The organism is Vibrio artabrorum, assembly GCF_024347295.1.
Classification (GTDB): domain Bacteria; phylum Pseudomonadota; class Gammaproteobacteria; order Enterobacterales; family Vibrionaceae; genus Vibrio; species Vibrio artabrorum.
Window position 1 is genome coordinate 2,881,138 of sequence record NZ_AP025458.1, and the last position, 57,671, is coordinate 2,938,808.

Below are 57,671 nucleotides of genomic sequence, written 5' to 3' on the forward strand. Positions count from 1 at the left end.
TGCCGAATAACTACAAGTAGTTAAACGTATTGGTCACTCAGTTCATTGAAATCAATTTTGATTCCGAAGAATCTGTTTTATCTAATGATAAAACGTTTTGATATTCATCAACGAGTGCCCACACAGATTGATAGGTTTAAATTGTTAAAGAGCTTGTTCTCTAAAAAGAGAACGCTTTCAGTGCCTTAGCACTTAAGCAGGACGCGTATAATACGCTTTCCACTTTGAAAGTCAACATAATATTCTAAGTTTTTACTCAGAAAACTATGTTGACTCATCTCTTTCGAGATAAGTCGAAATTAAAGCCTGGCGATGTCCTACTCTCACATGGGGAAGCCCCACACTACCATCGGCGCTATTGTGTTTCACTTCTGAGTTCGGCATGGAATCAGGTGGGTCCACAATGCTATGGTCGCCAAGCAAATTTTAAAATTCGGAAAGCTAATCTAAAAGTTTCTCTTCAAACGCATTCAAGGTCTGTCTTTCTATTGAGTCCACAAAACCCCTTGGGTGTTGTATGGTTAAGCCTCACGGGCAATTAGTACAGGTTAGCTCAATGCCTCGCAGCACTTACACACCCTGCCTATCAACGTCGTAGTCTACGACAACCCTTTAGGACGCTTATAGCGCCAGGGAAAACTCATCTCAAGGCTCGCTTCCCGCTTAGATGCTTTCAGCGGTTATCGATTCCGAACTTAGCTACCGGGCAATGCCATTGGCATGACAACCCGAACACCAGAGGTTCGTCCACTCCGGTCCTCTCGTACTAGGAGCAGCCCCTTTCAATTTTCCAACGCCCACGGCAGATAGGGACCGAACTGTCTCACGACGTTCTAAACCCAGCTCGCGTACCACTTTAAATGGCGAACAGCCATACCCTTGGGACCGACTTCAGCCCCAGGATGTGATGAGCCGACATCGAGGTGCCAAACACCGCCGTCGATATGAACTCTTGGGCGGTATCAGCCTGTTATCCCCGGAGTACCTTTTATCCGTTGAGCGATGGCCCTTCCATTCAGAACCACCGGATCACTATGACCTGCTTTCGCACCTGCTCGAATTGTCATTCTCGCAGTCAAGCGGGCTTATGCCATTGCACTAACCACACGATGTCCAACCGTGTTTAGCCCACCTTCGTGCTCCTCCGTTACTCTTTGGGAGGAGACCGCCCCAGTCAAACTACCCACCAGGCACTGTCCGTAATCCCGATTCAGGGACCAACGTTAGAACATCAAAACTACAAGGGTGGTATTTCAAGGACGACTCCACCACATCTAGCGACGCGGTTTCAAAGTCTCCCACCTATCCTACACATGTAGGTTCAATGTTCAGTGCCAAGCTGTAGTAAAGGTTCACGGGGTCTTTCCGTCTAGCCGCGGGTACACTGCATCTTCACAGCGATTTCAATTTCACTGAGTCTCGGGTGGAGACAGCGTGGCCATCATTACGCCATTCGTGCAGGTCGGAACTTACCCGACAAGGAATTTCGCTACCTTAGGACCGTTATAGTTACGGCCGCCGTTTACCGGGGCTTCGATCAAGAGCTTCGACCGAAGTCTAACCCCATCAATTAACCTTCCGGCACCGGGCAGGCGTCACACCGTATACGTCATCTTACGATTTTGCACAGTGCTGTGTTTTTAATAAACAGTTGCAGCCACCTGGTATCTGCGACTCTCGTCTGCTCCATCCGCAAGGGACTTCACTGATAAGAGCGTACCTTCTCCCGAAGTTACGGTACCATTTTGCCTAGTTCCTTCACCCGAGTTCTCTCAAGCGCCTTGGTATTCTCTACCCGACCACCTGTGTCGGTTTGGGGTACGATTCCTTACAATCTGAAGCTTAGAGGCTTTTCCTGGAAGCATGGCATCAATGACTTCACTACCGTAGTAGCTCGACATCGTATCTCAGCGTTAGTAGCGGTCCGGATTTACCTAAACCACCCGCCTACGTACTTGAACCTGGACAACCGTCGCCAGGCCCACCTAGCCTTCTCCGTCCCCCCATCGCAATTGTAAGAAGTACGGGAATATTAACCCGTTTCCCATCGACTACGCCTTTCGGCCTCGCCTTAGGAGTCGACTTACCCTGCCCCGATTAACGTTGGACAGGAACCCTTGGTCTTCCGGCGAGGGAGTTTTTCACTCCCTTTATCGTTACTCATGTCAGCATTCGCACTTCTGATACCTCCAGCAGCCCTTACAGACCACCTTCAACGGCTTACAGAACGCTCCCCTACCCCACGCACCCTAAGGTACGTAGCCGCAGCTTCGGTGTATAGCTTAGCCCCGTTACATCTTCCGCGCAGGCCGACTCGACCAGTGAGCTATTACGCTTTCTTTAAATGATGGCTGCTTCTAAGCCAACATCCTGGCTGTCTGAGCCTTCCCACATCGTTTCCCACTTAGCTATACTTTGGGACCTTAGCTGGCGGTCTGGGTTGTTTCCCTCTCCACGACGGACGTTAGCACCCGCCGTGTGTCTCCCGGATAGTACTTACTGGTATTCGGAGTTTGCAAAGGGTTGGTAAGTCGGGATGACCCCCTAGCCTTAACAGTGCTCTACCCCCAGTAGTATTCGTCCGAGGCGCTACCTAAATAGCTTTCGGGGAGAACCAGCTATCTCCAGGTTTGATTGGCCTTTCACCCCTAGCCACAAGTCATCCGCTAATTTTTCAACATTAGTCGGTTCGGTCCTCCAGTTGATGTTACTCAACCTTCAACCTGCCCATGGCTAGATCACCTGGTTTCGGGTCTAATCCTAGCAACTGTACGCCCAGTTAAGACTCGGTTTCCCTACGGCTCCCCTAAACGGTTAACCTTGCTACTAAAATTAAGTCGCTGACCCATTATACAAAAGGTACGCAGTCACACCACGAAGGTGCTCCTACTGCTTGTACGTACACGGTTTCAGGTTCTATTTCACTCCCCTCACAGGGGTTCTTTTCGCCTTTCCCTCACGGTACTGGTTCACTATCGGTCAGTCAGTAGTATTTAGCCTTGGAGGATGGTCCCCCCATATTCAGACAGGATATCACGTGTCCCGCCCTACTCGTTTTCACTGATTATGATGTGTCGGTTACGGGGCTATCACCCTTTACTGCGAGACTTTCCAGACTCTTCACCTGCATCATTAAAAGCTTAAGGGCTAATCCAATTTCGCTCGCCGCTACTTTCGGAATCTCGGTTGATTTCTCTTCCTCGGGGTACTTAGATGTTTCAGTTCCCCCGGTTTGCCTCCTGTTGCTATGTATTCACAACAGGATACTTACTTATGTAAGTGGGTTTCCCCATTCAGGAATCCCAGACTCAAAAGGTTATTACTACCTAATCTGGGCTTATCGCAAGTTATTACGCCTTTCATCGCCTCTGACTGCCAAGGCATCCACCGTGTACGCTTAGTCACTTAACCATACAACCCGAAAGGGTCTTGTGTATGATACAAATTTGCTTTCACTTTTAAAAAGTGAAGACAAAAAGCAACCAAGGTTTTTGGTTGTCATTAAGAAGGGTTAATTCTTAATGACTGTTTGCCGGACTCAATTGTGATTCAAACAAGTTTGAATCGAATACAAGACACTTGAATGTGTTTGTTGTGTCTATCTAATGAAAGATAAACATTGAGAACTTTTAAATTTGATTGAATTACTCGTAAGTAATCAATCAGTCAGCTTTCCAAATTGTTAAAGAGCATAAAGCAAAAAGCTTTAATCAATAACTTACGTTATTAATTAAAGCTCTGGCTTTAACTAAATCTAAACCATCAATCTGTGTGGACACTCATCGTAAGTATCTTCGTATAAGGAGGTGATCCAGCCCCAGGTTCCCCTAGGGCTACCTTGTTACGACTTCACCCCAGTCATGAACCACAAAGTGGTGAGCGTCCTCCCCGAAAGGTTAAACTACCCACTTCTTTTGCAGCCCACTCCCATGGTGTGACGGGCGGTGTGTACAAGGCCCGGGAACGTATTCACCGTGACATTCTGATTCACGATTACTAGCGATTCCGACTTCATGGAGTCGAGTTGCAGACTCCAATCCGGACTACGACGCACTTTTTGGGATTCGCTCACTATCGCTAGCTTGCTGCCCTCTGTATGCGCCATTGTAGCACGTGTGTAGCCCTACTCGTAAGGGCCATGATGACTTGACGTCGTCCCCACCTTCCTCCGGTTTATCACCGGCAGTCTCCCTGGAGTTCCCGACATTACTCGCTGGCAAACAAGGATAAGGGTTGCGCTCGTTGCGGGACTTAACCCAACATTTCACAACACGAGCTGACGACAGCCATGCAGCACCTGTCTCAGAGCTCCCGAAGGCACACCTGTGTCTCCACTGGCTTCTCTGGATGTCAAGAGTAGGTAAGGTTCTTCGCGTTGCATCGAATTAAACCACATGCTCCACCGCTTGTGCGGGCCCCCGTCAATTCATTTGAGTTTTAATCTTGCGACCGTACTCCCCAGGCGGTCTACTTAACGCGTTAGCTCCGAAAGCCACGGCTCAAGGCCACAACCTCCAAGTAGACATCGTTTACGGCGTGGACTACCAGGGTATCTAATCCTGTTTGCTCCCCACGCTTTCGCATCTGAGTGTCAGTATCTGTCCAGGGGGCCGCCTTCGCCACTGGTATTCCTTCAGATCTCTACGCATTTCACCGCTACACCTGAAATTCTACCCCCCTCTACAGTACTCTAGTTCACCAGTTTCAAATGCAGTTCCGAGGTTGAGCCCCGGGCTTTCACATCTGACTTAATGAACCACCTGCATGCGCTTTACGCCCAGTAATTCCGATTAACGCTCGCACCCTCCGTATTACCGCGGCTGCTGGCACGGAGTTAGCCGGTGCTTCTTCTGTTGCTAACGTCAAGAGATAGCGCTATTAACACTACCCCCTTCCTCACAACTGAAAGTACTTTACAACCCGAAGGCCTTCTTCATACACGCGGCATGGCTGCATCAGGCTTGCGCCCATTGTGCAATATTCCCCACTGCTGCCTCCCGTAGGAGTCTGGACCGTGTCTCAGTTCCAGTGTGGCTGATCATCCTCTCAGACCAGCTAGGGATCGTCGCCTTGGTGAGCCATTACCTCACCAACTAGCTAATCCCACCTAGGCATATCTTGACGCGAGAGGCCCGAAGGTCCCCCTCTTTGGCCCGTAGGCATTATGCGGTATTAGCCATCGTTTCCAATGGTTATCCCCCACATCAAGGCAATTTCCTAGGCATTACTCACCCGTCCGCCGCTCGACGCCCATTAACGCACCCGAAGGATTGTTAGTGTCGTTTCCGCTCGACTTGCATGTGTTAGGCCTGCCGCCAGCGTTCAATCTGAGCCATGATCAAACTCTTCAATTTAAGATTTTGTCGACTCAACGAATACTGACTTCAAAACTAATATTCATTCGCCTATTCGAAAATAAACAAAGAACATGTAATTCTAAAGCTATTACCATTCCAACAGAATGATAATGAATTGACTGTGCCAAGACTAAGTAAACTTAATCTCGATTGGTCACTCAGTTCATTGAAATCAATTTTGATTCCGAAGAATCTGTTTTATCTAACGATAAAACGTTTTGATATTCATCAACGAGTGCCCACACAGATTGATAGGTTTAAATTGTTAAAGAGCACTAGCGTTTTGTGATTCACATCTCATTCGCTAGGGGTGCGTACTATACCTGCACAACTTAGAGAGTCAAGGGTTATTTTCAAACCTTTTTTTCTCAACCGATTTGCTGTGTGACTTTCGTCTCACTCTGTGTCGGTGAGGCGGATTATAGAGAGTTCGACATGGAGCACAAGATCTTTTTTAAAGAAATCCTCTGATCGCCTAAAAAAGCCACCAGTTCCGCATTTTTCGAATAAAAACTAAACATTTGAGGCTTATCACAGCAATATATTGGCAAAATGGAAACCATGAACGTAAGATTCATGTGTCTATTTTGTTAAGAGTAGACGCGTCTATTTCGTTTATTAATATGTAGTATTCCGATATGAACTCAAAAAAATCGATGTTGTTAATTGCTGCACTAGCTGTTTTAGGTGGCATTGTTTTCTCTCAGGTAGATATATCGCCTGCAATTACCTTTATCCTTGGTGTCTTGGCTTCCGCTTTTGTTGTTAACTTTTCAAGCACCGACTCAAAATCAGATTCAGAGCCTAAGGCATCAACAAAAACACTTTATGTAGGGAACCTTCCATACAAAGCGAATGAATCACACGTACGTGAGTTATTCTCGGAGTATGGTGAAGTATTTGCAGTACGCTTAATGAAAGACAAACGTACTGGTAAAAGAAGAGGCTTTGGATTTGTGGTAATGGCTAGTAATGATGTGAATCATGCCATTTCAGAGCTTAACGATAAGGATTACATGCAACGAACTTTAAAAGTACGAGTTGCAAATGATCCTAAACACCCAGAGACGGACGAAGCTGAACTGAGCTAAACCCTAACTGTTTCAACATACTATTTAGTGCACTTTCTTTTTTAGGAAGTGCACTACAAAAAACCTCACGCACTCCCCCTTTTTGGCCACTACTTTCCAAATCCAACAATCCTTGAACTCGCTTGGCAATCGCTTTACCTGAATCAACTAATAAGACGTCCTTACCTAAGACTTGCTGAATCTCAGTCTTAATCAATGGAAAGTGTGTACATCCTAAGACGGCTACATCAATCGTGTTGATCATCGGTTGAAGGATCTGTTGCAACTCTTCAAGATCAATCGCCTCACCTCTTAGTTTATTTTCAGCCATATCCACCAGCCGTGTCGAGCCTAAAAGCTCGACTCTTTTATTAATTGAGAAGTTTTTGATGAGATCGTGAGTGTATTCACGAGTAATCGTAGCGGGCGTTGCAATAAGCCCCACTGCTTTATTAGCAAGTAGAGATGCCGGTTTAATTGCAGGAACAACACCGACAATTGGAATTAGATTACCAGCTCGAAGTGTAGGTAGCACAATCGTACTGGCTGTATTACAGGCTATCACGACGATATCAATAGCGTGGCTCGATACAAAACTCGCCACGATGCTTTGAACTCTGTGGATAAGGACTTGTTGATCAAGTTCACCGTATGGATAAGCCTCATTATCGAATACATAAATATAGTTATGATTCGGCAGTAACTGACTTATCTCTTTATACACAGATAGCCCCCCTACCCCAGAATCAAAGACTAATATGTTTTTTTGTAGACTATCCGACACAATGATTACCTGTAATAAGTTCCGCCGTCATAATACTCCTTCGCTTAGTGTTCGCCAATCCTCTCTCTACATAATACAAGCTCGATAGCGTTGATGAACAAATCGCTCAGCCTGCTCTACATTTTCCAGCGCTATCTTAAGCTTTCCTTTAAAGCAAGGGGCTGACGTGACTAAAGTATGAAACTCACCATCTTCTCCACATGGATCGACGTGACTTGGCAAACTCTCTACTAGCTCAGACGTGTATTGTTGTCCACAATAACTAGCTTCTAATGCCTCACTATCGACCGTGACGAGAAAGGTGTCGATTCCTCTATCTATGATTTCTTGAGCCAGCGCTTGGCTACTCTCTCCCATAAGAGGAAACACACACTCCCAACCGGCAGGTTCTATATAACTTCTTCGGTACTCAGCAATGCCATTACAAAACATATCACCAAACGCGACTGCATCGATGGATAAGCCCGAGCCTTTAAGCGCCTTAACAATGGTACGTTGATAGATCTCGTTACTCGGAAACACTTCTGGAAGCTCAATCTTGATTAATGGTAAACCGATTAATTGAGCCTGCATGACAACCACACCGAGCGGAGTCACTTGGAAAGGAACTTCATCTCCAACATATGTCGTATAAAGCGCAACAACTTCATATTCAGAGCTTTCAAGTAGACGCTCCAGCGTTAAAGTGGAGTCTTTTCCTGATGACCAGCTTATGATGACTTTCTTTTTCATTAATACACTCTACAAGAAAAAACCGCCCGAAGGCGGTTTAGGAAATTAGAATTGGTAAGTCGCTGATACAAAGTATTCACGACCCGGTGTCGCGTAACCACTATACATCTCATAATCTTTATTGAATGCGTTACTCAGCTTTCCTTTCACCTTAAACTCTGGCGAAACGGCGTACTCCGCAGTAAAGTTCCAAAGACTGTAACTTGCCAATCGTGTCGCACCATTGAAGCGCTCGCCTTGGTATAGGTACTGAGAGCCTAATACCCAATCCCCAAATTCAGCAAAAGCATTCCACTTGGCACCTTGTTTGGATCGATATGCCAATTGCTGTTCCTTACCATTAGATTTATCGACGGGATCTTTCCAATCAAGGTAGAACTGATGGGTAACAATTGAGGTGTCGAATCCAAGGCCTAATTCCACCCCTTTTATTTCAGCTTCACCAATATTAGTCATACCTGAACCTTGCCACATCAACATGTTATCAATCTTGTTGATAAAGCCAGTAATCGACCAATCTAAATAAGAGTGTGAACCTTCAAGGGTAAGTTCAGTATTCTGAGAGTCTTCTGCTTTTAAATTAGGAGCTTCATAACCTGGGTAATATAAGTCTAAGAAGGTCGGCGCTCTGAAGGCAGTACCATAGCTTGCTTTAATCTCATAGTTATCAAGAAACGCCCAACCCGCAGCCGCTTGCCACGTCGTATTGTTTCCATACTGGCTGTTTTCATCGTTTCGAGCACTCGCTTCCAATGTCCAACTGTCTAACGTGTATTGACTAATGACACTGACACCGTAATTTTCACGAGGATTCTCTTCCGGCTTATAGTAATGAGAGCCTGTATAACCTTCATCCAACTCTTCTCGGCGATAATCAACTCCCGCCCCTAAAGCTAACTGCTCATTGACTCGGTAAGAGTTTAACCACGCAGCATTGATTTGGTTAATCGAAGTGATACCACCACTTTTCTTACTCTTACCGACAACATAATCGTAGTTATCTTGTTCTGCGTAAGTCAGATCAAGAGTTGAAGTGAGGTCACCTTCGCTGTAAGCCAAATTTGTGTTGATAGAACGAAATTCAGTTCGACCGACTTTTTCTTCGTGACTTGCCGGCCCCCAAGAGGAAGCGGCATAACTATTGTCATATTCGCCTTCGTTATCATAAGCCACCACATTGACAAAAGCATTCACACGCTTAGTCAGTTGGTTTTGGTAGCCAATGTTGACATTGTATGACTCAAAACCATGCTCATCACCCTCATTGATACCGTCAAGCGGCTTAACGTTAAATCCATCATCTTTTTCATAACCCACAACGGCTTTAATATGTTGGCTATCATCAATCTTATGCAGCGCGGCTAAAGAGGTAACATAGTGGTTATTAGTACCAAAACCACCGTGTACTTTAACGGCATTTTCATTCACATCAGCTCGAGTAATAATATTGATTACACCTGAAATCGCTTCTGACCCATATACAGAGGCACGAGCACCACGAATGAATTCAATTCTTTCAATTGAGTTGACTGGTAGAGAGTTAAAATCCACGCCCCCCATCATGGCCCTTGGTAAACGGGTACCATCGACCAGAACTAAGACTTGAGAGGAACTGCCTCCTCGCACATAGAACGAGGCGGTTTGCCCACGACCGCCATACTGGGCCACTTCAACACTTGGCAGAGTTCGAAAAACATCAATGAGGCTGTTAGCTTGAAGTTTTGAAATATCTTCTCTAGTTACAACAACCGTTTGTGCCAATACAGCACCATCAACTTGCTCAAAACGGTTAGCCGTAACCACCATAGTTTCATCAGCTGATGCTTCTTGGGCGTGTAAATTGGAGATAGGTGAAAGCAGCGATGCAACAGCAACCGCTAAAAGGGATTTGTTCATGTTGTGATCCTAAATCGCGTAAAGTCCTACCAAACCACATCTTATGGTTTGGCCGCTGGCAGGTATTCGGACTCAAGAGCACAACCTAATGGTTACCTAATATTCGACTTCCCACAAAAAGCTATTTGCAGTGTCTGATGAATACTCGTTCTCTTTTACCGCTGCGCGTCAGAGATGTACAGTTGGGAAAGAATACGTTTAAAAAATAGATTGGATAAGGATAAAGCCTTTAAGAATGGGAGCTAGTGCGTCTAAAACTGAAAATATCTGCCCAATCCGTATCACTGTCTAAATTTTTCACATTCTCTTATGGTCTGTCTAACTTTTTATTCAATTAGACCATTGAGAATCATGAGATTCGCGTTCTTACTTTCCCTGCAACATAGACGGACAGAAAACCTAAACCTGCCAAAAAAATCGATTTTAATCAAAACCAACTTGATTACCAGTTTAATCTATTGAAATTAAATAAAGTTGTTTATGAAATTTATTAATAGTAACTATTCAGGGGGCAATTGGAGATAAAATTAGAAATCGGGAATTAATACCACTCATAACTCTTAAGCGATGATTATAAATAATATAAGTGCTATCAATGGAGAAAATATGGCGACCTTATAGTAACCAAGCCATTTACCTGTCGACTTAAAATGTTTGTTTAAGCGACTCTTCATTGCTGTAATTTCAGTATTTAACTCATCTGGGTACTCAGCTTCTTTTCCATCAATAGAGCTAAATACAAGATCTTTAGCTTTCTCCAATGATTCATACTTATTCTTTTGACTTTTAAGCAATCCGTACATAAGCAGAATCGTAACAATAACTCCGATTACTAGCAGGACAAAAACTAGTGCGTCTAACTGACCCTTTTGCATAATTGCGGCTAATGCCATAACAGAGGCTGGGACGGAAAAAAGCTTAAAAACAATGTCACTAGTCAGATTAGTTAATTTTTCAGATAGCTCAATTTCAGCTTCAGCAACTTCTTTTTTAGCCTTATGAAACGAAAAACCACTTAAGTAAGTAGACAGATTATTCTGATATAAAGCAACGAATGCTCCCCAAGAATCAATCAATTTGTTAAAGGCTTCATCTGGGGCATAACCTCCACCTAAAAATTCATGCAATGAAGCATAAAAAACACTCAGTTTATCACTGTAGTGCATATTCAATTCGGATTCGGCTGAAGTCAACTCATTCAAAAGAGAGAAATTAATGTCTTTCGATAGTAAATTTTCAGAAATACTTACACTTAAAACTATAGGTGTTCGATGTTCACCTGAGAGATAAACTAAAGTCCGAGAATCACCCATTTTTTCATCATGATAATGAGCTAAGTTTTCAAGTTTAGCTACACTTCTAATTAGTAATTTCAGCCGGCTAAAAATATCATCGTCATCAGATTCTATTGAGTTAGCTGAATAATATAAATCTTCATCGAATAAATAAAATTCAGGCAATTCAACATCTTCAGAATAAGAAAATGTAAAGTTATCAAGAAAAGCATTTAAGTTTTGGTAAAATTGAGATTCATTAGTTCTAGGCGTTCGAAAAGTTAACTCAATTTCTTGGTCTATATAATCATTAAAATTGACTGAATTTCCATCAATATCACTACCATTTATCTCACGCAGGTATTCACATTGCTCAAGAATTTCAGCTATACCCTCAGTAACATGAACAGAGCAACTAAACACAGGCCGATTAAAGCTATGCTGAGATGCTGCTCTGCGTAACTGAACTAAAGGATAAAAAGACACTGGTTGCTACCCATTAATTTGCTGATTTAGTTTATCAATCAGATCTTGTGGAAGATCCTTGATTATAACTTTAGCTCCATCGAAGTAAACCCTTGCACTGGGATTACCACCTATATCTTCCTTATCAAATTCTAGGTGTAAATCGTCACCTTTGTAGACTAAATGAGTCATTGTTTTGAGTTTTGTCTTATTAACAGGGAACTCAGGTGGAACACCACTTTCTTCGCGGTTTAAATATGTAACAAACTCATCAGCATATCTATCAGCCTGCTCTTCATCATCGGTAGGAAAAAAACGTCGGGCGATTCCTTCGATATCAGGTAAAGTTGCTGGTTCATTAGATTCAGCTTTTTGTTCCAGATAAACAGTCAACGCTCTTTTTAAGTTTGGAGCATGCGCTTTCAAATCTTCTTTAGACTCGAAAAAACCAACACTTTCATCAACAGCCGCTTGAGTTGCTTTTGCTGAAGGTGCACCAGCTTTACATCCCATCGCCTGAATGAAATATCCAGCTGCTGACTGACTTGTTTGTGGACTAACAAAACTTAAATACGTAGAGTCCTGACGTTCAATATCATCAGCGTTTTGATAGGCGCTGTATTTAGAAAAATTAATTTTAATTGCTTGATGAAGCTTACTTAAATCAATGTATTCAAGATCTTCCACACCGAGTGTATCGGAGAATGCGAATCCTGACTTTTGCTTGATCATCGCAGCTAAATAGAATCTAACTCCATCACTCTCATAATCCGAAAATAAGATATGTCCACCAGTAGCGAATGCAACCCCAGTAGCTTCTCGAAATAACTCCTGCATGACTGACTTTGATAGAACCATGAAGTCTTCATCACTAACATCTTCTAGTTCTGAGTATTCATAAAATGAATCGGGTACACTTCCAGAGGCCTCATCGTCCCGAAAAACACCATATCTGGCACTGTTATTCTTTCTTCCATAAATATTAACAACGCCAGCAATTACATTCTGTACACTCTCATTATCTACAGGTAGAAGGGATTGTCGGTAATGCAATGGTTGAGGTTCTTCATTTTTTTCTTTTATCAATTCATGCACAACAGCTCGATGAATAGTGATTGCCATGTAAAGTCCTTGAAGATAATTATAAATATGCAATCGTCTTACTATATAAAAGCCACACGAGAGAGTAAATGAGACCCGCTTACATTTTTTGCACTTTACACATAAAAACAAAGATTAAGAATTGCCTACTTTTTCATAACTTTCCCTGAAGTATTATCCATCCGGTACTGTGAGATCGTTCCGTCCAAGATGTGTTTTATTACTTCAACTACTGTCGCCAGTGGTACATTAAACCACTCTCTAGGCTTGTAGCTCTGTCCATCATGTCCTTTGAGGGTGATATTCAGTCGCTGGTATCCTAAGAAACCATGAACTAAAGTCTCTAGCTTATGAGCATCTATGTTGTAGCATTCGGTTGTCATTACTACGCGAACAGGCGCTTCCAAAAACGTACGATCTTTCTCTGCATGTTTAATACGGTCTTCTACACTACCTTCGGTGAACCCAATTTTGTAAAGGTTCGCCTTATAGGTTGCTAGAACACTATCTGAACTCTTAGTAGCAAGCACATATACCAACCCGGTAGGAACTGGGTTACTGTCAGGCTCAAGCAATGCTCCCTCACGATTAACTTTACATCCATGATCGTCACGAACTAATCCGTGTGTCAAAGACTGAAACAGCATATGTAGCTCTGTGCCATTTTCGAAGACCAAATGCAGCCTCGCATTGTAGCTACTGTAACCTTCCAGTCTTTCTCCAGCAGAATGAACATACCCCGTCAAGCCATTAAGAATAAAAAAATCACCAACCTGTATTTTTAGCTCATGGCGAAAACGATCAAGTGACGCAGCGCCTGCTTTGAGTTCTTTTTGGACTATTTCAAAAATAGGAGCATATCGAGAAAAATCCGCACATGGCTGACGTTTGGCAATTTCTTCCGGTTGCGATTTTTTTTCTGCAGGAACATGGCGAATAGTGAAAATGTCAGGGGCATCAAACTCTAGCAGATCATCATGATCGTCAAAGATATCATCCAAAGACGTAACTAATTCAGACTTATCTATTTCAGATGAGGGTGTTGATTCTTGAACTTCGTAGGTTGAAGAGCCGACAGATTCAATTGATGGTATATATGATGACTCATCAGCTAACAGGCCATAAGAATCAAACTCTTTTAAAGATTCTCTCTGTTCACCGTTTGATTTAAAGGCTTTTAAACGCCTGGCCAAACGCTTTTCATCGAATGAATCCGCATCACTAGCTGGTATCCGTCCATTCTTTTCAAAGAATGTTGTAATTTCCTCAAATTGGCTCGCGATTAGGTTACCAGCAGGTGCTTTTGCCTTTAAAGGAGCTACATCAAGTAGCCCCAAGTCATCATCTTCAGAAAAAATATCATCTAAGTCTCGCTTTGGCGTTTTCTTAGAAGAACGTAAACAAATCACACCTTATCCCTCTTGTTTTGCCATTCTCTGTTGCTTCATCTTGCGAATATAAGCAAGCACCTCCGCATAACGGACTTCAATAGGATCAGATGCAGTTAATGATGGTTCTCGTTGATGTTCTTTACTGAAAGCTTTAATTCTAGGCCATAGCATCACAGCTTCTTCTTCTGAGACTTTGGCTTGACTGGCTCTTACCGTCTCTTGAATCGTCTTCAACATTGCGGCATTTACAGACTTAGATAATATTTCATAAGCACCATGAAACGGGTTTACAGCATCTATCAAGTCAATATCTAAATTTTCAATGTTGACGAACTTATCACCCATCTTAATAAATTGCCGACTCGCACCAGAATCATTATTCCCAGGCTGATTATTTTTACCATGTCCTGATGTTGAGCCATCATCGATATCAGCATCATCTGGCAAATCTTTTTCATCGATAACACCACCATGTTGACCAATATACAGGCTCTGAAGAACCCCTGAGCGAACCTGCTCAATCTCATGCTCTTCCAAGTCTGGATATAAAGTTTGAATCACAGAAGGTAGCTCTATTTCATTGATAACTTCTGGCGGTGTTGTTTCGGTAATGACACCTTTTACAACAGGTTCTTTTGCCATTAATGCCGACAATATTTCGCCTTTATCACCATTTAAAATATCTAGAACTTTCTGGGATACTGGTGTAGCTGTGTCATCGATGATAAGAGTGTTGGCTGGTAACTCCCCTTGCCATTGAGAACGAGGTTTAAACTGAATACTTGGAGCCAAAATCTGCTCCATAAGTAACGATGTAGTAATCGCTTTAAGCATATTGTTAACCGATACCTTAACATCGTCGTCTTGCGCATCCGGTTGAGCGATTAGGTTCGTAAACTGGGCGTGTGTTTTACCTTTACCATCACGAGTTGCTCGACCAATGATCTGAACAATTTCGGTCATTGAACTACGATAGCCGATGGTTAGAACATGTTCACAGAACGGCCAGTCAAACCCTTCTTTTGCCATCCCCAAAGCGATAATGATGTCCATCTGTTCAGCAGACTCGATATCTCTTAAATGTGCTTGAACTTTAGGGCGCAGGTGAACGTTATCGTCAACTAAATTGGCAACCAACAGAGTTCGCCCTGTTTGCTTGCATTTTACTTGGTATATACCGGTGTTGGGATCTTGCAGAATAACTTCGCCAAGCACTTCAAGAATTTGGTCGACTTCCATGTGCTTATCTTTGGTCGATTCGCCAGAATTCACGTTAGGGATATGAATGATGGTTTTTTTAGAAGGGTCAAGAATTGATGGCAAAGCCTCTACATAAGGGCCTTGATAAAAGTGATAGCCAATACCCAATGTTTTTAAATAGTTATAGCCATTTAACTGTTCATAGTAGGTGTATGTTACCTTAGTAAACTTTGCTTCATCTTCTGGCAATAAAATAGGTATTGTATCTCCACGGAAATACGAACCAGTCATCGCTAGAATGTGAGCAGAAGAGCCATTCATCAAGACATCGATAAGATTCCCTAATCGACTATTCTCATCTGCAGACACATGATGAAATTCATCTATAGCGACAAGACAATTATCGAAATCTGTCGGAGACAACTTGTCGAATACACTGCGCAATGTTGAGTGCGTACAAACCAATGTTTGTTCTTCGCTCTCCATGAAACGCTTAAATGCGTTCGTTTTGCCTGATTCACTACCGCTGATACATAGATTGTATTCTGGCTTAATCGTCCAATCAGAGAAGAATCCATATTCGGTCAAATTGGTATCTTTAAATGAACCGCCAATAGACATTTCAGGAACGGCGACAATCACTTTTCTCAGCCCCTGATGAATCAGTTTATCCAACCCTAAAAACATCAAAGCACGAGATTTCCCAGAGGCCGGAGGTGCTTTAATCAAAAGATACTGATTATCACGTTGGGCGAATGCCCGCGCCTGCATTTCACGCATCCCCATGTCGTTATGATGCGTACTTTGCCCAGTTTGTTTATAACTGACTTCCAAAATATTGTTATTCATTCCTTCAAACCTTTTGCCAACTAAATTGAACTTATTTTTCTTTTATAGCGACCAACTCTTCATAGCGAGCCAATAGGCAGCTTAAACGGTCAGCAGTATTTCTAAATGGTCTATCCTGATAAAGTTTATCAACCGCTTCATCTAATTCTTGATGAGCAATTTGTAATTCTGGCGGCATTTTTTCTGGGTCATACAACTCAGCTAAGGTTTTTCCAGGATAGTCCTCTCTTGAAAAGAGCACATTTTCAGCAAGCCTTTCAATTTGAGAACGCTGTTCTTCAGTAACTTCCGGCCACGGGAAAGAGTTATATACAACTGAAGCTGTATATCGATAATCACTTTTCAAACGCCCTGCGACGAGACGCATCCAATCGTTATGGATTATCGAAGTCAATATACCAAATTCAAAAAGCCCCCCGTCAGGAACAATGTAGTTTAGATTTGTAGATATTACATCAGAGTTAAAAAAACCGATTGGTATGTATTTTCGTCTTTCAGAAGATACACTTGGAATCAAAATAAAACTGTCCGGATTATTTAAATCCCTAAACTGATGTGGTCTTTGAGCAAGCTTTTGAGCTCCTTTGTCAGGGCTAGCAGTCCTCACTTCCTCAACCTTTTTTACCCGTTCAACTACATAAGGCATGGACTTTAATTCAGGTTCTTGGATATCAGCTAGCCAAAGACACCATCTTTCTTTTCCATTTAAGAACTCGGTAGCTCCCATTACTTTTTTTATCCATTGAGCAGCTTTAGGTTCTTTTTCTAGAAGGAGCTCATATTCTGAACGCTCTAAGAGTAAGTGACCGCCATCATTAGGTTTGTTACCAAACAATAATGGTGGAACATTATCGGACAATATTTTTCTGTGAGCCGATACCCAAGTATTATTACCTTCTGTCAAATAAGGACTAATATTCTTAACAGACTTACAATGCCATTCACCATCAATCATTTGGTAAAGAGAGCGACTTTTAGCTCTTCCAGATAAACCAACGATAACAACATGAACAGCAGCCTTATCACGTGCATTATTTGCCCATGTGAATGTCGGATAGGCAATTTGAATATGTAATCCCAATTTAAAAATTTGAGGCCACAATGTTCCAACTTGTTCACCCTGACATATTGAATTGGTTGATACTAGAGCCAATTCAGCTTTAGATGCTTCAATAAATTTTGCACCTTTCCAGAACCAACATGCTACGTAATCAAGTGTGCCGAGTGATTTAAAATCAGCAAACACTCGTTTCATATCTTCACGCTGTTCACTTGAACGACCAACAGTACCGTGAAATGGTGGGTTACCGATTACATAAACTTCGTCTTCCGATGTTTTAGGACAAACCTCTTTCCAGTTAAGTTTTAAACTGTTTCCACTAACAATCTTACCTGTTGCTTTTAATGGTAAAGCGGGTTCTGCAGGACCAATATGTTCTTCCCACTGCTTATTGATTTGGTGCTCTGCAAGCCAAAGTGAAAGGCGTGCAATCTCACAGGCAAAATCATCAAGCTCGATACCATAAAACTGATCCAGATGAATATTGCTCATGAAAAAACTTTGGTCGATTTTCATCAACGCTTTAATAACGTCAATTTCAAGGAGTCTGAGTTCTTTATAAGCAATGATCAGGAAGTTGCCAGAACCACATGCGGGGTCAAAGACCTTGATTTGGCTTAATCGAACAAGTAGACGTTTAAGACCATTTATACTGGAGCGTTGTTTTTCCAGTTCGGAGCGAAGTGAATCAAGAAACAGAGGCTGAATCACTTTCATAATATTACTGTAGGATGTGTAGTGCTGACCTAGGCGAGCTCGCTGATCGACATCAATCACAGCCTGAAACATGCTGCCGAAAATATCAGGGTTAATAGCACTCCAATCTTCCATCCCACATTCAATAAGAATACGGCGTCCTTTTTTACCTAACGTTGGTATCGGTTCGTCACTAGAGAACAAGCCACCGTTAACATATGGGAAATCAGTAAGATGTTTAGGTAGGTGCTGACGGAGATCGCTACCATCAGGACTATTCATTACTGAAAATAGATGATAAAGAAACTGGTCTAAATTACTTCCATCTTCTTCCGTACAACTTTTGATAGCAGAAGTAAATTGACCTTTTTGCTTGAAAATACCGGTATCTTCAGCAAATAAGCAAAACAATAACCGTGTAAGAAACACGTTTAGCGCATGAATATCTTCTGGTTTACTTAAGTGATTGTTCACACGGATTAAGTCGAACAGCTTACCCATTTTGACTGCAGCCTTTACATCTGCAGGCTTTTCGCTGTTCAAAATAGCCTTTTCTAAGCCAACTAGTGGCAGGAAGAAACTGTAGTTGCGATGCAGCACTTCAAAGTCAATATCCAACCGTTCACTGGTTGCCGTATCCCACGCAAGAAAACGTTCGAAATCGGTAGTCAGAATAAAGCGGATTTTGTTCTTAGCTATCGATGGATCGTCAATACGTTCATCCAATACGGCATCAATATCCTGACCTTCTTCTACTGGAAAATAATAAAGTTTATTCTTCAGCCCAACATGGCCTGGAATCTTAGCCACATTGCGAGCACCGCCCTGACGAACCTGAGTAATCGTTGCCTTGGGGAAATTAAAGGCTGTTAGGAATCCATATATAAATTCATTGGTATCTACTGATTCAACAAGAGATTCAAGTTGTTCAAAAATCTTTGCCTGATTGACGGCCATGCCTTTTCCTTTATGAAAGCTGCTAATCTGCAATTCAGTAGCAATCTTGTCTAACGGCAATCAATTCTTATCAAAGGAATTGATTTCCTTTTAAAAATGCTACCAATTATACATCAAGTCAGTTATGCAATCCCATGAGTCGTATCAGATAAACCGCTCATTGATACGTTCACTCCCCCCTCATGACTAGCTAATGACTTAAGTCTCTGTAGATATTGTTCAAACCTTTACACGAGAGGTTAATCAACTCTTTCTTATGTGTGTGGTGTTATATTGGTGATAATTATGGAGACGACTATTCGTTACTACCAAAAAATAGTCAGCAAAAAACCTGCCATAAGATCGTGTAGCAACTGGCACAACAATCATTGTTTAGAAGGTTATAAATGGAAGACTTAGCAAAGGAAGAATTGTTTTCTCAGATAGAAGAACACTTAAAGTGCAGTGAACAAAGTTGGCTGTTGGGTGCAGGAATTAGCTTCGATGCTAAATTACCTTTGATGTCTCCCTTAACCAACAAAGTTAAAAAAGACTTGGAAAACAAGCATGAAGAGTTGTTCAACGATATTGTTGTTCCTTTGTTCAATGAATTACCGCTGGAATGCCATATAGAACACGTACTCAGTCACCTAGGCGATTATGCTGCTTTAGCGGAAAGAAACAAGGAAAAGAAGACAACGATTAATGGCAAAGAAATAGAGTTATCTCATCTTGAAGACATCCATTACGCCATTTTGGAATCTATTTCTAACGTTATTAGATGTGGTTATGTCGAAGATAAAGACGGTAACACAGTTGAAGAAGGTACATTATCTGAACCAATTGTTGATATCGAGGCTCACCTAAATTTCATTAATATGCTTTTCAACCATGCATCCGCTGGAGTTTATGAAAGAAGAAAAACGGTCAATATTTTTACTACCAATTATGACACTTTATTGGAAGACGCTTTAGCTCTGAATAAAGTTCCGTACTGGGACGGATTTGCAGGAGGCGCTGTAGCACATAGAACTCAACGATACGGCGAGCCTATTCCTTTGAACGGTCAACGCGCCAACGTAATAAAAATGCATGGTTCTATAGACTGGTTTCTATGTGAAAAAGGTTATGTATGGCGAGTTAGAGATAATGACCGCTACCCAGAAGTAAACCGTAGAGTTTTAATCTATCCCCAAGCGACAAAATATGTTGCAACTCAGCAAGACCCTTTTTCGGCACAATTTGATCTGTTTAGGAAGACTCTAAATTCCAATAGCAGTAATGTTCTCGCTGTATGCGGCTATAGCTTTGGTGATGAACACATTAATAACGAAATCGAATTTGCTTTGTCTAAAGAAGAAAATAAAACAGTACTCATCGCATTCTTGGAATGTAGAGATCAAACCCTCCCTAATTGCATTGAGAAATGGCGCAATTCAAGTTTTGGTCGAAGGGTTATCATCGCATCCTTACATGGTTTGTATGTGGGCAATGAAGGACCATTTACAAGAAAGGATGGCGATGACTATTGGTGGACTTTCAAAGGTGTCACATCAATATTAGAAAATGGATGCGAGGTATAACATGTTCACACCAGTTGACGAGTTGAGAATAGGACAAGTTGTTGAAGTATCAGGCACCAATATTAAAGTTGAGATATCTGATAAAATTTCCGAGTTGAATCGAACTTTTGATGGACGAGTTTATTCGATAGGACAAATAGGAAGCATGGTTAAGATTCACTATGGCCGAAAAGTGATTTTTGGCTTAGTAACCATGCTTAGAATGCGTTCAGAGGAATTAATTGAAGCTGGTAAACCAGTTAATGCAGATGCCGATCAGCGAGTAATGGAAGTTCAATTATTAGCTGAAGGTAGCTGGAATGCTGTTAAGGAAAAACTAAGCTTTCGCCGTGGTATTAAAACCTATCCTCTACCACAACAAGGCGTATTTCTTCTAACAAGTGAAGAAATAGCCTGTGTGTATCGCTCAGCTGAAGGAACAAGAGATGAAGAGGTCGATCCATTAGTTCCTTTCGCAACATACAGTGCATCGGAGTCAACTGCTTGCAGAGCTAATATTAATAAGATGTTTGGTATGCATTGTGCCGTTCTGGGATCAACAGGCTCTGGTAAATCAGGTACGGTAGCAGCCATTATTCACAGTGTTCTTTCCCATAAGCACAACCAAGTAGAGCTATCACCACAAATAGTAATCATCGACCCACATGGAGAATATGGTACAGCATTTAAAGAAAGAGCTATTCAATATCGTGCATACAATATTGCGGCTGGGCAAGATGAACAAGAGGAAATAAAACTCCCTTACTGGTTAATGTCTAGTGATGAATTTACTAATTTGGTAATTGGAAAAACAGAACATAGTGCTACTAGCCAAAATAACGTGGTTCAAAAGGCTCTCGCACATGCCCGGATGGTGGCATGTGGTATTGTGAAGCCTTGCCCTAATGAGTTTGGTACTGATGCGCTGGTTCATCTAATTAATATGGATGACCCGGATTTATGTGACGATAAAGATACGTCTGATATCTTAGAGTTTGACCGTGACAAACCGAGACCTTTTTCTTTGGACGAATTTGAAAACTATGTCCGATACATACAAGGAGGCAGAATAAACAAAGGTAAGCATGAGAGTTTAACTAATTCAGATTTAGCCAAATCTCCAGTTCCCTCTGTACTTGAGAAATTGAAAGTTCTTCGTAGAGATACTCGTTTGGCATTTATGATGAAAAACTGGGCAAACAATGGTGATATAAAATTGCATCAAGTTCTAAATCAATTTGTTGGGGCACCTCAACAAGCAGGTAAAGATATCAGAATTATTGATATTTCTGGCCTGCCTAACGAAGTCGCAGGACCTCTAGCAGCATTAATAGCTAGATTACTTTTTCAATACAAAGTGTTCCAAACTCAAGATGAAAAAGAAAAAGATCCCATTCTATTGGTATGCGAGGAAGCCCACCGATACGTTCCAGATCATGGGGAGGCTCAATACGCAGCTGCGCAGGGAGCGATACGACGGATTGCGCGAGAAGGTCGAAAATATGGCATAGGATTGATGTTGGTAAGTCAACGACCTGCCGATGTTGACAGCACTGTAATATCTCAATGTGGTACATGGGTAGTATTAAGGCTTACAAACTCTGCTGACCAGCAGCATGTCGCTCGCTTCTTACCTGATGGTCTATCCGGGATGGTTGGAGCCTTACCTATCTTGTCTCAGCAGGAAGCCATTTTTGTTGGGGAAGGGGCCGCTTTACCCTGTAGAGTTAAAGTTAAAGATTTGAAAGAAGATCAGTTACCTAAATCTAGTACCATTCCGTTTGCTTCTGGTTGGTCAAAAGGTCGATTAGATCTAGAAGAACTTGAAGATATATCTCGAAGAATGTGTTCTTAAGTTAAGTAGGATGCAATCTGTTAATTTATAAGCCATGATTCAATAAAACTAACAGATTGCTCCAAAATCAGGTTTGCGCTGCAGAACGACCCCCATAAAATAAGACCTAGAAAATGAAAGTTTACCTTGATGATGAACGACCAACTCCGGAAGGATGGCATAGGGTTTACTGGCCTGAAGAGGCCATTGCCATTTTGAAGCAAGGACATGTTACTGAAATAAGCCTCGATCATGATCTTGGCAACGATGAACACGGCACTGGCTATGATGTTGTTTTATGGATTGAAGAGGCGGTTGCAACTCAAGGTTTTCAACCACCGGTTATACGAGTTCACAGCGCTAATTCATCTGCAAGGCAGAAAATGGAGTTTGGGATTGCCAATATCAAACGTTTGAATATGTTGGGTTAACACCACATGACATGTATTACAGCGCTACCTGATATAGGAATAGAGGTTTCAAGAACAGAATCGCAATCTTGATCTGCAACGACGAAAATTGAAAGCATATCTATGAATCACACAGTTAAGATTCAAAATAATCGGTACGGAGATACGTTCAGCTCACTGTTTTTAAGGTAATAATCGTCCCAGCCACGAGTATCAAATGGAACTTGTTTACCTTGTATATCTATATGCAAATAACCTAGCTTTGCACCAACAACAGCTTTCGAACGAGCAATTGGCATCACAATCGCGTCTATCATCTTTTGAGCATCAGATTTTGAAGCGGGTTTATATACCAAAGCTACTTTATTACCTATCTTCATACACTTACGGCTAAAGGTTATATGTTTATCACCAACTTTACCATAAGCCTGACTTCTAAGTTTGCCTAATTCACATGTTGGTTTCTCTAAATTGACAACCCCAAATCGAACACCATAGTCAGTGTATTGATTTTCTCGGTTCGCATATAAAATAGCGATCAAATCGTCATTAGCACTGAATGCCGGATAAAATGAATGTGACTCTTTCATCCAAAAACTATCCAGTTGTGTCGGCCGGTTGAACTCTAAGTTGTATCCATACTTCGCACTTGCTACGAATCCATCACCGTTGAATTTTAACTGGCGACCAGTTGGCTTTTGATTCAATGAACCACGTTCAGGATCAACGAATCTTGCATTTCGCGTTTGAAGTGAACCATCGCGGTTGAAATACTCTCTGAGCCGGTACAACCCGTTTTCCAGTGTATGAGAACTTATCGAACCATCATCAAAGTGAGTAAACTTTTCTTCTTTATCATTCACGTAAAATGTCGGCTTTGGCGACGTGTTGTCATTGGCTTGAACACAAGGTTCCCCCAAACACATTGCTACTTTTTTCTCGCTCGTTGTTGAGCATCCACTGAGAGCCAATATAGACAGCCCAATTACAAACAACCCCTGCTTTTTCATAAATTACATTCACCTTTTTATTTTAAACCTAATAAACAACCTATCTTTGTATCCATCTGTTTTTTATTAGATTTTACCTTGCGATAAAATAAGACTCTGCCGTTAATCACCCTCTTAATCACTAAGATTAAAGACTCTGTACAACGAGTAGCGATCTCTTTGTTTTGCAGTAATTTTAGGGTTGAAGTAAAACACCGTATCGTCGCTTAATCGCTTGATATACGGGTTAATCGATATGCGCTGCTGATTATACCAGCCTGTAAAATAAGAAAGATTTTCCTTTCTCCAGAGGTCTTTGTGCCCATTCATTTTTACAGCTGGTACATAAAGGAATTGCTCAACCCCAGCAACGTTAGCAAATTTTATCTGCTCTATTGGAAAACCAATCGGCAAGTAAGTCTTAGCAGCCATATAATCGCCACCTTGCGGCACTAGCGGGATATAACCATTATTGTCGCGGATAAGCATAGGAATTCTGGCTGTGAGTGAGTAGCAAGGCGAATAGACAGCAGTACAACTCTCATCTGAAGTACTGGTCACTTTAATTCTGTCCAAGAAATAAAAACCTTCTGAGCCCACTTTTTGATATTCTTCCTTCGCTTCACTTCCCATTGCCATTTTTATGGTATCTACAGCAATTCGGTTAACGTATTGTGCCTGAGTATCCAAGTCTTTATTGTTATCCACTTGAATAATTGTGTAGAGATATTGTTCGCCTAAAAGGGAATCATAGCCAGATCGCGAACCTTGTTGAGCTAGTAATCCCATCACCGCATCAAATGAGGTGATACTTCCTAATCCAGCGGCGACAACTGTAGCCACAGAAGAAGTATTAGCCAGTTCTTTGTGTGAATTTGTATCGTAATAAAACTTGTCTAAGTTGTTGGCATTACGTCCAGGTTCTATCCATCTTAGTGGATAGTAGAACCGTGTAGCTTCGGAAAATTCTTCCACATTGAGCGCATAGTCATCCGCATATTTACCCTGAGATTCAATGGACTCATTGGGAGTGCTTGCGCATCCAGATATCGCTAAAGTGAGAGCTGAAATCATGACGTTTTTTTTCATAGCACTATTTTTTGATGAGTTACCTAACATTAGATTTCCTATATTTATCAATAAGTAAACTTTTTGGCGAATGGCGTTTTGAGAAGCTTGATACCGAATGAATGAAGTCAGACCAACCCCACAACTTTCATTTTTAAATGAACTGAATTGCAACTATCATGACTATAAAAATTGCAGACAGTTTTATCGCAAAGACTATAGGCACCCTCTTATAGGTTTGATAAATTACCTCATAAAGTTCGTCCTGCTCTCTCTGCATGCTCTTTTCTTGAGACAATAAGACGCCATCACGTACCTTTTGAGCAATTCCTGGTTTCCACTGTTCGTACAGCTTTAGTCTTTCTGGAGAAGGAAATTCATCAACGTAATTTCTGCCCCTGATAGAAGCGAGAATCTGCTCTACGGTTCCGCTCTTTCTTAAAAACACCCTCATTTGTCCCGTAAAATGTTATCAGTCAAATTTGGCATATTGGTCGCTTTTAACCTTAGAATCTGGGCGAGTAATTCACTCGTTACTCCTTTTCCAAATTCTGAACGTAAGTGACGTTCCGGATAGGGTTGTAATAGTTCTTCAGATCCAATTTCGCCGCAGGCGTACCATTGGGCATTCAATCCATGTGCGTGGGCTATCATCCGACGCACAGGGTCGTTGTCGTCCATTTGCATCCTGAAGGGTAATTCTGTATCAGGCGCTAATTCATCAGCGGAAAACACACCATGTTCAATAAGGTATGAACGATCATAAAAAATCCCTAACGGGTAAAGTAGTAGCCCCGATTCTGACGCTGCATTTTTTAGCTTTGCGATAGCTTGAAAATCCGGTTCCACCATTTCTAACAGTGTCTTTGTGCGAGTATGGAACCATTCTTTATACTTAGTGTGCACACTTGCATTACGTTGAAAATACTCATTCGAATAAAGCAAACTAAGCGTATCAAAATATAAAACCTTCACTGAAACCACCTAGTTCGTATTAGGCATAGTTAAAATGGTGCTTCATGAAAAAGTCCAGATGACATCCTCTTTCTAACGCTCTTTCCTCAATTTGCTTCCATAAGAGTGGTAAATAGGCTTTCAGATCTTCCGCTTCCGATTGATGATATTCATCCTCACAGTCCCCTGCAGCAGCTTTTAGCCACTCTGAAGGTGTTAAAATAGTGAGCCCAAGATGAAAATATTCTGGAATGGCTGCCCGTATTGATTCTTCGCTACCGCTAGCAACATACATTGTGAGGCCTTCACCTGTTGCGTAATAATGGCTAACACCGATGTAGAACATATCAATACCTCGCTAACATATTGTCTAATATTAAAAATATTTATTACTGAAATGCAGCAATTACACGCTCTCTGAAATTTCCTAAGTTCAATTGACCAGAAGAAGCTGAGTATGCAGTTATGATTGACGGTTTTTCCAAACGTTCTTTATCCCAACTAAGCTGTGTCTTCCCAATATCAGTTTTTTTCTTTTGTTGATCAGAGAAATAGGCTCGATCTAACGAAACAGAAGCTTGAGGTCTATCTTGCCAATTATCTGGTTTGATAAATAAGCATGAGTCCGGAATATCTTGCTCGATCTGCTCAGCAAAACTCACTAGGCTTTCTTCAGCAAAAGTGTACAACCAAGCTTGCTGATTCGAGGATTCATGCGTTCGCAAAATTCGTCCTAAAACTTGCCTGAAATAAAGTTCTGTCTTCACAAAACTTAAATGGCAACAGACTTGTAGACGTGGGATATCGGTTCCCTCACTAATCATTCCGACGCTGATAATCCACTGAGTCGTTCCGTTTCGATACCCATTGATTTTTTCTAGTGGATTTTCATGATAGTAAGTGACTATCTCTGTACTTTGCTCATATGTCTCAGTCAAAACTTTCTGAATTTCGATTGCATGTCCTACTGATGAAGCAACAACCAAACCACCGGCATTAGGGTTATCCATACGTATATCTGCTAGCTTTTTGCAACCAAGGCCAAGTACATAAGTCATTGCATCAATATTTTGCAAAATGCTTTGATACGGAGTTGCTGATTGCTTTAAAAGGTCAGGAATTGACGAAAATGACTTTGATTGTCCACTTTCTGAAATAGATAAGCGATCATTATCAATTAGTACAATTTTAGGTGAGCGACAGACCTTATCGATAATTGCTTGCTTTAAACCGTATTGATAATCACAGTGGATACGACCTTCTGCGTCAGAATACTGTGCTAACGTAATTGGCAATAAATCTGAGCGCCAAGGAGTGCCAGATAGGGATAATGTAAACGCAGCAATCCCTTGAATTTGTCTCAAAATTTGCTCACCCCATACATTGGCATTTTCAATTTCATCACCTGAACAATGGTGAATCTCATCAAATACAACCAATACGCGGTGCTTTTTAATTGTTTCCCAAAAGCTATCTCTAAGGTATTTCATACTCTGATATGTAAACGATGCACCTATTGAACCAAGTCCACCGGAAAAAGAGCATCCCAATCGCCATGAAAAGGTATTTTTGATACCATCAGCAATCGTTAATGATGGCGAAAAACAGAGGACCAGGTCAATTTTGTCTAAGTCATACAGCCTTTTGGCAATTTCGGCAGCGGCCACCGTTTTTCCAGCCCCTGGAGTCGCCTGAACCTGAAAATGTGAATGTCCAGCTAGATACTTTTCTAAAGCCGATCCAACACACTCCTCTTGCCATAGTCTTAACATTTTACTTCCCCACAATTACTAAGCTTTAGGGCGTGATTAAGAACATTTATTTTGGCTAGATATCTAACAGAGCGTTCTCTAGTTTCTTCGGATAGTTTTAACAATGATGATTTCTGTAAAGGTAACCTTTCAGATAATAGTTGAAATTCTTCGATCTCAGCTAAAGCTATCGCAAGTTCAGCTTCATACTTTCGTCGTTCCAAAGTCAGCTCATCAAGGGTAAGTGCTTCATCCGAATTTTTTACGACTGTTTTTAGCTTTTGTTGCTTACGCTTTTTCGGTTTGAATACAGTTTCTTTAAACTGCTCTGATTTGTGGTATGTCCTTGTCCGCCCTTGGCCATTAGTCCAAAGTAGCCCTTTCTTTTCTAAAGGCAATAACTGACGATAAAGAAATTTACGCGCTTCCGTTATATCCTCAAATTCTCCCGTAATCGTTAGTAGTTCGTCCCTTAAGGCAGGAACCGTTAATCCATCAAGTCCTTTCTCGATGAATAAGGTAAAAATATATTCATTAATCGCTGTTTTCTTCGTCATAAGAGCTCAACTACGAACCAAAATGCGGATTATAGTCCGTGGCTATAAAATCCGCAATGAAGGATATTCTTTCATTTTGAGTACCATTAAAAATGAAAGACTTAGCGAAACGGTTTGGGGATAACTTACGTAGAGAGCGTAAGCTTAAAGGTATATCTCAGGATAAATTGGCTATTTCAGCAGACATCGACCGAAGCTATGTCGGTCGAATCGAAAGAGGAGAGGTCAACATCACTCTAGAAAAAGCGTACCAGTTGGCAAGTATACTTGGTTGCGATGTGCGTGATTTGCTGCCATAAGGGAAACCCTAACTATAAAATTTATAAACACCTATGGAAGTAAAATATTATTGGAGAAATCGAGAGATAAGGTTTTGCAAAACTACTGTCAGAGGACAATAAAATTTGATCGGAAACGTGCTTTTTCAAGCGATTCGTAGGCTATAAAAAACTAAAGTTTGATCATTTTTAAGGTACATTGCTACCCGAAACACGATGGAAATGACAATAAAGTCTGATCTATCCTCTAGCAAGGTTTTGGACAAAAGCATGTTAGAGTAATCACTTAAATTAGGTAAATGCGGATAACTTCATGTATGGGAAAGTCGCTTAATGCAGTATCCAGTTTTGCAGGCGCATATCATCTTGCTTTATAGCAAAAACTTCTGTACTAAAACATGACGTTATACTGACCAAAATATTCCATTCTTGTTTAGTGTGAGCCAGCCGCATACACAACCTGCTCCTCAGTGCGCGACCTATCTGGCAAAGAATACAGCCAACCCCCTGCTGTTTAGCACTGTAATTTGTAAGAGGTTGGCATATTTGGTGCGTTGGTGAAACGTTCTGGATCCGCTAGCTAAAGTAACTCGCGTTTTTTACTATACGGTGCGCACGACCAGGCTTTACAATTCCACAATCAAATTTTCTCACAGGCAGTCGCAGTTCAGACATTCAGTGCCGAATTTGGTAAAGCGACTCCCTCCGTTTTCTCCAACAAATGATCCGTATGACACGATGAACGCTAAGCGTTTTCCATTTGCTCGATGGTCGCTAAGTTCGCCAGCTTAAACTTATAAAACCGCCGTATGCCTTTTTGGTTATCCTCATCTATCTGAGCCTGCGATCGAGCATCGATGTACCACTTTTTCTCAAGGATCCACCGAAACGCCGCGCGCTCAGTAACGTAAAGTTCCTCTTTGCCTTCGTCAATCCCAAAATCCGTGATTACCCGCATGCGCTGAGTTTGAGATAAACTCTCATGCAGGGTCAGTACGAGAGGGAGCCTAAGGTTCCACAGCGTATCTTGAGATAGAACCTCCCCGCTTTTTTGTTTGGCTTCATTGGACTCTAATTCTTCCTTGACGGCTCGCACTCGCGCAAAATGAAAGTTCTTAAATGCCGGCTTTGAACTTTCTGATCGATCAAAGGCGCGAAACAACCAGCTAGTCCCATCGTGCATAATCGCCAAAGGGACTAAGATTCGCGTGTCATGGTTATCACTATTTTCGGAAAGGTAGTTGCACGAAATGGCATAGTGCCCCGATATGGCTCGGGTGATCTTGGCCACATTCTCCAGATTAAGTTGATTAGGAATTCTCCCGATCAGCTCAGACGTCACATCGGACTCGACAGGACGAGAGTATCGGTTAAACCCATTCGCTAACATTCCTAGAGCCTCATCAGGGTCAAAGGCGCACAGAGGCACAAATGTCTCTCTAAGAATGGTGTTGGTTTTTTGTGTTTTGTTGTTGGGCCTTATTGTCGCGTACTGCGTCAACACTCGTGATGCCGCCGCCTCAGCGATCCCAAACACCGCGTTTAAGTCGGCTCGACTTACTCGACCGGTAAAGAACAACTTGAAATCAATATACTCAAGGCGTGGGGTTATCTGCGAGCTCACATCCCCATCCTTACCTACAGCATGTAACGTCATAACTCATCTCTAACCACTTATTCATTGCTTAGACTACCAGAACTATACACCATGAGTCGCTTTAAAACGAATAAAATACTAAAATTACATTTTTAATATATCATTTTGATATAATGACTTGACCAATTCCATATGCAGATCTACACTTAATGCAAATAAGTGCGCATAAAATGTCTCGAATACATCACCTTAGAATGCGCTTTAGCTCACACCGTGCAAATTACTTCAGAGTAGAAATAGACCATGACACAAAGCCAGACACTCTACGAGGGTGCGCAAACCATCGGTGACGCATTCTCGGAGACAAACGCTAGGGAAGCCGATAATGCGCCATCTTCTCTTAACCAATTACTAAATAACTTATTGGTTTCTGGTGCTCGGCTTGATATTGATCCGGATCAGTATCTGTACTTGGCCGCCATGCACGCTTGGGAAAGGGACATCGATGATAGCCTCAACCTCGTACAACAAAGCTTTGATGAAGAGACTGTGCAAGCGGTCGTGCGCTATGTCGATGCCTATGCTGGACGCAACGAAGGCCACACTGAGTCTAGGGTCAGCAACTTTTTAAAATGGGGCGTCGAACAACGTATCATGACGTTTGCAGGGACATCAATACGCGATGACAACCCGCAATATCGCCTCACCCAGTTGGCGCAAGATCTGCTAAAACCGTACTTTAAAAATGATAACTTCGATCAACAAGAGAGCCTCAGTCAACGATATAAACGCATTGAGGTGCTACTCAGTGAAGTCAATACCATAGACACCGAAGAGCCCGAAGCTTGGTATGAGGCGGTGCACTCGTACCTGCCCACCCTCCAGGATTTGCTTGGCGGGATTTCTAAGAACCAAGAATTACTCATCGCTCAGTTCTCTAACGAGCAGCAAATCATCAAACAGCAGATCAATACCTCCATTGTTGATGACATGTCTGCACTCTTGAATGTCGCCGATGAACTGATGCACCAAATCAATGATTTGAAAACCATAATCTTTACGGGTGTGGATCAGGTAATAATGAACCTCGCCACGCTACAGCAAACCGCAGTGCTTCGCTCTGCGCCCATTCGATTAAGAAATAGCCTCGAAGAGATCGAGGTATTTTTAGAGCGCACATCCGAATTTGCCAACATGTCACTGATTGACCTTATCGCATTTCTCGATAGGGTAATGCAAGGTATCCGGCTGCGCCTCACCATCGATCCGAATGCGAACCTCGCGCACCTTATTGATTCTGCCATTGAGTCTACCAAAGGCCACTCTTGGGCCTTGGCACTGCCGTATCAAGAGCCATGCCTTCTCATGCGTGAGTGGTCACCACCCCCACCGCCGGTCGATGAAAGTCTGCCAGTACTGGAAATGGAAAAAGAGCGGGTAGTGAGACAAAACCCAACACACTTGTTGGTTGATTTGGCCAACCAAATTGCCGATCAAGCTCTGAATAAACATCACCGAGTAGATCTCGCCGACCTTCTCAGCCGGATCTTAAAACCCCAAGACAATGGCTTTGACGAAACGGATCGCCATCGATTGGCCGTGCTGACTCTTAAAGCCATCACCACAATTGCACCGATGCCAAGCGAACTGATCCACCCAGGTTGGGTGCCTATCGATGAAGGCAACCACATTTTTATTGAAAATCTATGGGTTCAAGGCCGATCCCCATCGGAGAGCGACACATGAATGAAGAAACCAAAACGTACGAATCGATCCTCGATGTCATGGCAGACCCCTTATTTTCACAGGTAGACACCATGCTGCGTGCAGGCATTAATATCGTCCCAGAAGACGACACACTCCACAGCTTTGTTAACGCGGCTTACGAGCCATTGAAAGCGTATTTGTCAAGCGTCTACATCACACTGCGCTGCTCACCTGAACAGGTCTATTACAGTCACATGCAGCGCCGAACTGGCGTGCCTCACCGCACCATGAGTGAGCTGTCCATGGTCGTTGGCCTTACCATGGTGTCGATGCAGTTGGATTTACGTCAATCGCTTGAAAGCTCAGACTGGGTCGCTGTCGATCATTTGATTGACCGGCTAATAGAAAAGCTGCCAGAAGAGCGAATTAAAGATCTCTTTGGTAGCCGTCGGTCTAGCACCGTCAGCACCCAATTTGACCAAGTCAAAATTCGGGATGAGGTGATGAAATGCATTCGAGACCTCAATCGTAAAAGCTTCATCCGTATGGACACCGCCACAAATCAGTACATGCCCACTGCCGCCATCTATCGCTTTATCGACCCGCTAAGAGGCATTGTCACCGCCGACGAGATCCCCAACAAACTGATTGAACTGAGCAGAGCTGGGTATTTGGTGTCGAGCACAGCACAAGCCGACACCGAGGATGATCTTACGATTGAGCGTCCGCACTGGACTAGCCGCGTGGAAGACGATTCGCCCGATAACCTAGACCTTTTTGATTTAGACAACAACGAGGACGATACCGATGAGTAAGGCATTTCCAATATTGCGTTCTTTAAGCCTTGTGAACCTGAATGGCATTACAGTGAGAACGCTCGATCTCGTAGAGTTGCAAGAGTTGTTGTCTCCAAGCGCTTATTCAAGCTTTGGCAACACAGTCAGCCTGCTTGGCGAAAATGGCGCGGGCAAGACCACCATACTAGGTGCCTACCAATTGGCCCTGATGGGGGACATTCGCTTTGTCTCTCTTGGTACATCAGATACATTTCAAAAGACTCAGAAACTGACTGATAGTGAGATGTTTCATCGTCTGGGGAACCCTTCGATGGTGGCACTGGAAGTGCAAACCCGCAGTCAGCAAAGGCACCTTTATTTGATCCACGCAAAAAAATCCAGTGGCATCAACATTGAGATGACCCGTATGCGCTTGGTTCTACCCAAAGGCGTTGAGCCCATGTCTTGTCTTGCCCTGCAAGAAGGCCATAGCTGGCGACCTCTAACGCCTCACATGGTTCGGGATACCGCTGCATCTCTTGGCTGTGAGTTAACTACTTACGAGAGCGTCGAGGGGTACTTGCTCGATCTCTTTAATGACGGGATCTTGCCCAAGCCATTGCAAAAGGACAAGGACAAGGCCAATTATGCGCAGGTGTTCCACAGCGCAATGAGCGGCCGGCTTGATTCCAATATCGAGCGCAATTTGAGCAGCTACTTGATGTCGCATAGCAGAGGTAACATAAAAGGGGTTGTGGATGTTCTGCAAGACTCCATGCGAGTGGTGCGTCAAACGCGCATTGAGCTCTCGAAAAATTCAAAGGATTACACCTTTTTTAAGCAGCTTTTAGAGCATGCTACAAAGGCCTCATCCTTCGGCTGGGCAGTGGCGGAAAAACAACTGATTTTGGCCGATGAGCAGCTCGAATCTGCACAAGGAGCGCGCATTGCAGCCAATGAGGCACTCGACAAGGCGCAAGCGACAGTAAAAAAATTAGGGACTGAGCTAGAGCAACTGCGACAAACCCGCAATACACTCGAACAAAAGCGCAACAAAACCGAAGAGCGATTGCGATTAGCTATGGTTGCGGCTGATGAGTTCGCGCGTCGCGAACGATTCAAACAAGATCTCAACACCCTTACACCGGAAGCTGAGCTGGCAAAAAACGCGCATCAAAATGCGCAGCAAGACTACCAACGTGCGTCCGAGGCACTCAGCCAAGCCCAGCAAGATCTTGCAGAAACGCAACAGCAATTAGCCGATGCGGTCAAAGCGTTTGAGATCACATCAGAGCGCGCTGGAAAATATGAGTTTGCGTGCCGCCAACTCAAAGCTGTTGAAGCCTTTCATGGCCATGTAGACCCAGACAACTTACAAGACCCTATGCAGACCTTGGCCGCAACTAAAACCCAATGCGGACAAAACCTCAACGTGCTTGAGCGTCAACTGCAACAGATGAACGAGATCCGTGAGACCTATCATCAGTTCAGTAAGCAGCTTTCAATTATTGGAGAAACGGTTGATCCCAATAACCTTCAAGACTGGGTGCAGGCGAAAAAACGCCACCTCCAAGAGAGCCAACTGATCGCAGCCAACGAGCCATATGAGAAAGAGAAACTTCAAGCCTTAAATATCGAGCTTGAAACCCAACAAAAATATCGGACTTTACTCACATCTACTGAACTGGAAAACCAACCCGATAGCGTCCCAACCTTCATGCAGGCCGTCACGCTGTATCGCCAGAAAGTCGACGACGCCGGTCAGAACGTAGTCGCAGCCAAAACCCAATGCGACGAGCTGCTAAAGCAGCAACAACGACTGAACATTGAGCTGGTGCAGACCGAAGCCAAGCACGAAACCTGGTCACAACTGCAGCCTCAAGTTCGTCTTTTAACCCAAGCTTACCCTGATCAAGCAAGCTGGACAGGCAACGATTGTCTCGAACTACAAAAAATTCTTCGAATAGAAAACGATGCCCTAACCGAAACGATCACCGAGCACAGCGCCGCTATTTTGAAATTGGGTGCTGATCTTCAGATCTTAAGAGACCGCGACTCGAGTCACCTTGAACTGCTTCGAACCTTCGCCGCAGACGTTGATGGACTCCCTATTTGCGATCTGTTTAACGACATCGACCCTGAAGATGCGCGCTACATGGAAGCCGCCCTTGGGAGCCTGATGAACGGCATTTTGGTGGAAGATCCTCACGCAGCCTCGCGTACCTTACTAGCGACCTATGGTGATGATTGGCCGTTGGAAGACTTGGTTCTTATCCCAAGCGGACGCCCGATTTCTCAATGGAATGAATCCTTTGAAGACAAAGAACTGTTTGAAGATATCACCGCGACGTTTATTGGCGCTGATGAGAGCACCGAAGCGCCTTGGTGCGTATTAACGTCAGGCGAGGGTCTTCGCATCAGTCAACTTCGTGATGCTCCAGTGCTGGGAGATAAAGCGCGAGAAGCGCTCATCACCCGCTTAGAGTCTCAGATCGAACGCCACGAATCCGATCGCAGTGATGCTACCGATGCGCACGCCACCCTGACGCAACACATTGAAGCGTTACGAATGGCTCAGCCGAAAGCCACTGTTGCTTTTGCTGACGAACCCGATCTAGACGCAGCAAAAACGAAGATCAAAGACATCGAGCGCGCCCTTTCACAAGCAAAAATGGAACATCAGTCACTTTGCAATACAGAGGATGCGGTCAAACATAACCTATCGATATTGACGCAGTGTGAGCCGTTTGCCCACAGCCTGTATCGCGACATCGCAGCAGACATTACCGTGTGTGAAGCGGCTATCGCACGTTGCACGGAAGCGCAACTAGAGATCAACCAGTTTTCACCCTTGTTTAAAAACATTGATACCGAATGGAAACTCCTACAACAGCCCTATCCTAACGATCCTGTATCACTTGAGAAACAAGTACTCGATGAACAAGCGCGCTATGAAACCGCCAGCGACCAATTCAGGAGCATGGAGACACTCCATAAGGTGCGATTTCACCTTGGTAAAACGTACTCCCAAGCGAAAGCCTTACTGGGAGACACTAGCCATAAACAGGACGCCTTGAAAGAGCAAGCCAAGCAGATCGAAAGCCAAGCCAAGCAGCTTGAGTGCGACAAAGGCGCGGCGGAAACTGCACGCGATAGCGCGCAGAAGCGCAGTATCGAAGTGAGCACCAAACTTAATCACCTTGAGTCTGAGTTGGGGCGCGTTGAGGTCGCTCTGAAGGACATTGGCATTGACTACTCACCAGGTCTCGAAACGCGCTTGCAAGAAAAGAAGTCCTGGATTGAGGATGAGTATAAATCGGCGCAACGCAACGCCGATACGCACAGTGAATCGCTCTCCAAAGCCAAGGAGCACCATCAACAAAAACGCAGTGACGCTGACCTAAACCTACAAAAAGAAGCGCAAGCGAGAGCCCATCACGAAAAAGCCGTAACCGTGCGTCAGTCGGTAATGGGCGTGATCTCAGATGATGGAACCACCGCCGTCCTAAAAGACGCAATGACTTCCATGCTCGAACTTGACGCCATCAACCAAAGCGACACCGCATTTCAGAAAGCACGCAGCTTCATCAGCAAAGTCAACGGCTGTGCGCAAGACTACGGAATACCTGTTACCGATCCCATGCTGGCATTTGGACAAACACTCACCGGCACTGATCTTGCCGCGCTATCGCATCTTTACTGCGAAGCCGTTAGCCTACTTAAGCGGCGCATACGTCAAGACCTTATCCAGAGCGGCGATCCTCAGGAAATGCTTATGGATCTGGACAAAGCGTGCCGAATGGCCCAAAAATCTCTTGATAACGCTGAGGAGATGTTCCAAACCAAGCGCAGCGAACTGGGGGATGCCATTGCGAAACGCATAACCGATGAGCAGCGCGCGGTTCGCAAGCTCAGCGCTCAATTGAATGGCATCGGTTTTGGCCAAGTTGCGGAAGTACGCCTTGTCACCGACTATGTGCCGAAATTCGATAAGGTGCTCGAAGCGCTTCGACAAGGCTCGCAAATCATGGACGACCTATTTGCCGACGCCAGCACAGTCGAAGAAGCGTTGTCCGACCTTTTCCACCGAACCACGGCCGGTGAAATCAAGGGCGAGAAGCTGCTCGATCACCGTAATTACTTAAGGGTTAAGACGCAGATCCGCCGACGTGGGCGCAATGAATATGAAGATCTTGAGGGCTCTCAATTATCGACTGGCGAACGTCTTGGATCAGGCCTTGTTGTTTTGATCAGCATCATCAAGCACTGGGGAAGCGCAGGTCATGGGAAGAAGCCATTTGCAATCCCTTTAGTCATGGATGAGGTGAGCCGACTCGATGCGCAAAGCCAAGCCACGGTTGCCGAGCTCTGCCGCCGCTGCGGGGTTCAACTTTTGATGGCCGCGCCTGAAACGCTGGGTAAAATCACCGGATTGGGGTATCAGTTGGTGCGCGTTTGGCCTGATGGCGTCAATCTTGATGATCCAAGTCAAGACAATGAAGCCCGCTCTTGGGTACAGATCACCGGACTGCAAGACAGCACCGAACTCACCGTCGACAGTGAACACGTGCTAAACGGCATCCTGGGTAAGCCTTAGTATGAGTAGCGATTTATTGCAAAAGTTGGGTCTGCCGCGCACGCACGTAGCCGAAGTGCTGACCCGACTTGCCACCAATAAAAAAATCATTGAACGGCAAAAAGATGGACCACTTCTCGCCCATCTCAAGTCGTTGCGCATCGCCCATTGCGCAGGACGACTATGGCACCTAGACAACCCAGAGAGACTTGACCAACTGCGCCAACAAATCGGCCTAGAGGAGGGGCATGTAACTAAGGCGCGCGGTGCTATCGTACGTAATACTGAACTCGTTCATCACAAATGTGCTGCGGCCTGGCGAGGAGACAGCAAGTCTGGCCGAAGCGAGCCGCTTCTTCCAACGCAAGCCGTGACAAGCGATGAAGTGATCAGAGTGCGAAGCAGCAAGACTGGATTGACCGTCACCTACCCAAGCTGGCAACAATCGGTCGATGACGAAACAGAGGCACGCTCAGAGTGCACTATCCCTGAGCGCTTGTGGCGTGAAAAGCACAGGCTCTCTTTTGCGGACATCAAACTCATCATGACAGTTGAAAATCTTGGCGCTTTTGTCGATCTGCCTTTGGTTGAGGGGCTTGTTCTGTTGTATGTACCTGGCCTTAATCTTACCCACACAGAGCTATTGGCATCCCTACCCGCCACCGTACCTTGGGTGGCCTTTCCTGATTATGACCCGAATGGCCTATCGATTGTCCAAACAATGGCGAACAAGCTGGGACGTCCTGCACGCATTTGGCTTCCCGGTTACTGGCAGGATCAGGCGGCGCAGCGCAGTCGTGAGATGATTGGCACAAGTAAGCGTAGCTGGCTTGACGCCCCATCCTTAAGCCTACCGGGACTTCGTGATGTGCAGCGCTGGCTTGAGCAAGAAGTCCTTGTCTTAGATCACCGATGCGATGCAGCGCTAAATGACTTGGTCAGCGACGAGTTGGGTATTGTGACACTCAACTAACTAATGCTACCACCAGACTGACTCTGGTGGCGCATCCCAACTTTTCGCTCGGAAACGTTCGAATGTGAGATCACCGCTCTCAAACTGAACGCACTAGGGTGGCACTTATTATGATCCCATGTATCACTTATCTTTTTCTAACTTCACTTCGACTCGTGACGTCCAGAACGAGAGACTAAAGACTGTTCGATCTCTAAGAAGCTTTTGGGGCAAAGGTGAGTTTGCTGTGAACTTTTTTGGCACACCTCTGGACGCTATCTGCAATCGAAACAAACGGGGCGTCCACATATGGTAAAAAATGACATCCAACCACTAGTATTGCCTGTCTTTGTATTTTCCCAGAGCTTGAGTTAGTAGGTAGGAGTAATAACCGTAAATTTAACTTCATTTACGGTTGAATCAGGTGATTGGTTGTTAACGCTGGTATTTTTTCTTCAGCTTTTTTAGCTCTTCTGGATTGTTTTTCTCTAGCTCTTTTTCATATTCATCCATATGTTTCGAGAGCCAAATATGAACGTTTTCCGAATAGAGAGTAAAAGCACCAATAGCTAAACTCAATGCGAATATTATACTTAAAAACAACATCCTAGTCCTATCATGTGTTGTGCCGACGCGCTAGTTCGTACTAGCTAACAACCCTATCAATTCATCAGTTGTAACTGTTTTTCATGAACCATTTTCGTTTATAACATATACAGCAATACGATACTTGGATTAGTTCTAGTGTAGCAAAATCAGCTTGCCACTAATTGGAAAGGGTATGTAGGCAACTAGCAAGCCTCGACACATTTCCGTGTTAACATAATCTAATTACGCCTATTGTGTAAGTGTAGTTAGATTCGGAGGTACTTTAATGTTCAGTGCTGCTTATGAAATGCTTGGAGGTGAAAAGCGCAAAGCTCAGAGCGTAATCGATAGTCTAAAAATTATTCGTCAAGGGCTTCCTGTTGAAACGCTGGATAGAGGAATGCTAATTCTTGGTCTGACTAAGACAGATTACGCGAAAATTATTGGCGTTAATCTGCGTACTCTCCAGCGAAAAATGAAAGAACCGAACGCAACGCTAAGCCCAACAGCCAGTGAACATGCTCTTATGCTTGCAGATATGGTCAAAGAAGCAAATGAGTATTTTGGTGATCGTGATGCGACATTACGCTGGTTAAATAAACCCAGTTTGGTTTTTGAAAACGAAACACCACTTTCATTCTGTGACACAATAACCGGTATCATTCTGGTGACAGAAGAGATCAATAAGTTGAAGTACGGATATACGGCTTAAATGGAAACTTGCCGATTGTCACAAAGCAACTTTTCTGACATAGCAGGGAAAGTTGATCTGTTTGGTTCTGCGATATAGGTCCTTAGATACACTATGATTGGGTACAAACGTGTTAGTTCCTGCCCATGTAGCGTGTCTCTGCCTTGCAAAGTAGGCTTCATCCGGAAAGAGATGGCCATCAACATATCAACCTGATATTTTGAGATAAAAGCATCTCAAGAAAAATCACCATACTTGATACGATTTAATACATCTAAAACGCGTTTTAAATCACCTTTAAGCACAACTTCTAGCGGAGTTAGACCAGATAGCGCTGGAATTGCGGAAGTTAACCATTCTGCTCTCAAACCAGAGTCCTCAAACATATCCTCCATTTGCTCTTTTAAAGTAGTATGTTGTGAAAGAATGTACTCTATAGACTTCGACTGGGTATCATCCTCAAGTTCAACTTTGCGCAAAGTCCATGAACCATCGTTATTGTCGAGCCATTCGATTTGATCGCCTTCTTCCCATTGCAATTCTTTTTGCAGTATTTCTGGAATGTTGAAGAAAGCCTCACCATCGCAGGTCTTCTCAATTTTAACTTTCATTGTTGCTCAGTCCTTATTCGTAAACGCCCCATGAACCCACGGGGCGATCTTGCTAATGTATAAAGTTCCAAGGCAGGAGCGCATCGATATCAGGTTCAGCTTTCGCTAATTCCTGCATGCACTTGACCATGTAGTCGTAGAGGATGAGTCCATTGGCTTTCGCGGTCTCGACGATGCTGTAAAGCATCGCGCTCGCTTCAGCCCCATTAGGGTTAGTTGAGAAGAGCCAATTTTTTCTGCCAATGACCAGCGGTTTTATTGCGCGTTCAGCACGATTATTATCTATCGATAAATGACCATCATCGATATAGCGGATAAGTTTCGGCCATTGGCCGAGCGTGTATTTTATCGCCTTACCCAGCGGGCTAGACTCCATCACTTGTTGAGTCGTCATCCACTCGTACAACTCATCCAGTATCGGCTTAGCATGTTGTTTACGTTCTGCTTTTCTTTTTTCAGCAGATTCACCTTTTAAGCGAGATTCTATTCCATAGAGCTTCTGGATTTTGGCCAGCGCTTTATCTGCTTTGCCTGACTTACCTTTACCTTGCAGCTTTTTTGCGTCCATGAACTTACGTCGTGCATGCGCCAAGCAGCCAACATTGGTCACTTGATGAAGACCATCATAGGCACCATAGCCATCGGTTTGCAGATAACCACTGTAATCCCCCAAGAAGGCAACAGGGCATGCCCTCGCGCGACTGTTTTGATAGTCGTACAAGGCGATATTTTTCACATTGGGGAGTGCGGCATCTGGCGAGTCTGCGCCCGAGCAGTAGAGCCACATATAACATTGTTTATCTTCTTTGAGGACATTGAGCGGCGTTTCATCTGCCTGAACCACCACTTGTTGAAGTAAGTGCTCTTTTAGGGCGGCATAGAGTGGTTTGAACTTCTCACTGACCTGGATAACCCACCTTGCCATGGTGGTGCGTGATAGTTCAATACCCGACTGGGTAAACAGCGACTCTTGTCGATACAGTGGCATCGCGTATTGGTATTTACCAAGGATGATGTTGGCAAGCAAGCTTTCTGTGGCGAAGCTCTTAGGGATAATGCTTTGCGGTGCTGGTTTTTGAACGATGCGGCTTTCGTCTTTAGTTTGCTCGCACTGGCGGCAAGCATATTTAGGACGCACATATTCCAGCACTTTGAGTACCGCTGGTGAGAACTCTAGTTTTTCACAGCGGTCTTCACCGATTTTATGCAGACCATGCTTGCAGCAAGTGCACTGCTTTTCATTGTCGTCTAAATCGAGTTCGATAACCTCACGAGGCAAGCTCTTTGGAAGAGGCTTGCGCTTACCGCGCTTCTTCGTTGTGGTGGTTGTCGTGACCTCAACCTCTTCTTCCTTAGCAGCTTCACATTCCACTTCGTTGAAGAGGTCACCTTGCGATTCATCGTAAGGCTTTAACGCCTCCGAGCGTCTAGCGAACTGACGGTCGAAGGCAAGCTTGAGCTGCTCAAGTAGCGACTGGCGCTCTTGTTTCAGTTGGTTTTCTGACGCCATCAGCGCTTTCACCATCGCTTGTAGCTCGGCAACATCTTGGCTTTCTGGGTTGATATTTGGCGTCTTTTTCATGGCATTTATTATACTAAAATCATGCCGTTAACGCTTGGTGGATAAAGCTTTATTCTCGATTAAGTCATTGTAAAATCGTTTATTTGAACGGGTTTATGGCCGATAATCGTGAAGCCAGAAAGCAGCCTATCAAGCTCGAAATGAGTCAGGGTAAACATGTCATTTTTCTCTTTTGTAGGCCACTTGAACTTGGCTTTTTCGAGGCGTTTATACCAGAGGGCGAAGCCTGTTTTATCCCAGTACAACACTTTAATTTTGTCGCGCTGTTTGTTGGTAAACAGGAACAGTGCGCCACTTCCTAAAGGTAAGTCGGTGTCACTTTCGATAATCGCAGCAAGGCCGTTGATGGACTTTCTAAAATCGACGCTTTCACGATATAAGTAAATTTCTGGGGCGCTGAGCATGCGTTTCATGACAGCGCACCGATAAGTTCTGCAAGATAGGTCGCTGGCGTGCCTTGCGGAATGCTCAGCTCAACATCATTGATGAGAAGAGTCATATTAGCTGCTGCAATCTGAGCTTGATACGTCGTCGTCTTTTCGACGACTTCAGCTCGGACAAAGCCAAGAGATACGTCCGTTTTATTGAGTTGCTGGCGCTTGGCATAGAACGTTGAAGGATTGAGTTCATTGAGCTTACAAAACGCGAGTGTCGACAGTGAACTCGATTCAGATTGTTCGATAAGCATTTGCCATTCTTGATTGGTGCGTCGTTTTCCCATTTCAAGTCTCCTTATGGTTGGAGACTTGATCTTATTATTCGTGCTAGGTGATTAGAATGCGGGGTTTATGACGCGCTTACCCTTATTCTACTCACATGGTGGTTTTATGACCCAGATTACTCTAGTGTAGTAAAAACAGCTTGCCACTAATTGTCGGTGGACATTAACGTTTGAAACTTTTCTTCTTCCGAAGTGCGTCTCAAACGAGACAACCAGAAGCCAATAATAACAATAAAAATCGAAACTTAGACTCAGGCAACGTGGCTATCCAAAGAAAGTGTGACAACAAAGTTTGTCATTACTGAGGGAACATAAATGCGTCAGTGAATCTGCTAAATTAGCATCTCAAGGATAATTTCAGGTATTGCGAACCTCCAATCAAATGACCACATTCAGTCAACCACTACAGGTTCATAATGCCTGGCTCGACTATAATTGCAACGGGTTCATGAATGCTTACTTTGTTAAGCATCCAAACGAACAAAGATCACTTCATGAAGTCGTGGAAATCAAAGAAGACATGGTCACTAATTTCCAAACAATGAAGCAACTATCTCAGTTTGATATGGATTATCGTAGAAATATGACACAACTTAAATCGTTACTACTTTCTAAACAATAGTTACATGAGTTTTTCTACAAAAGACAGGCAAGGAACTAGAAGCCAACTCCATATTCCAATACTATTAATCCACATGAACAATCTAAATTTTTTTGATTCACTCTTAACTCGATATCTTATAAAAGGGTAGGCTATCCAGTACCTTGTTAGACGACTGACTATTGAGTAAGAGGTTTGGAATTGCCATCTTAGATAACCTTTTTCATCGTAAAGTTTGTCTAAGTCTTTAGCTAATTGCTTATCAATAAAAACAATGCGTTGTACGTTACCTAAACCAACCACAGCACTCATGAGCACGCCAGGGACTCCCCATATGATGGCGTAAATTGCAAAAAATCCACTTATAACGTTAAGAAAATCACTCAAAATAAGTCCTCAACTAGCGCTTCAGTTGCTTCTGTCAACTCGATGGCTTTTTCATACACAATATCTCCTGTACTCTTACCAATAGTTGCCCCTATAACACCGCCAGCAGCGCCTCCAACGACGAATGCACCAATTGAAGCTATAGCAAGGACAGGGGCAGATGTAATCCCGACAACACCAAGGACTAACAATGTCCCTGAAGCTGCCCATTGCCCCGTTTGTGCTCCAACAAGCCAACCTCCAAGAAAGCCACCAATTTCACGAGTTGTTTTTTTGCCGCATTCTCCTGAGCCGTCAACAGAGCAGGCATCATAAATATTCTTCGCACCACTTGCCGCCCCAAGCACTAGCCCTACGTAGCCGACCCCACGAGATGTAATGATACCAATCGCCACATTTGCCATACGCTTACCTAAATTCGGTACGATACCTTTTGCAATAATCTCATCAGCATTATGAATGATTGAGCGAGTTGAAAGCTTAAGGTTGCGTCTAATCTGTGTATAGACAGGGATTTGAACGCTTCGCTTGGATAATGCGGCAAAGCTACCATCTAACTTATTAAATAGCGATGCTCGCTCTGCGACAAAAGAACCATAGTTAACACCACCAACGCGACTCGCCATCGCCACCTGTGATACGTAAAGGTGGTTTATTTCAAGAAGCACACTGTTGATGTTTTTTAAATGTTGTTCAACAAATGCTGCTACAGCACCAACTCCTATTGATGCATCTGCATATAGGTCTGTTGGAAGACCGTCCTCCTCAATTTTTTTGATTGCTTCGCTAGCATAATAGTCTAATAGCTCAAAGTGTCGATTAACGGTAGCAACTTGTTCTTCAGTTAGTTTCGCTAACTCGGCACTGGCTGCTTTTGCTTCCTCTATAAGAGTATCAAGCTTACTTCTATGTGTTTCAGTGGTTGGTTCTTTAGTTGGTATTACTACTATTTCTCCCTGCCGTACTGGGTTATTCAAGTGCGTGTTATATTTCTTCAAAAGCGTTTTGATGTCTTCATTTGTTTCTGAAGAGAAAAGGCTTTGCCAATAGTTTTCAAGAGGCTGTGTTTGTTCTACTTGGGTAAAGCCCAGTTCAAATTCTGTTGCAACGTCAGAGACTGTTTTGATATTTACCACAGGGATGTCTTTTTCGACCAACCATTCGTGATTGATAGAAACAATGGAAGTATCAACCAAGCAACGTCCCGTGTAGTCATAGAAAGTGTTTAAAGGGTGATTGAATTTTTTCGGTACTTCAGGTGGTATCGCGTACACTGTTTTTTGTTGGACGGTCGATGGTTTTTTCTTCTGCACATTCAGCGATGCGCCTACAGATAAAGACATCGGGTCTGCGTCATATTGCGGATTAAGATCCAACAAAGCTTTCGGGGCTAGTCCATACTGGTTGGCAATCTTCGCCCACGTTTCTCGTGTTCCTGTTTCGGGATCGGTTTGAACAATATGATTAACTGGCTCTGGTTGCTTTTGTTCGGCTGGTTTCGCTGTTTCAGTTCGTTTAATTATGGGGTGTTTGGTCGCCTCAAGTAGCTGAGGGATATCTAACTTTACCCCATGCTCGTTCAACCAATCGTCGGTCAAACTATCTAACTCATCGCGAGTAATTTGTCTTTCTAGGTAAACGAGATACTGATTTTCGACAACTTTACCCCCAAGCTTCCAAAAGGTCAGAATCGCTGTTTGATCCGTGTTGTAACCTCTTTCTGGATCAAGACGCTGATGCCTACTTAGGGTGGCATAAAAACTCCAACGTTTATCACCCTGTAAACGGTACTCTTGTACCAACTGGTTGTCGTGGAAGTGATAATAGAAGCCTTCAGTAGGGAACCCTAATCGTTCGCCCAATTGCACAGTAGGTGTCACAGGAATAAAACCTTCACTAGCAACTTGTGCGCCGAGATTCCTGACTTTGACGGGATGTGTAGGAGAAATTCCCATAGGACGAGAAGCAACTTGAGCGACAAGTCGTTTAGGCTCATCAAATGCAGTCTGTATAGTGTAGCGGGTGCCATGTTCTATCTTTGTTTCAGCCCAACGCCCTAGCTCCACTTCATTCTTTGTTTTGGTCAAAATAAAGTGGCAACTTCCAGCCTTACGTACCGAATCTTGAGAGCACGCAATTTCAAAGCTGTATTCATACTTTAGCTTAGGTGGTTCATCTGAGTAATCAGGTCTCGGAGGCTCTGGAACATATGTTGGCATCGGTAGTGGGGGATGTAGGCTATGATTTTGACTGTAACCAGCGCTGCTCCCACTCATTCGAGTTCTAGCTAGTAATGCACTTTGTGCAGCAGGCTCAACGTTATCGGTAGCTTGAGCGTTAAAAGACCACGTTTTACCTCCTCCCATCGTTCCTGACTCAGAGAGTAGCATCGGTGTTGAGGGTGAGTCAGTCAGTAAAACAAGGTGTCCTTGCTTTAGCTGCTCCATGAAAGCTTTAAACTCCATGCCTGATGGAATTGCCGTCTTCAACTCGTTTTCATTGAGTTCATTAAAGCCACCTTCAACTTGTCCAAACTCATAAGCCATTAACTCTGTGACCCGTACAACTCGATAGCTCATATCACCTTGACCTGATTAAATATTTCACGATTTCATTTTAACCACTATGCCATAGATAACATATTGAGCTTAAAATGATTTATTGAATGAAAATCACATATTAACATGAGGATATGCGGGTTTAGGCATTGAAAAACGCCATTCACCACAGAAGGGGGATGATGATGCTCTTTCTCCTAGGTTCGGATTAGATTTGATAGGGGAAATGTACGCTCTCTGAATTGTGTAGAGTATTGAATCTAAGTGGTTTTGGGGCAAAGGCGTGTTTGCTATAGTCGGTTCGCAACACCTCTGCCAAGTGAACTGACAGAGGAAAAGTGACAAACTTTATTGTAAATGATCAGACTTTATTGGACTCGTTCAAACTATATTGTCTTCTGACAACTAATCTAGTTTTTCACGCGTTTTAAAGTCTAAAACGTTACTGTTCATTCCCATATCTTGAACATCAATCATCAACTCAACATATTTTTTTTCATCAGGAATCTGCCCCCACATGGCAACATTCATTTGATGCATTCTTACTGCTTGCTCTTTTATACGCTCTTTATAGCTCTCTAACTTTGAGTTTTTCGACGTTAATTCTGCCTTGATCATTTTTATTTCAGCCTTAGCTTTATCTAGATCATTTTTAGCTTTAATGTATAAAGGATGCCTATGGATGTCTTCATCAGACACATCTTTTACAGGACCATATTTACGAGCAGCTTCAGCGCTCAGAATGTCTTCCTTTAGTTTTGGATAACGTTCAGGTTTAACTACACCATTCGATAATCCAGCTTCCTTCTCGACACTTGAAACAGTAATTTTCAACTTATTGGCTTTAAGCTTCTGTTTTAGCTCCCTGTGGATTGGCCTTTTGGCAACAAGGCGTGCTAATGCGTCTCTTAACTGCCTCTCGGTCGGGCTTAATCCAGTTTCATCTGTCATATCTTACGCCACCGTTTTTGTTGGTATAACCAAACTCAACACATCTTCTGCAAACTCATACTTATCATGCTCGAATTCTAAGTCATCCATTATTTCTTCAGCCGCTTTTACTTGCATATAGTATTTAGTTGCAGAACTTGAATTTAATTCATTGTTTTCTTTAAGCAATTCAATATTTCTCATCGCATCCATACGCGAACCTTCGGCATAAACAACGTTTTCAATATAGTCATATTCGCAATCCACACACTCACTTAAATCAATATTGATGCGCATAGAGCATAGTGTGTTGGTGCAATACAGACCAGGCGCAACAGCATGTAGGTGAGCTTTACCATTGGTTAACTGATCAATCCAGTAATCCTTTGATAACTTACGTTTGTTTACCCCATATTCAAAATAACTTTCACCTTCTCGACTAATTTCAGCAATCATTGCCTGCCCTTTACCACCTGCTATACGCTCACCATTCGCCATTTTTTGATATATGCGAGCAAAAATCTCAGCCTGTTGCGTAACCCGCTCTTTTCGTATTTCGCTATAAAGCTTTTCAAATGAATAGGCATTGCGGGCATACCATCGAGTCATTGCCATCGATAAATGCGATAACTGTTGCTTCAATGCAGGGAAAGAACATAACTCATAACCAATTAGATAGTACGCAAGTGAACGTCGTGTTTGGTGTGGCGTGAAGTGAAATTTATCGCTTTGTTTAAAAGATGTCTGGGTTGGGTCGGAGGTTTGTAAATACCCCATATCCTCGGCCGTCAGAATAAAATCAAAATTGTCTTTGTTAAAATTAATTTGGATAGATGCAGCCAGCGACGACTTTTCCAACTGAGTGAAATAAAATAAATCTAATAAATTTGCAAACATTCGGTGGCTGTCATCTTCTGCAAACCTGCTTCGAAACGGCGTATGAATGGCATTGACCACATGAAAGGCTTTTAAGCCTACTTTAGTAGTAACAAAAACATCGTCTTTAGTTTGGCTGTTTAGCGTAATTTTAGATTGGCGTGTAGTTAAAAAGTAAATGATTTCCTTGCCCGTATCGGACTCACAACCATTTTTATCAAACGATATTTTCTGAGCACCATAAACCGGGCTAATTCTGTATAACTCATCTACCCGCATCCCTGATAGGGCCAAACATAACCATGAGGCTTTTGCACTCATGCTTACCAAATATCGTCTAAAATCAGCCCAACCATAACTCGAGTCACCAATACAGACTTTGAATTTCTGAAGTCGTGCATCTTTTATCAAAATATGAGTTTCAAATAAGTTGAATATTTCCATCCATCGGTGATCTTCCCCTTTATCGGCCAAGGGAATTCCGGCCTCATCAAGCGCATGAGTAAATCGCTCCCATGATTTTTTATATGATTTACCAGGTGTGTATCTACCTCCCATTCTTATCCTTTGAAGTCGCAAGTTTATTTCTCTACCATAAAAGGAAATCATCTGCTCAACGGCTTGTTCAATTTCATCTCTTAATCCGTAAGCTTTTACGATATCTTCGCTGTATCTTGTTAACGCCTGAAAATAAATTCGAGGGGGGATCACCAATCTCCCCTCGGGATCTTCAGTCTTTTCGTTAAACAACTTATGACTCAAGTGTGAAAAATTAACCTTGAAGGGTAGTAACACTTTTAAAGAGAGAAAGGAGTTTAATCCTTTAAATACATCGGATTTAGACATATCAAAACACCCTTCATCAACCAAAATTTCTAGGCGTTCTTGGTTTAACTCCTCAAAAGAAGTAATGCCACGCCTAATCAGTTGAGCGATATTATTTCGCAGGATTACTATTTTGTTTTTTATAGAATCCAACTGAATGTTCTTACCTGAAAACCACATCTCAGCTAATGCCATGCACTTCATTTGATTAACTAGGTTGCGTTCATTTTGATGAAGAATAATAACGTTATCATCTTGCTCAAGATTAATACTAAAGATAAGGTTCGTTGTGGCTTTTCCTTTGAAATCGGACTCTTTAAATGGCCATACATCTTCAGAAAACAAAATAGTCTTTTTTTTATCTTGATAGATCACGCTTTTTTCTAACTCATCCCAATCACCTCGCAGTAGTGCAGGGAAAAGTACCTCCTGCAAATAGTCTTTGCGACCATCAATTGAGCGCATTGTCTCTAAGGCTAAATCCAAATCTTGCGAATTTTCAAAATCCAACATAGGAATACTCCTTATAAATATTGAGTGACAGAAGACAACGAATCAAAAAGCGGATAACGCCCTTTTTCTTCAAGTAAATCCTCTGCTTTCTCAATAGTTTCAAGTGGTAGGTCTTTTAGGTGAAGTTGAAACTGTTCTATTTTCAACTGGATGATAGCTGCACGCTCTGGATATTGGTCAATACCTTCCTCTAACGCTTCGAGAAAGCTCAGTAATTTATAAATAGCATAAGGGTCATCAACAAGTTTGGCGCTTTTACAAAAAATACAGAGATCGTACTGATAGCAGGTGATGTCCTGCCCTTCTTTTATTATCCCTCTTTTTTCTGCAAATTTACGAGCTGCATAATGCCAATCTTTCTCGTATACCAAATCAACTTTACCGTTGCAATCGATGCCATTCGGGTTCGTTGGTTGATTGCGTTTTTTCCAAACCTCATACTCCAAGACCGGAATTTCTAACTCTTTCTTGACCAACGCTACGGCTTCGTTGCGTGTTTTGCCTTCAGCAATATAACTTAATGCCAGCATCCCTTGTGATATTTGCTTTTTATTTGATACAGGATGCCCATTACGGTATCGTTTTTGTGCCACATTAAGACTGTGCTGCAAGATCTTTTGAGCCGTCAACCCTTTTTCTTCTGGTTTGTATTCTAAATCCGAGTGAGTAACACGAATTCGGCCAGAGGTAATATTTAAAAAGTAATTACCATAACCAATACCAAGCTCACTTAACATATATTGTTTAATTGGCACCTCTCCTTCCAGCCACTGATAAGTCAATGACTTACTTCCAAAAGGCACTAGAAAAGGAGGTTTTTTTGCTCTACAAAAACCATAGCTATGTTCCTTGGGGAGCGGGTTTCTCGTTGCGGCATAACGCTCAACTAATTGAAGAAAGGGGCGATATTTGGCTGCAACAGTAAATTCGCCTTTTGAGCCATCTAAATATTTAAAAGAAACAGTAATATCGCCATCGTAATTCTTTTCTGAGTAGCTCAATGGAATTAGTGCATTTCGCAGTGAAACATCGGTCATACATGAGAGAGCGGCATAAGCAATGCGGTTTGCTCTTTTTGTTCTCGCCATTCTATTAATTTCGATAACCTGTTTATTCATTACCCAAACACTATCTTCTCGTCGAGTCCAGTTGAAAGCTGTCATCTTTTGATGTTCAACAATGTCAGTGTAGGTTTTTACTAAATGATCAGTTAAGTCACCTCTGAAATTTGAAAGCAAATTTAAGTTCTGTGATAAGTGTTGTAAAGCAACACTCACGTGAACCTTGGTTTTATCACCTTGGTTATCTAGAAAATAGATTAAGGTGTCATGAGGGTCATTACTGTAGCTTTTTGAAAGCATTTCTAAAGTTTGGAGAAAGGTGATACCATCAATAACGCCAACAGTGTCACGCTTATTAATATCAGCAACAATAAACCCAGCCTCTTGATCACTTGCTTCGGAATGACGATTTTCTTCTAGAGATGCAAACAGCGCTTTTACATCTTTGGATGCACGACCTTTGTAAGCACGGACTTGAGAGATTTTCGATGTACGACCTTCAGCTTTAGATGTAACTACCTTGATGGGGTGTCGAACCTCTTGGATCACTGTGTCATTAAATGCAGTGTAGTAAGCAAACAGGGTATACGCTGCCGCCATGCACTGATTAAAAGGACTACCAGCACCATCTTTTATGCCCCCACCACCAACCTTAATTCTTATGTCACGACCATCAACCTGGTCAACCAAAATGTCTTCTAGGTATTGAGGTAGCGGAGCTTCTGGGCTGTCCTCTTTAGACGCGATCAGTTGAGTTGCCAAAGAAAAAAAGAAAAGTTGAGTTCGTTTAACTAATGCGTACCACTCACTTACCTCGTAAGGTATTATTGATGAATCAACATTTTTCGATGAAAACGTCTTCATCGTGGCTTGCCATTCTGATACATCGAAATCAAGCACTGATAGCATTAAATCAATATATATCTTTTTTAAAGATGCAGACGATTCAAGTAAACCAGCCTCTTCTCCATCATGATACTGAAAGGAATATGATTTAGGTTCATTAGCTGCTCTGACTAAACGCCACAATTCCCCCGCATTCCCTGCATAAGCCAAGTATCCAACCTGACTAAAAGGGTCGAGCTGTTTAACATCACAAAAAATAATATATTGCTTTAAGGCACTTAATCTAGCTCTTATAGAGCTTTCACTAGTTTGATTTGTTTTCTCTTGATCAACCCATTTCTTTAGCTTTTGCATCTTCTTTAATCGAGATGGCTTTGCTAATGGCCTTTGTGGGTCGCACGATTCATGGCACCAATCACGAAGGTTATATTTGTTACTGAATGCTACTCCTCTTTGATGTAATTCAAAGTTCAAGCCTAGCGCTGTAACATTATCCTTCACCTTTGGTTGAGTAATGCGTTTATTTTTATTTCTAGATGCTGCTAATCTACTTTTTGCCACATTCTCACCTCAACGATTGTTGTGCAAATTGATTTTTACGCTGTGCGAACTCCAACCAGGTTTTATCATCATTCATATAATTTACATATTTTTGGGTGGTAGCTGTACTTTCATGCCCCATCAGGACTGCCAATTCGGGCATCAAAGCCTCAAAGGGCTTACCTGTTTCAATATGTCTCTTGTACAACCAATCAGTCGCAAAAGTAGCTCGCAAATCATGTGTAACAAAATAAATATCCAGCCCACTAAGAATCAAATCATTACGTACAGCTTCCACATACTTTTGAATTGTATTGGGTGCGTAGATGCAGCCATTAGATTGAACGAATAGATGGTTATGTCGTAATAACCCACTTTCAATGGCTTCCTTCCTTGCCTTGCTTAGCTTGTACTCATACAAAAGTTCCATAACGTAGTCTGGAATTTCAATAGTCCGCTCTTTTCTGTATTTGGTAAGACAACCGTTTATTCGCTCACCAATAGGAACTTTAACGACTTTAGCTTTTGGTTTCTCCACGACGGAGGCTGGAAAGGTTATCAGTTCTTCCAATCTCAACCCCACCTCTGTTGCTAAGTACAGCATCAAGGCTTTAGTATCAGATGTATTTTCAACATCAAGATATCTATAAAATTCTTGTTTTTCATCTTCTAGGAGTGGCCGAAGTTCTCGGATGTCGGCATTTTGAGGCTTTTGTATATTTTTAAACGGTTTTGTGAGACCTGTTGTGTATACAATAATATCCTCACCATGGTAGCCATTGAGATGTGAGAGCATGTCATGTTGTGCTCTTCTATTTCGGTGACTTATACGAACTTTCTTTATTGAAAATTCAAATGGCCGAAAAGTTTTGCTGAGTGGAACGATCCGTTGTCGATGAAGGAAGGTATAGAAAGCGACAACTTTTAGTACGTAACTCGACGCAGTATTTGGAGAGCCACCGATTTTTCCATTTTCATCTTCGGTATAAAGATTCTCTAATAAATAATCACGATATCTAACGATAGGGCTTTCTTCTACCTTCTCTGTGCAGTCAAATATTGTTAATGGAAGCTTCTCTTCAATCAAGACACCTGTTCTTTTGTCAGTATGTTCTGGGATTTCCATACTCATCCAACGATAGAAGCTTAATAACGCATTTGCATGAGATTCAATTGTATCAACGGAAGATATATCTGGATTTGACAATAGAGAGTGCAGGTATAAATTGACTGGCACTACATTAATGCCACCTGGGTCAACTAAAGTCGGAAGTTTATAAATAAGTGGTTTTGAATTGTCATTTACTTCGTGGATTATCTCACCACTATCAGGAGCTACCCTACTGGTAAATGAAGGATATTTATCCGTATTGATCCACATAAGACAGTAATCAACACCATAATCCTCTGGAAATGCCTCACTCTGCTCAATCATAGTAACACCGAATAATCAAACAATTATGGTGTTACACTAAACTCTTCCCCCTCTCCATGTCTAAATTTTTATTCATTTTAATTATTAACTTGCGACATCTAACAAAAATCCCAACCGTAGTTCTGGATTTACACCAGATTCCCTCTTCAGCCATCTATACATCTAAATGGCACCAGCTTGCCGAAGATAGTATTGACCTCGGAATCATTTGTCCAGTCTAAGATAGTTATAAGCTATAGTTTTCATGGTCGATTGGCATTGAATGGCTCTCAACACTGGACAAGCGCCTGTGATTGAATAAAATCTGCGCTCTTGATTTAAAAGCACGACAGCAAAAGGCATAACAATGGCGAATTTAGATGTAAACCCGCAACGCTACCAAGAACAACTGGCAGAAAAGACTGAGCGTCTTACTGACATGTTCTCAGAATATAATGTGCCTGAGCTGGAAGTGTATGAATCTCCAGAACAACACTACCGCATGCGTGCTGAGTTCCGTGTGTGGCATGAAGGTGACGATATGTATTACGTCATGTTCAACCAAGAGACTAAAGAAAAATACCGAGTCGATCAATTCCCGGCAGCGAGCCGCCTTATTAACGACTTAATGCCTCTATTAACAGAGGCAATGAAAGATAACCACTCTCTACGTCACAAACTGTTCCAAGTTGATTTTCTTTCGACATTGAGTGGCGAGATTTTGGTATCACTGCTTTACCATCGTCAACTGGGTGAGCAGTGGATTCAAGATGCTAAAGCACTCAAACAAAAATTAAACAATGAAGGCTTTAACCTAAACCTGATTGGCCGTGCACGTAAAATGAAAATCGTGCTGGACCGCGACTACGTAATCGAAAAACTAGACGTGAGCGGTGAGAGTTACATCTACCAACAAGTAGAGAACAGCTTCACTCAACCAAACGGTAAAGTCGCAGAAAAAATGCTTGAGTGGGCGGTTGATTGTACTCAAGACAGTAAAGGTGACTTACTTGAGCTTTATTGTGGTAACGGTAACTTCTCACTAGCGCTAGCACAAAACTTCGAGCGTGTACTGGCAACAGAACTGGCGAAACCGTCAGTAGAGTCTGCACAGTACAACATTGCGGCAAACAAGATTGATAATGTTCAGATTATTCGCATGTCTGCAGAAGATTTTACCGTAGCAATGGAAGGCAAACGTGAATTTCGCCGCCTGCAACAAGCAAACATCGATCTAAAGAGCTACAACTGCAACACTATCTTCGTTGATCCACCTCGTTCAGGCATGGATGTTGATACTTGTAAAATGGTGCAGAGCTATGAACGCATCATGTACATCTCTTGCAACCCTGAAACCTTGAAAGAGAACCTAGACATTCTAAGCGAAACGCACGACATCACTCGTTTTGCGCTATTTGACCAATTCCCTTACACCCACCACATGGAAGCGGGTGTGTTCTTGGAGCGTAAAGCGTAAGGGGATTCTCGACTTTAAGAGTAGAGAGTAAAACATAAAAGGGACGACTCAGGGGGAGAGGAATTGAATAATACAACTCCTCTCCCCCCTGAGTAAAAGCTAGGTAAAACACCTTAAACGAATTAAAGCTTACCTATCAAGCCAATCAATATTAAAGGGAAATAAGCCAGTTAATACCACAAACCAGTGATAACAATTTCAATTCCCATCAATCTATTCCACTAGGGCGGCTCTCCGATTAATTAAGCTGTCTCCCTACCCGCTTATAGCATTATCCATCCAAAACAATTTCATACTTATATCACTCTAGGGAATATCCAATCTAATTTATTCAAAGGAAAACAAAGTAGAAGCTCTAGCCTTGTTTAAATATCAGTGGACCACCATGGTTCAAAGGTTGGTTATATTGCTTGTTGTTAGTTGTTTTGTAAGAGGTTTAGGCATAAGGCTATGAGATAGGGCCTGTATGTAACTGTTCAGATCGGAGGCTCTAAATATAAACCTACTGAGTTATGCAACAAAGCTGAAGCAATCTCACGAATATATAATAAAAACAAGCTCTAAATATACTAGCTTTAAAATGATACTCACGCTTTATCATCAATTGTTAATAAATTTTGACATGGTTTCCGTGGAATATCACCTCAAGTTTGGATAAAGGAGCTATCTATGAAACGACATTTCAGGCAAATCATTATAAGTATATGGGCATTAAATTGCTCCTCTGCTTTTTCATCCCCTATAGATCAAGATCTAGAACCATTAATAGCAGACTCCCGAGACTGCTTCTATGCTGAAACATCTGATTGCCCTGACCCTATTGATGCGGCTGTTGAATCTGGAAATGCCCTCCTGATTCCTAATCGAGAATCGATTCTACAGGCCATTCTTACGGTTATTGATACTAATGGCATGTTGTTTCAAGGTGCAAAAAATACCATTTTCAATCTCACTCCTGAAGGGCTCGCCAAAGAGGATGGTAGTAGCTTAACCCAGTTATCTTGGGACCCAACCCATGATGCTAGCACTTTTATTCCTACTTATGGGGTTAACGAAGCTATCTTGTATACGAATGATGTCACCAATCCGAGTTACACGGTAAAAGAAAAAGCTGTCGGTATTATTGGTGAGACCAGCAACAGTCGCTATTTAGTGCTTGGATCGAACCCAATGCGAACTTGGCAGCGGGGTTTTGACACCGATGAACAAACAGAGGCTTTTGTTGACAATAGTATTCAGTGGCTAACCCAAAAAACTGACAGTGATATACTTTCTAATGGTCTGAATATCGTTATTGCTCAGATGGATAATAGACGTTATTTCCCAGATGAAAGCGCAACACGGAACTGGTTAGATCACCGTTTCCCCAACAGTATTCGTTACAATCCCGCAAGAAGTTGCAATGGCACAGCGCTTTCTGGTTGCATTACTCCACAAACAGATTTACTAATCATCTCACAATATCTACGTAATGAAGAAGACGCAGAGTTCATTACTGAGCAAGTGCGAACAGCACAAACACAAGGTGTTCCAGTAATGTACCTTCACCATAACGGCAATCAGACCGAACTTGGGAAGCACTTATTCGAGAATTTTGATGTGACATACGAGTTAGATAATGTGTGGCATAAGCTACGTTTAACCCATTTTGATATCACATCTAGACAAGGAATATTGCCTAACGATGTCGATCAAATTAAAAGCATGACCACACACTTCCGAGACATGAGTTTTAGCAGCGATTTGAGCCAATGTAATTCCAATTGCTCAAACATCGAAAGCTTTCAAAATGAGTTTCAAAACGCTGCAACCATCGTCAGAAAAATGACTAACCATTTTGACAGCAACAAGATCGATCTATTCTCAGTGGAAGGATATAAATACCAGAAACTGCTAGTCTTGCTCGCCGACTATTTCCGTCAATCCGTTTCATTTCCAATGAACATGGCATCTAGTGATACCACTAAATTTTTGGAAGCCTATTTTGCCGACCATATTCAATACAATTACCGTACTTTCAACCCAGCACAGCCCGACCTTGGCAATTTTAGCCGTGGAGATTTTAGTCATATCACGCCAAGCAGTCGAACAGTAACACTTACGAGTAAGGGGCATTTCCAGTCAGCTGGTGTTTATGCTCTACCGGGTCAGACATTTAAAGTATCGCGCCTAAATGATAACCCTGCAGTCACGACTGATATCTTTATTAACTCATTGCGCTCATCAGCTTCGAAACCGTTCTCCCCTCAAGGTTATATACGACCTAAGTACCTACAATCGGTGAGAATTAATCTTGAACCAGGTGAGACTATCCAGCTAACCTCACCATATGGTGGGCCAGTACAGATAGGCTTTTCTGGTGAGTCGGGAATTCCTACCACGCTTGTCTTTGAGCACATTGGTCGGCACCCTTACTGGCGAAGTAGCGAAGATAACGCAAGCTTTGCTCTTGCGATGAAACAAGAAGATTTTGACTGGGCAGAAGTAGCCACACCTTACTTTGAAGTCCATTCCACTCTGCCAAAAATGAAGACGACCCTGCTGTCAAATGCCGATTGGTCAACACCAGAAGACTTGGCAACAGCTATAAACACTTACATACATGATTACCCACACGTACTTGCTGGATTTCAAGGTGAGGGCATCACCCATATTCCAGAAATCTATGACTTTGCAGCCCAATTAGGGTGGACAATCAACGAACACACTATCGTAAAGCATATGAATGCGGATCAAGCGACTTGTGGTTCAGGCTGCTCAGGCAACCCTTATGATGCATACTGGGCCTTTAATCCTGTCGGACATGGTGATATTCACGAACTTGGTCATGGCTTGGATAAAAGTCGATTCCTTTTTAGTGGCTGGGATGGTCATGCTACTACCAATCCTTATTCGTACTATTCAAAGTCCCAATTCTTTAAGAATACCGGACAAGAACCACAGTGTCAGAACCTTCCCTTTAGCTCCATGTATGAAACATTGCAGACAGCGCATAATCAACCCGATCCTTTCGCTTATATGCAGCAAGCCAACTTAACAAACTGGGATAATGGTGTCGCTATTTATATTCAAATGATGATGGCTGCTCAAGCACAAAGTGCGCTTAAAGACGGTTGGCACTTACTCGCACGGCTACACCTATTGGATCGTGAATTTGACCGAAGTAAAAAAAATGAATCCGAATGGTTACTTCACAGAGATAACTTAGGGTTTAGCCACTATTCTTATGATGAAATAAAATCCATTAGTAACAACGATTGGCTCGCGGTTAGCATCTCTTTTGTTACCCGACTCGACTATGGTGATTATTTGCATATGTGGGGTATCTCAATTTCCGAGAAAGCACGAATGCAGTTGGAGCAACATGGTTTTTCCAAAGTCATACTGCAATACTACAAAGCTAACGGTCGTGATTACTGCTATGGCCTAGATAAACCAGTATTAGCAATCAACGGGACGATGAGATGGTCTGGAATTGATCTCGGCGAAGAATTTGGGGAAGACATTGCTTTTGGTAAACCCGTAACAATGTCAAGCTATTACAATAAAAATAGCTACCCTGCCAGCAATGCGGTTGATGGTAAGTTATCCACTTTCGTCCACTCACGTCGAGGACGGTCTGAGTGGT

Annotated in this window: 39 protein-coding genes, 3 rRNA genes and 1 riboswitch (1 of these 43 running past the window's edge); of the genes, 12 read left to right on the forward strand and 30 right to left on the reverse strand. The window is 42.7% G+C overall.

Features of this window, described 5'->3' with window-relative positions:
• Positions 1–304: 304 nt before the first annotated feature.
• From rrf to OCU36_RS13100, 3 genes are all read right to left on the reverse strand, one after another.
• Positions 305–420 (reverse strand): 5S ribosomal RNA (gene rrf / locus OCU36_RS13090).
• Between the two features lie 97 nt (positions 421–517).
• Positions 518–3,411 (reverse strand): 23S ribosomal RNA (locus OCU36_RS13095).
• 388 nt (positions 3,412–3,799) lie between these two features.
• Positions 3,800–5,354, reverse strand: a 16S ribosomal RNA gene (locus OCU36_RS13100).
• The 16S, 23S and 5S rRNA genes sit together here, the layout of an rRNA operon.
• A gap of 641 nt (positions 5,355–5,995) precedes the next feature.
• On the opposite strand from OCU36_RS13100, the gene OCU36_RS13105 reads away from it, so the two are divergent.
• A complete protein-coding gene (locus OCU36_RS13105) occupies positions 5,996–6,448 on the forward strand; it encodes an RNA recognition motif domain-containing protein (RefSeq protein ID WP_261838338.1) in 453 nt (150 codons plus the stop codon).
• On the opposite strand, the gene murI is transcribed toward OCU36_RS13105, so the two are convergent.
• From murI to OCU36_RS13145, 8 genes are all read right to left on the reverse strand, one after another.
• Positions 6,411–7,211 (reverse strand): glutamate racemase, encoded by an 801-nt coding sequence (gene murI, locus OCU36_RS13110; protein WP_372068246.1) that lies wholly within the window; start codon positions 7,209–7,211, stop codon positions 6,411–6,413. The genes OCU36_RS13105 and murI overlap by 38 nt on opposite strands.
• Positions 7,212–7,277: 66 nt before the next feature.
• The gene (locus OCU36_RS13115) at positions 7,278–7,943 is read right to left on the reverse strand and encodes an adenine nucleotide alpha hydrolase (protein ID WP_261838339.1); all 666 of its coding nucleotides are present in this window, start codon (positions 7,941–7,943) and stop codon (positions 7,278–7,280) included.
• Positions 7,944–7,988: 45 nt separating this feature from the next.
• A complete protein-coding gene (locus tag OCU36_RS13120; RefSeq protein WP_261838340.1) occupies positions 7,989–9,839 on the reverse strand; it encodes a TonB-dependent receptor domain-containing protein in 1,851 nt (616 codons plus the stop codon).
• Positions 9,840–9,879: 40 nt separating this feature from the next.
• Positions 9,880–10,198: riboswitch (cobalamin riboswitch) on the reverse strand.
• Between the two features lie 201 nt (positions 10,199–10,399).
• A complete protein-coding gene (locus OCU36_RS13125) occupies positions 10,400–11,599 on the reverse strand; it encodes a hypothetical protein (RefSeq protein WP_261838341.1) in 1,200 nt (399 codons plus the stop codon).
• 6 nt (positions 11,600–11,605) lie between these two features.
• The gene (locus tag OCU36_RS13130) at positions 11,606–12,700 is read right to left on the reverse strand and encodes a nucleoid-associated protein (protein ID WP_038160567.1); all 1,095 of its coding nucleotides are present in this window, start codon (positions 12,698–12,700) and stop codon (positions 11,606–11,608) included.
• 125 nt (positions 12,701–12,825) lie between these two features.
• On the reverse strand, positions 12,826–14,088 hold the full coding sequence (locus OCU36_RS13135; RefSeq protein ID WP_261838342.1) for a GIY-YIG nuclease family protein: 1,263 nt from the start codon (positions 14,086–14,088) through the stop codon (positions 12,826–12,828).
• Positions 14,089–14,091: 3 nt separating this feature from the next.
• Positions 14,092–16,119: a DEAD/DEAH box helicase gene (locus tag OCU36_RS13140; RefSeq protein WP_261838343.1), complete on the reverse strand. Its 2,028-nt coding sequence runs from the start codon at positions 16,117–16,119 to the stop codon at positions 14,092–14,094.
• Between the two features lie 31 nt (positions 16,120–16,150).
• The gene (locus OCU36_RS13145) at positions 16,151–18,832 is read right to left on the reverse strand and encodes a class I SAM-dependent DNA methyltransferase (protein ID WP_261838344.1); all 2,682 of its coding nucleotides are present in this window, start codon (positions 18,830–18,832) and stop codon (positions 16,151–16,153) included.
• A 386-nt stretch (positions 18,833–19,218) separates the two neighbouring features.
• Between OCU36_RS13145 and OCU36_RS13150 the strand changes: the two genes are divergently transcribed.
• The 3 genes from OCU36_RS13150 (at position 19,219) to OCU36_RS13160 (ending at position 22,638) form a co-directional block, all read left to right on the forward strand.
• Positions 19,219–20,394: an SIR2 family protein gene (locus tag OCU36_RS13150; protein WP_261838345.1), complete on the forward strand. Its 1,176-nt coding sequence runs from the start codon at positions 19,219–19,221 to the stop codon at positions 20,392–20,394.
• 1 nt (position 20,395) lies between these two features.
• On the forward strand, positions 20,396–22,228 hold the full coding sequence (locus OCU36_RS13155; RefSeq protein WP_261838346.1) for an ATP-binding protein: 1,833 nt from the start codon (positions 20,396–20,398) through the stop codon (positions 22,226–22,228).
• A gap of 113 nt (positions 22,229–22,341) precedes the next feature.
• Positions 22,342–22,638 (forward strand): cyclic-phosphate processing receiver domain-containing protein, encoded by a 297-nt coding sequence (locus OCU36_RS13160; protein ID WP_094147019.1) that lies wholly within the window; start codon positions 22,342–22,344, stop codon positions 22,636–22,638.
• 122 nt (positions 22,639–22,760) lie between these two features.
• Here OCU36_RS13160 and OCU36_RS13165 read toward each other — a convergent pair whose 3' ends face one another.
• The 7 genes from OCU36_RS13165 to OCU36_RS13195 all read right to left on the reverse strand — a co-directional run bounded on the left by OCU36_RS13165 (position 22,761) and on the right by OCU36_RS13195 (position 27,936).
• Positions 22,761–23,480 carry a hypothetical protein gene (locus tag OCU36_RS13165; protein ID WP_261838347.1) on the reverse strand — a complete coding sequence of 240 codons (720 nt, stop codon included), beginning with the start codon at positions 23,478–23,480 and terminating at the stop codon, positions 22,761–22,763.
• A 261-nt stretch (positions 23,481–23,741) separates the two neighbouring features.
• On the reverse strand, positions 23,742–24,725 hold the full coding sequence (locus OCU36_RS13170) for a hypothetical protein (protein WP_094147018.1): 984 nt from the start codon (positions 24,723–24,725) through the stop codon (positions 23,742–23,744).
• Positions 24,726–24,828: 103 nt separating this feature from the next.
• Positions 24,829–25,128 (reverse strand): hypothetical protein, encoded by a 300-nt coding sequence (locus OCU36_RS13175; RefSeq protein WP_017789269.1) that lies wholly within the window; start codon positions 25,126–25,128, stop codon positions 24,829–24,831.
• Positions 25,125–25,649 (reverse strand): hypothetical protein, encoded by a 525-nt coding sequence (locus OCU36_RS13180; RefSeq protein WP_011149153.1) that lies wholly within the window; start codon positions 25,647–25,649, stop codon positions 25,125–25,127. The genes OCU36_RS13175 and OCU36_RS13180 overlap by 4 nt, the downstream gene beginning before the upstream one ends.
• Before the next feature lie 19 nt (positions 25,650–25,668).
• Entirely contained in the window at positions 25,669–25,974 is a 306-nt protein-coding gene (locus tag OCU36_RS13185; RefSeq protein ID WP_011149152.1) for a hypothetical protein, read from the reverse strand.
• Positions 25,975–26,017: 43 nt separating this feature from the next.
• Positions 26,018–27,400, reverse strand: a complete 1,383-nt coding sequence (locus tag OCU36_RS13190) for a DEAD/DEAH box helicase (protein ID WP_038160595.1) — start codon at positions 27,398–27,400, stop codon at positions 26,018–26,020.
• Positions 27,394–27,936: a hypothetical protein gene (locus OCU36_RS13195; RefSeq protein WP_011149150.1), complete on the reverse strand. Its 543-nt coding sequence runs from the start codon at positions 27,934–27,936 to the stop codon at positions 27,394–27,396. The genes OCU36_RS13190 and OCU36_RS13195 overlap by 7 nt, the downstream gene beginning before the upstream one ends.
• Before the next feature lie 92 nt (positions 27,937–28,028).
• Between OCU36_RS13195 and OCU36_RS13200 the strand changes: the two genes are divergently transcribed.
• Entirely contained in the window at positions 28,029–28,235 is a 207-nt protein-coding gene (locus tag OCU36_RS13200) for a helix-turn-helix domain-containing protein (RefSeq protein WP_011149149.1), read from the forward strand.
• A gap of 724 nt (positions 28,236–28,959) precedes the next feature.
• On the opposite strand, the gene OCU36_RS13205 is transcribed toward OCU36_RS13200, so the two are convergent.
• The gene (locus tag OCU36_RS13205) at positions 28,960–29,871 is read right to left on the reverse strand and encodes a WYL domain-containing protein (protein WP_261838348.1); all 912 of its coding nucleotides are present in this window, start codon (positions 29,869–29,871) and stop codon (positions 28,960–28,962) included.
• 243 nt (positions 29,872–30,114) lie between these two features.
• On the opposite strand from OCU36_RS13205, the gene OCU36_RS13210 reads away from it, so the two are divergent.
• From OCU36_RS13210 to OCU36_RS13225, 4 genes are read left to right on the forward strand one after another with little or no spacing between them, the layout of a single operon-like run.
• A complete protein-coding gene (locus OCU36_RS13210; protein WP_261838349.1) occupies positions 30,115–31,557 on the forward strand; it encodes a hypothetical protein in 1,443 nt (480 codons plus the stop codon).
• Positions 31,558–31,595: 38 nt separating this feature from the next.
• On the forward strand, positions 31,596–32,333 hold the full coding sequence (locus OCU36_RS13215) for a chromosome partition protein MukE (protein ID WP_261838350.1): 738 nt from the start codon (positions 31,596–31,598) through the stop codon (positions 32,331–32,333).
• The gene (mukB, locus tag OCU36_RS13220) at positions 32,326–36,891 is read left to right on the forward strand and encodes a chromosome partition protein MukB (protein ID WP_261838351.1); all 4,566 of its coding nucleotides are present in this window, start codon (positions 32,326–32,328) and stop codon (positions 36,889–36,891) included. The genes OCU36_RS13215 and mukB overlap by 8 nt, the downstream gene beginning before the upstream one ends.
• Positions 36,892–36,946: 55 nt before the next feature.
• On the forward strand, positions 36,947–37,843 hold the full coding sequence (locus OCU36_RS13225; protein ID WP_261838352.1) for a hypothetical protein: 897 nt from the start codon (positions 36,947–36,949) through the stop codon (positions 37,841–37,843).
• 414 nt (positions 37,844–38,257) lie between these two features.
• Here the strand turns inward: OCU36_RS13225 and OCU36_RS13230 are convergent, their stop codons facing one another.
• A complete protein-coding gene (locus OCU36_RS13230; RefSeq protein WP_171375735.1) occupies positions 38,258–38,428 on the reverse strand; it encodes a hypothetical protein in 171 nt (56 codons plus the stop codon).
• A gap of 268 nt (positions 38,429–38,696) precedes the next feature.
• On the opposite strand from OCU36_RS13230, the gene parS reads away from it, so the two are divergent.
• Positions 38,697–39,122 carry a type II RES/Xre toxin-antitoxin system antitoxin gene (parS, locus tag OCU36_RS13235; RefSeq protein ID WP_261838353.1) on the forward strand — a complete coding sequence of 142 codons (426 nt, stop codon included), beginning with the start codon at positions 38,697–38,699 and terminating at the stop codon, positions 39,120–39,122.
• A 215-nt stretch (positions 39,123–39,337) separates the two neighbouring features.
• Here the strand turns inward: parS and OCU36_RS13240 are convergent, their stop codons facing one another.
• From OCU36_RS13240 to OCU36_RS13285, 10 genes are all read right to left on the reverse strand, one after another.
• The gene (locus tag OCU36_RS13240; protein WP_261838354.1) at positions 39,338–39,712 is read right to left on the reverse strand and encodes an MbcA/ParS/Xre antitoxin family protein; all 375 of its coding nucleotides are present in this window, start codon (positions 39,710–39,712) and stop codon (positions 39,338–39,340) included.
• A gap of 52 nt (positions 39,713–39,764) precedes the next feature.
• A complete protein-coding gene (gene tnpC, locus OCU36_RS13245) occupies positions 39,765–41,294 on the reverse strand; it encodes an IS66 family transposase (protein WP_261838355.1) in 1,530 nt (509 codons plus the stop codon).
• A 59-nt stretch (positions 41,295–41,353) separates the two neighbouring features.
• The gene (tnpB, locus tag OCU36_RS13250) at positions 41,354–41,707 is read right to left on the reverse strand and encodes an IS66 family insertion sequence element accessory protein TnpB (RefSeq protein ID WP_261838356.1); all 354 of its coding nucleotides are present in this window, start codon (positions 41,705–41,707) and stop codon (positions 41,354–41,356) included.
• Positions 41,704–42,015 carry an IS66 family insertion sequence element accessory protein TnpA gene (tnpA, locus tag OCU36_RS13255; protein ID WP_207104345.1) on the reverse strand — a complete coding sequence of 104 codons (312 nt, stop codon included), beginning with the start codon at positions 42,013–42,015 and terminating at the stop codon, positions 41,704–41,706. The genes tnpB and tnpA overlap by 4 nt, the downstream gene beginning before the upstream one ends.
• A gap of 622 nt (positions 42,016–42,637) precedes the next feature.
• Positions 42,638–43,003 (reverse strand): hypothetical protein, encoded by a 366-nt coding sequence (locus OCU36_RS13260; protein ID WP_261838357.1) that lies wholly within the window; start codon positions 43,001–43,003, stop codon positions 42,638–42,640.
• Entirely contained in the window at positions 43,000–45,582 is a 2,583-nt protein-coding gene (locus tag OCU36_RS13265; RefSeq protein WP_261838358.1) for a hypothetical protein, read from the reverse strand. Before OCU36_RS13265 ends, OCU36_RS13260 begins: the two co-directional genes overlap by 4 nt.
• Before the next feature lie 384 nt (positions 45,583–45,966).
• On the reverse strand, positions 45,967–46,512 hold the full coding sequence (locus OCU36_RS13270; RefSeq protein WP_011149140.1) for a hypothetical protein: 546 nt from the start codon (positions 46,510–46,512) through the stop codon (positions 45,967–45,969).
• A gap of 3 nt (positions 46,513–46,515) precedes the next feature.
• Positions 46,516–48,705, reverse strand: coding sequence for an integrase (locus tag OCU36_RS13275; RefSeq protein WP_261838359.1), 2,190 nt, complete (start codon positions 48,703–48,705; stop codon positions 46,516–46,518).
• Between the two features lie 11 nt (positions 48,706–48,716).
• On the reverse strand, positions 48,717–51,173 hold the full coding sequence (locus OCU36_RS13280) for a hypothetical protein (protein WP_261838360.1): 2,457 nt from the start codon (positions 51,171–51,173) through the stop codon (positions 48,717–48,719).
• 4 nt (positions 51,174–51,177) lie between these two features.
• Positions 51,178–52,587, reverse strand: a complete 1,410-nt coding sequence (locus OCU36_RS13285; RefSeq protein WP_261838361.1) for a tyrosine-type recombinase/integrase — start codon at positions 52,585–52,587, stop codon at positions 51,178–51,180.
• A 346-nt stretch (positions 52,588–52,933) separates the two neighbouring features.
• Between OCU36_RS13285 and trmA the strand changes: the two genes are divergently transcribed.
• Both trmA and OCU36_RS13295 read left to right on the forward strand, forming a co-directional pair.
• Positions 52,934–54,043, forward strand: a complete 1,110-nt coding sequence (gene trmA, locus OCU36_RS13290; RefSeq protein WP_261838362.1) for a tRNA (uridine(54)-C5)-methyltransferase TrmA — start codon at positions 52,934–52,936, stop codon at positions 54,041–54,043.
• A 669-nt stretch (positions 54,044–54,712) separates the two neighbouring features.
• Positions 54,713–57,671: the 5' portion of an ImpA family metalloprotease gene (locus OCU36_RS13295; protein WP_261838363.1), read on the forward strand. The gene runs 272 nt beyond the window's last position; only the first 2,959 of its 3,231 coding nucleotides appear in the window; its start codon is at positions 54,713–54,715; the stop codon falls past the right edge of the window.

Coding starts and splice junctions, on each gene's coding strand:
- OCU36_RS13105 (WP_261838338.1), top strand. CDS start 5,996: ATGAACTCAAAAAAATCGATGTTGTTAATTGCTGCACTAGCTGTTTTA.
- OCU36_RS13115 (WP_261838339.1), bottom strand. CDS start 7,943: ATGAAAAAGAAAGTCATCATAAGCTGGTCATCAGGAAAAGACTCCACT.
- OCU36_RS13120 (WP_261838340.1), bottom strand. CDS start 9,839: ATGAACAAATCCCTTTTAGCGGTTGCTGTTGCATCGCTGCTTTCACCT.
- OCU36_RS13130 (WP_038160567.1), bottom strand. CDS start 12,700: ATGGCAATCACTATTCATCGAGCTGTTGTGCATGAATTGATAAAAGAA.
- OCU36_RS13140 (WP_261838343.1), bottom strand. CDS start 16,119: ATGAATAACAATATTTTGGAAGTCAGTTATAAACAAACTGGGCAAAGT.
- OCU36_RS13145 (WP_261838344.1), bottom strand. CDS start 18,832: ATGGCCGTCAATCAGGCAAAGATTTTTGAACAACTTGAATCTCTTGTT.
- OCU36_RS13150 (WP_261838345.1), top strand. CDS start 19,219: ATGGAAGACTTAGCAAAGGAAGAATTGTTTTCTCAGATAGAAGAACAC.
- OCU36_RS13155 (WP_261838346.1), top strand. CDS start 20,396: ATGTTCACACCAGTTGACGAGTTGAGAATAGGACAAGTTGTTGAAGTA.
- OCU36_RS13160 (WP_094147019.1), top strand. CDS start 22,342: ATGAAAGTTTACCTTGATGATGAACGACCAACTCCGGAAGGATGGCAT.
- OCU36_RS13170 (WP_094147018.1), bottom strand. CDS start 24,725: ATGTTAGGTAACTCATCAAAAAATAGTGCTATGAAAAAAAACGTCATG.
- OCU36_RS13175 (WP_017789269.1), bottom strand. CDS start 25,128: ATGAGGGTGTTTTTAAGAAAGAGCGGAACCGTAGAGCAGATTCTCGCT.
- OCU36_RS13185 (WP_011149152.1), bottom strand. CDS start 25,974: ATGTTCTACATCGGTGTTAGCCATTATTACGCAACAGGTGAAGGCCTC.
- OCU36_RS13190 (WP_038160595.1), bottom strand. CDS start 27,400: ATGTTAAGACTATGGCAAGAGGAGTGTGTTGGATCGGCTTTAGAAAAG.
- OCU36_RS13195 (WP_011149150.1), bottom strand. CDS start 27,936: ATGACGAAGAAAACAGCGATTAATGAATATATTTTTACCTTATTCATC.
- OCU36_RS13200 (WP_011149149.1), top strand. CDS start 28,029: ATGAAAGACTTAGCGAAACGGTTTGGGGATAACTTACGTAGAGAGCGT.
- OCU36_RS13205 (WP_261838348.1), bottom strand. CDS start 29,871: ATGACGTTACATGCTGTAGGTAAGGATGGGGATGTGAGCTCGCAGATA.
- OCU36_RS13210 (WP_261838349.1), top strand. CDS start 30,115: ATGACACAAAGCCAGACACTCTACGAGGGTGCGCAAACCATCGGTGAC.
- OCU36_RS13215 (WP_261838350.1), top strand. CDS start 31,596: ATGGCAGACCCCTTATTTTCACAGGTAGACACCATGCTGCGTGCAGGC.
- mukB (WP_261838351.1), top strand. CDS start 32,326: ATGAGTAAGGCATTTCCAATATTGCGTTCTTTAAGCCTTGTGAACCTG.
- OCU36_RS13230 (WP_171375735.1), bottom strand. CDS start 38,428: ATGTTGTTTTTAAGTATAATATTCGCATTGAGTTTAGCTATTGGTGCT.
- parS (WP_261838353.1), top strand. CDS start 38,697: ATGTTCAGTGCTGCTTATGAAATGCTTGGAGGTGAAAAGCGCAAAGCT.
- OCU36_RS13240 (WP_261838354.1), bottom strand. CDS start 39,712: ATGAAAGTTAAAATTGAGAAGACCTGCGATGGTGAGGCTTTCTTCAAC.
- tnpC (WP_261838355.1), bottom strand. CDS start 41,294: ATGAAAAAGACGCCAAATATCAACCCAGAAAGCCAAGATGTTGCCGAG.
- tnpB (WP_261838356.1), bottom strand. CDS start 41,707: ATGAAACGCATGCTCAGCGCCCCAGAAATTTACTTATATCGTGAAAGC.
- tnpA (WP_207104345.1), bottom strand. CDS start 42,015: ATGGGAAAACGACGCACCAATCAAGAATGGCAAATGCTTATCGAACAA.
- OCU36_RS13265 (WP_261838358.1), bottom strand. CDS start 45,582: ATGAGCTATCGAGTTGTACGGGTCACAGAGTTAATGGCTTATGAGTTT.
- OCU36_RS13270 (WP_011149140.1), bottom strand. CDS start 46,512: ATGACAGATGAAACTGGATTAAGCCCGACCGAGAGGCAGTTAAGAGAC.
- OCU36_RS13275 (WP_261838359.1), bottom strand. CDS start 48,705: ATGTTGGATTTTGAAAATTCGCAAGATTTGGATTTAGCCTTAGAGACA.
- OCU36_RS13285 (WP_261838361.1), bottom strand. CDS start 52,587: ATGATTGAGCAGAGTGAGGCATTTCCAGAGGATTATGGTGTTGATTAC.
- trmA (WP_261838362.1), top strand. CDS start 52,934: ATGGCGAATTTAGATGTAAACCCGCAACGCTACCAAGAACAACTGGCA.